We start from the raw sequence: 55,331 nt of genomic DNA, 5'->3' as shown, positions 1-55,331 counted from the left end.
GCGCAGATGTCCTCTGGCACCTGTCGTGTGGAGATACACCTCTCCGTCGATCCAGAGATAGAGGAGCGGGATGCAATAGGGGAAACCGTCCTCGCTAACCGTCGCGAGACGGCCACTATAGCCTTGTGCCAGCATCTCCAGCATCCGCTCGTGCGACATGGCCCGGTCTGCGCGACGGATCTGCGGTGAGCTCATGGTTGGGGACGCTCCGTACCGTTGTTCGCTGAGCGGCAATTTCGTCGTTATCCGAAAATTGGATAAGATTTCAGTGGTCTTATAGAAAGGTCCACTTCGTTTCGTTGAGGCATACCACTTGTCCTGACGCGCAGCTCAGTTGTTGGGGAGAACACGTGAAGAGTCGGCAAAGCTGGGCAGAGCTTTATGCGTTCGAGGTGGATCGCGCGGCAGATGCGCCCGTGTTCCGCCAGATTTATCTGCGGCTGCGCTCGGCGATCTTGTCGGGAGCGCTCCGTCCCGCGACCAAGCTGCCCTCGACACGCGAACTCGCAACGCAGCTCGGAGTTTCGCGCTCCGCAGTCGTCTCGGCTTTCGAGCAGCTTCTTGCCGAGGGCTATGCCGTCGGCAGGAGAGGTGCTGGGACCTACGTGGCCTTCGATCTTCCCGAGCCGTTCGCGGCCTTTCAGGACCGAAAGGTGCGGCCTGCATCGGCTGTCACCACCTTCGCTGAACTCGGCGATTTCGTCGACGTGACGGCGCGAGACGATGAACGTCCCTTCAACCTGGGGAGGACCCTGCTGGACGCGCGTAGCGCCGAATTGTGGCGCAAGCTTACCGCGCGCACGCTGCGGTCTTTTGGACGGCATCACCTCGGCTATGGCGATCCCCGCGGCTTGCCAGAGCTGCGCAAATCGCTTTGCGACTATCTTCGGGCCGCACGCGGCGTGCGCTGCGGGCCCGACCAGATCGTGCTCACTGCTGGCACGCAACAGGCCGTCGACATCGTGGCCCGCATCATGCCGGGGCCGGACAAGGAGGCCTGGACTGAAGATCCCGGCTACACCTTGACCCGTCTTGCGCTCATCGCAGCAGGCGCGAAGGTTTTCCCCATCCCGGTGGACCAGCACGGCATTAACGTCGCCGAAGGCATCCGTCGCGCGCCCAAAGCGCGCGCTGTGTTCATAACTGCCTCGCATCAGTTTCCAAAGGGCGTGCCCCTGTCGATGGCGCGCCGCCTCGAACTGCTTGGCTGGGCCCGAGAGTCGGGCGCCTGGATCATCGAGGACGACTACGCCAGCGAATTCAGATATGGCGGCCGGCCACTCGCTTCGCTCCAGGGCCTCGATGAAGCCGGGCGCGTGATTTACGTCGGAACTCTCAACAAGGCGCTCTTCCCGGGACTTCGGCTCGGCTACGCGGTCGTGCCGGATTCACTCGTGCGGAACTTCGTCGCCGCGCGCTATCTGATGGACCGCCAGCCGCCCAGCCTGTGCCAGGCGGTCGTCGCCGCCTTCATGGAGGAGGGGCATTTTGCGGCTCACATCCGCAGAATGCGGGAGGTGTACCGCCTTCAACGAGATACACTCGTCGCGGCCCTCAGGCGCCGGCTGAGCGATCACCTGAGCGTCGAACCGCCGGACCAGGGGATGCACCTGGTCGCCTACACGCGATCGGGACTCTCGGACGTAACTATCGAACGGCGGTCGCGCGAGCACGGCGTCGTCGTTCGCGCGATGAGCCCTCTGTATCTTGAGGCACCGGCGCAATCGGCGCTGATGCTGGGCTTCAGCGGTTTTCCGCGCCAGATCATTGCGCCGGCGATTGCGCGTTTGGCCCGGGCCTTCGATCGCTAAAGCGCGATGAGATTGGGATGAAACGTCATCGCGCTTTAGGTTGTCGTTTGAGCATGATCTTTTCGGAAAACCGCTCCGCACTTTTCCGGATCATGCTCGAGGCGAGTGACCGTCGTCCGCCCGGGCCCGATCAGCAAGCGCGCGCCGCCGCCTCGTCGCCGACCATCTCCGGCTGCCGGTCCAGCGCGACTGCCGGCGAGAGCCAGATCACCAGCGCCTGCACGGCGAAGATCGCGGCTGCGAGATAGAGGCATGCCTCCGCGCTATAAAACCCGCCGACGATCGCGCCCAGCGCCGAGCCGAGCGGGCGTGCGCCGTAGCTCATGATGTTGATGGCGGAGACGCGGCCGAGCAGGCGCGGCGGCGTCACCGATTGGCGCAGCGTGGTGGTCGAGATCACCCAGAGGATCGGGCCGACGCCGAGCAGGAAGAAGCTCAAGCATGCGAGCCATGCCGCAGGCACCAGCACCGTCAGCGCCATCACGAGGGCAGCAACGAACCCGGTCACCGGTCCAAGTCCGACCACCATGCCGAAGGCGAGGCGCCGCATCACCCGCGTCGCGACCAATGCGCCGATCACCATGCCGACGCCATACATCGCAAGCACCACGCCGACGCCGGTCGCCGAGAGGCTGAGATGGCGCACCGCATAGGGCACGAACACCGCAAGCTGAAGGAACCAGCCTGTGTTGAAGATGAACTGGGTGACGAACACCGGCCGCAACAGCGGGTGATGGAAGACGAAGGCAGCGCCCTCGCGGATCTCCTGCAGCGGGTGCCGTCGCGGCGCGGCTGCGCGCGCGGGCTCGTAGAGGCCGGCGAGCAGCACCACCGCGATCGCCGAAAGCGCGGCCGCAAAGCCGAAGGCCGGGCTGGCGCCAAGCCAGCCGACCAGTGCGCCGCCGAGTGCGGGACCGCTCGCAAACGCGATCGTGCGCGCAAGCTCAATTCGCGCATTCGCGGCAGGCAGCAGCTCCGGTCCAACCAGCGAAGGCACCAGCGCCGGCGCTGCCACGCTGTAGACGACCGTGCCGCAGACCGCCGCAAAGCCCAGCGCTGCGAGCAGTGGCAGGTTGAGCGCGCCAAGCGCAATCAGGATCACGATGACCGCAAGCGCCGCAGCCCGCAGCGCCTCGGCGCCGGCCATCAGCGCGCGCCGGGAGATGCGGTCGGCGAGCAGGCCGGCCGGAATCGCAAACAGCACGAAGGGCAGGGTGAGGGCGGTCTGGAGCAGGCCGGTCTGGCCTTCAGCGACGCCCAGCGTCAGCACCGCGACGATGGGGGCGGCGGCCAGCGCGATCTGTTCCGCCGATTGCGCCGCAAGATTGGACCAGGCGAGGCGGTTGAACGTGTCCGGAAGGCAAGGGGTCGTTGACATCGGTCATTCCCTGGAAATCGATCTGAAGGCCAGTATCCGCCCCGAAGGACCACCAAACCCACCCGCTTCCCGACAATCCCGGTCGTGCGCCTCATCACGGGAACCAATGCGGCTAGATGCAGTTGCAAATGAGTTGCAATAAGCACCTAGTTCGGTATTCTTTCTGTCCATGGATGCCCGATCACCCGATCTGACCCCCGACGCAGCTGGCTGGCGCACAGACGTGCCCACCACGAAGAGCTTGGCCGAGGTGAACGGCACGGTCGCGATCCCCGCCGCCGCAGCGTGGTGGCGCCGGCTGCTTGCCTTTGTCGGCCCCGGCTATCTCGTCTCGGTCGGTTACATGGATCCCGGCAACTGGGCGACCGACCTCGCCGGCGGTTCGAAGTTTGGCTACACGCTGCTCTCGGTCATCCTGCTTTCGAATCTGATGGCGATCCTGCTCCAGTCGCTGGCCGCAAGGCTCGGCATCGTCACCGACCGCGATCTTGCGCAGGCCTGCCGCGCGACCTACTCGCCGGCGGTGAACGGGATGCTGTGGCTCGCCTGCGAGGCGGCAATCATCGCCTGCGATCTCGCCGAGGTCATCGGCACGGCGATCGCCCTCAAGCTGCTGTTCGGCATCCCCTTGATCGGCGGCGCGCTGATCGCCGCGCTCGACGCTTTTCTCCTGCTGCTTCTGATGAACCGCGGCTTTCGTTTCCTTGAAGCCTTCGTGATGTCGCTGCTCGTCGTGATCGCTGTCTGCTTTGCGATCCAGATTGCCGCGGCGGCGCCGCCGGTCGCGGAGGTGATCCGTGGATTTGCGCCGCGGACGGAGATCTTCACCAATCCCGAGATGCTCTACATTGCGATCGGCATCATCGGTGCCACCGTGATGCCGCATAATCTCTATCTGCACTCCTCGATCGTGCAGACCCGCGCCTATGAGCGGACCGACGAAGGTCGGCGCGAGGCGATAACATGGGCGACGACCGACTCCACGGTGGCGCTGATGCTGGCGCTCTTCATCAACGCCGCGATCCTGGTGGTCGCGGCCGCGACCTTCCACAAGAGCGGCCATTCCGACGTCGCCGAGATTAGCCAGGCCTTCGAGTTGCTGTCGCCGCTGCTTGGACTTGGCATCGCCTCGACCTTGTTCGCAGTGGCGTTGCTCGCCTCCGGCCTCAACTCCACGGTGACCGCGACGCTGGCCGGCCAGATCGTGATGGAAGGCTTTCTCGACCTGCGCCTGCCGAGCTGGGCGCGCCGGTTGCTCACGCGCGGCATCGCGATCGTTCCCGTGATCGTCGTCACCGCGCTCTACGGCGAGCAGGGTACCGGGCAACTCCTGGTGTTCAGCCAGGTCGTGTTGTCGATGCAGCTTCCGTTCGCGGTCATTCCGCTGGTGCGCTTCGTCTCCGACCGACGCAAGATGGGCAAGTTCGCGATTTCCCGCAGAGTTGCCGCGATTGCCTGGATCGTCGCCGGCGTTATCGTGATCCTCAACCTGAAGTTGTTGTTCGATGCGCTGTTGGGGTGAGGGCGGGGCATTCTTCCCCGAGATCAGCCGGTGCGGAACCCCGGCGACCGTCGAGCCCGCGCGCAAGCGCGCGCAAAAGGCAGGAAAACCACGCGTTCGCCATTGGATGGAATAATCGAGCCTTGTTCGCGGCCTGACTCCCGGACCCCCGGGCTTTTACGGATTCGTCCTTTTCAATTTTGGCTAGGCGCGTATAATGAATTCAATTTTTGATAGGGCATATAATGGCGTTGGTTTTTTCAAGCTGGTTTTCATCCGCCGCGGAATGATGCGCTGAGATGAGCGCGTCAATCGCGCTTTCATCAGACATGTTCGTCGGCAACGCGCGACTTCGATCGGCGCAGGACCTTTGGCTAGATTCGCCTTTGGTCTAGATCCATTGGTTTGATTCAGGCGGCTCCTATTCGGGATCAAGGTTGGCCTCGCGGCCTCGAAGGGCAGGACACAAGTTTATTCGTTTGCATGAGGTGCCGGCATTTCGGAATTGGCACCTGCCTAGCATGGATATGCCGCGCGAAGGGCATATCGACGTCTTGATTGTTACCGGCGGAAAGACCTTCGCCATGTTGGCCAGGCCTTCCCGCCACTCGTTTTGCGCGCAGGTTCACGTCCTTCAGAGACGATGATCATGCGGATGAGCGTCGGTTATTCGTTGAAGCCATTGATGAGTGCGTAGTGCCGTGACCAGGTGTCCTGCTTGCTCAGCCCGAGTCGAACTAGAGCACCGATTCTGCTCGCAATGCGGCGCCGGTCTAAACCGTGCCGCCGACAAGTCTTCCGGGCCCTCAACCTCAGGCGTAACGGAGCGCGAGGCGCGATCCGCTTCGCAACATCCCACCTCGCGGGCGCAGCTGCTGACCGAGAACAAACAGGTCAGCGTGCTGTTCGTCGACGTCTGCGACTCGACCTCATTGTTGCAGCACGCAGACCCCGAGGAATCCCGGAACTATCTCGGCAGGACGCTGAACCTGCTTGCCGATGCAGTCGAAACCTTTGGAGGCACCGTCAGCCAATTGCTGGGAGACGGCCTCGTTGCATTGTTCGGCGCGCCTCTGGCGCAGGAAGATCACGCCTTGCGGGCCTGCATGGCCGCTCTGAAGATGCAGAGGGCAACCATTCCCGGCCACGAAGCGCAAGGCGTCGCCAGCCCGACGCTGCGCATCGGCATCAACTCCGGCGAGGTCCTGGTCGGTATCGTCGGACAGTACCAGTGGTCGCATTACGGTGCGGACGGCCAGACGATCCACATCGCGTCGCGGCTTGAGAAGCTGGCGCGGCCGGGCGGCATCTTGATCAGCGCGGCGACGCAGCGCCTGGTCGCACAGCAGATCGACACACGGCAGGTCGGAATAAAGCCCGTGCGTGGATTGGTTGCCCCGATCGAACTTCATGAAGTCGTGGTCGAGACCGAAAGCTCGGCGGCCGCGCCGTTGACGCGAAAGCAGCGCTGGGCGCCGCTGGTCGGACGCCAGGAGTTGCTGACTGTGCTGGCGAGCGAGCTCGAGATCGCCAGGACGGGCGCCATGCGGACGATTGGGCTGCGCGGCGATGCCGGCGTCGGAAAGTCCCGCCTGATCGGCGATTGGACAGGCGCTCTCGCAGGCCACGGTGTGAACCTGTGCATCGCGCAGGCGAGAGGTTATGCGAGCACGAGAGCGTACAGCACCGCGGCCGATCTGATCGCAAGTCTGTTGGAGCTGCCTCGCACGATCGCGAGCGACGTCAAGCAGACCGCTGTGCAGGTCTTGCTCGCGAAATGGCCGGCAGAAGGCGCCGACCATCTCCCGGCTTTGAGCGATCTGCTCGGGCTCGCCGTGCCGAACGAAGCATGGCTGGCGCTCAATCCGGCGCAAAGGCGGCGCCGTATCGGCGAGGCGCTGCTGTGGCTCGTTCGCCAGCGGGTCCAGGCAGGTCCGTTCGTGCTGGTGCTCGAGGATGTGTTCCTGGCCGATCGCGACAGCCGGCGGCTGTTCGAGGCCTTGTTGCCCCGGCTCCAGGGTCTGCCGGTCATGATCTGTGTCAGCTACCGTCCGGATTTCGAGCATCAATGGGGACAGACGACGTGGTTCGCCGAGCACCTGGTCGAGCCCCTCCGGAACGGGGAGATGCTCGCCCTCGCGCGGGCCTTGCTCGGCGATGATCCCTCCCTGCTGGGAGTGACCAGCGAGCTGGTTCGCCGCGCCGACGGCAATCCCTTCTTCATGGAGCAACTCGTCATCACGCTGATCGATGACGGATCACTCGAGGGGACGCCGGGCGCCTACCGTTTACAGCGGCCCCTTGGGGAGTTGCGAGTCCCGGGGTCGATCGCCGCCGTAATCGGGGCGCGGGTCGACAGGCTGCCTGATGCCGCAAAGTCGGCATTGGAGGCGGCGAGCGTTCTCGGCGATCCCATCACGCGAGAGCTGATCGCCGCGATGCAGGACGAAGACCTCGCGCGCACCGAGGAATTGCTTGGTCTTTGCGTCTCGTCCGGCTTGCTGACGAGCCCCGATCCCACGGGGCGTTCCCTGGAGCAGCACGCTTTCGTGTTCCGTCATGCACTGGTCAGAGACGTCGTGCTGGGGACGCTGACCCGCGCCCGCCTCAAGGCGCTGCATCGGCTCGCTTTCCTGGCCTTGCAGTCGCAACCCGGTGCCGAGGACGCCGATGCGGCGCCGGCCCTGGCCCATCACGCCTTCAAGGGCGAGGAATGGGAGCATGCGGCAAGATATGCAGTGAAGTCGATGGCGCGTGCCATCTCGCGCTCGGCCAATCAGGAAGCTCTGCAACTCTTCGAGATGGGCATTGAAGCGGCTCGCCGCGCCGACCGCGCGCCGACCGCGCAGGCCTTGGAACTCGCGCTCCGGCTGGAAGCCATCGGCGCCATGATGGCCCTCGGACACATCGACGAGATCTTCAACAACATGGAACGCGCGGAAGCAATTGCCGCGCAGCTGAATGACCAGCCTGCACGCGCATCGGTTTCGACGCAGACGGCGGTGTTTCTGTGGATGCGCGGACGCTTCGAGCAAGGCCTGCGGCATGCAACACAGGGCCTGGAAGCCGCCCGCCTTGCGCAGCGTCGTCGTATGGTGATGGCGGCGCATCAGGCGCGCCTGATGCATTTCCATGCTCTCGGTCGGTATGCGGAGGCGGGCGCCGAGGGCGGTGTCCTGCTGGCCGAGTACGGGCCCGAGTTGGCTGGGCACTATGTCCAACCCGGATGGGCTGTCATCCCCATCATCAACCTGTACGCATTCCATGCCAGCACGCTGTGGCGCCTCGGCGATTACGAAGCGGCCCACGAGGTCTGCACCCTGGCCTACGAGATTCTGTCCAAGGCCGATCATCCATATTCGCGTCTGCTGGTCGACACGGTCCAGGCGCAGATCTGGGTCGAGAAGGAGGAACTCGACGATGCAGAGGCCTTGATGCGCAAGTCCGTGCAGCAATGCATCACGCACAACGTGCCGACCACGCTGGCGTGTTGCTGGGGGGTGCTCGGCAACGCACTTGCGCGCAAAGGCAAGGCCTCCGAAGCAGTCGCGGTGCTTGAAAAAGGCTTCGCAGACCGGATTTACGACGCGGCCGGTCCTTACGGCAGGACGTTCATGCGCGTCGGCCTCAGTGTTGCTTATCGCGCTCTCGGAAACCTGAACGATGCGATCAGCACCGGACGCAAGGCAGTCGACCAGGCCGGCGAAGAGTACGGGCACCGGACGGAAGCTCTTTACGAGCTGGCCGTGACACTGCGGCGCGCGGGCGACGAGGCCGCGGCCAGGGCATGCTTCGCACAGACCTCCGACGCGGCGCGTCGTCTCGGCATGGCCTTCTACCAGAAGCGGGCCGCTGCAGCGCTTGCAACGCGACACCAGGATTGGCACCCAGCATGAAAAACACGACCCCCGAGCCCGATGCCTTGCCGCCGGGAGTTCGCAGCATCTCCTACGGGATCTTTTGTTGGGCCAATCGCCATCCGGGCGCCTTGCGCGCGATCGGAAAAGTGCTTCGGCGCTGGCCGTTCGTCGGCGGCTGGTTGGGCATGGCGGCGCGGGCGAGCGCCGTCAAAGCGGTGCTGAAGAGGCCGAACAGCTTCTCGAACACGGCGCATGCTGCCAACCTCTCGGCCGGCGACTATCTGATCGGCATGGATCCCGGTCCGACCTATGTCGCCGACAGGCGTTTGCTGGATGATCGGCTGGCTCAACTGAAACCGACGTTGCCGGCCGCAGCCGACGTGGCAGTCCAACAATACGTTCAAACCCTCCAGGCGCTCGGGACGAACAAATCGTTCGATCTCATTGACGACTACCTGATGTGGATCGTGTTTCTTGCCATGTATCCCTTGTTCGGCGCGGCGACGGACAAGGTGGCTGCGGGCGCCAACGGCAACGTCAGCGACCAGGGACTGCAACGGCAATATCTCCTGGAGATCCGCTATGTGGCGGGGCAGCTCCTGGCCGGAAGTTCGGCGACGCTGAGGGTGCAGCGCAGGGCCGAGCTCAACGCAGACGCGCTGAAGTCGCGCATCGCGGGCGTGAAAACCGACATTCAAAATGCGTGGGGCTTGCCGGGTTCTGCCGACATTGAGCGAAACGCAGTCGGACTTGCTTGGATTTCGCATCCGGTGACGGTGCAGTCGGGGGCCCTTGCCGTGCAAGAGCTTCTGGGTCGCCCCAAGGTTCACAAGGCTCTGCGAGAGGAGGCGCGGCGGCTCCAGCAAATCGGCCCGCCCGAAGTTTGGCAGAATAGGGCCTTCCGCGACTTGGTGCGAAACCATGTGCTCGAGCTCATGCGCTTCCGGCCGATCTTTCCGCTGCTCGCGCGCAATGTGCCGCGCGACACGGAATTCGAAACGGGCGCGCGGCACAATGCAACGTGCTCCGCCGGCGGAAAAATGACGATCTGGTCGATTGCGAGCTTGTTCGATTCCAATGTTGTGAAGGACAGCAACAAGTTCTGTCCCGCGCGCAACTGGGGCAAGGACGAGGATCTGCGGTGGTTGATGTTCGGCTACGGCACTCGCCAGTGTCCCGCCATGGTTTACGCGGTCGAGATCCTGACCAGTGCGCTGATTGGCCTGTTGATCCTGCCCGAGCTGCAACTGGCGCAGCGTGAGGGCAAGGCCATCACCTACGACGGACCGCTGATGTCGCGCATGCGCGTGAGTTTCATTTAGCAGGCGGGAGGGGGACGGGCATGCTCGAGATGGTCCGCCAGCAGATGATCTGCATCGTTGTGCCAGGCTGGGACGGCACGACTGATCTTTCGGAAAACAGCCCTGTTTGCACTGCGCTGAGCGCGCTGTTCGCGAACGTAGAGGTGGTCCAGTTCGCCTCGATCGCGCTACTGCCGGCGAGGGCGGATGCGGACGATCCGAGGCCCTTGCTGATGCTCGAGCTTGCCATCGAAGAGGGTATCGATCCCGACGATATGCTCTACCGGCTCGTCTGTCATCCAAGCGAAGCGATGTGGTCGCTCTACAGCAGGTTCTGGCCCGGCGGTGGTCCAGCGCGGCAGAGCGATCGCAACAGTCAATTGCACGAAAAGCTGATGAAGTGCCTCAGCATCGCCGATGGCGGCTTCATCGGCGCCCGCGACCGAACGGCCCGACAGATCGAGAAGGAGCAGGAGCTGCTTGAATGGACGCGGGACGAAGCGCGGGCCATGAAGGCAACGGAGCAGTACGGCGATGACCGTGCATCGTTCGCGCTCGCGCTCGCACAACGGGCATTCAAGAACCCGCAATTCGATTGGGCGATCGCGCCTGCTCCGCGATCCTGGTGGCGCGGGAAGGGCGCAAGTATCTCCGCAAAGCTCGGCTATGTGCTGACGATCTTCGTGCTGTGGCTGGCCGCGGTCTGGCTGGTGGGCGCGGTGCCGCGTGGCCTGGTTGGCGTCTACACCTGGCTGTTCGGCGCACCATATTCCGGCGTGCAGACCGTGGCGGACGCCGTTTGCGAGGCGAGCAGCTGGGTGATCTGGGTCAGCATCCGTGGTGTACTGGCGCTGGTCGGGGTCGGGTATCTGGCATGGCTGGTCCTGATCGCACTGCCGGCGGTGTCCAAGTCGTGGCGGCGCTGGCTGGAGAGTGTGGGTCGCGAACTCGACCGGCCCACGGAGACGTGGTCGTCATGGTCCACCTATTGGGTCGGCTGGATCGTCGGCGTGCCGATCGTCCTGGCCGTCGTCGCATTCGCGCTGGTCTTCACCTTCTATCCCGCGGCGATCGTGGACGCGTACGATGCATTGACTGCGAGATTCCTCGGATGGCAGATTGTCCTCTTCTTCGTCCTCGCGATCATCGCGTTGTTCTGCGTCGTCGGCGTGCTTTCCCGGATCGATCAGCAGCTTGCGGCGGTCGGCAACTGGTTCTTTCATCCCTACGAAGACGATGTGCCTCGCGCACAACAGGTCCATACGTCGATTGACCAGTGCGAAGGTCTGGTGGTGCGCGAAACCGCGCACATGGTCAGCCTGACGGATATCCGTAGTCGGAATGGCTGGAGTGCCTGGTGGATCCGGGCGTCGCTGCGCATCGTGACACTGTTTGGACGGGTGTTCTTCACCGAAGGCCGTCTGGGTAGTGCCCCGGGCATTCATTTCGGCCACTGGCACATCATCGAGGAGGGGCGCCGCTATCTGTTCTGCTCGAATTATGATGGCAGTTTTGGCGGCTATCTCGACGATTTCATCAATGGCGCGTCGATCGGAACGACCTTGGCGTGGCGGTGGACCACGCTGAAGCGCCGCGGATCGGCGGCGATCGGCCAGCCCGCCGTCGACGAGCCGCGCAGCTTCCCGCCGACGCGATTTATCCTGTTCCGAGGCGTGAAGTGCGAGCTGAGGTTCAAGTCATATGCGCGCGACAGCATGCTTCCGCATATGTTTCGCTTCGACGCGCGCAAGGAAACGATCGACGAGATCAACCTCGCCACCGGGCTTCGCGACGCTCTGTTCGGGGAGCGCAACGACAGCAATGACGACCTGATTATGAGGGCCATCGAATCATGAAAGCGCAGGCGCCGCATCTTTCGAAGCAGTTCGATGACATCCAGGGAATGCTGAGGAGCGGCTACAGTTGGCTGAAGAGCAGCCGCTTCTGGTTGCTGACGATCAAAGACGGTCAAGAGAACGCGGCGCGCGCGTGGCTCGTAAAACTCGTTGCGAGTGGAGTGGTCGCCAGCGCACATGACGTCGGGAAATCGAGAACGCATCCGATTGAGAGCGCTGCGGCGATCGCGTTCAGCTTTTCAGGGCTCACCAAGCTCGGATGCATGGAAACCAAAGAGCATCCATTCCCGACACCATTCCGCAGGGGCATGGGTAGCGACGAGCGTGCGCTACTTCTGAGGGACAATCCCCGGGAATGGCGTTGGTCCGATGTTGACGGTGCCGCCTGCGGCCCCGTGCACGTTCTGATTGCCGAGTGGACGCCGAAAGGTGCCGGGCCCCTCATTCCAGATGTGGACGAGGAGGTGTTCTGCGTCATCAGGGTCGAGAACGACCCTTGCTCATTTCGGAAAGTAGAAGGCGACACGGAAGAGAAATTGCACGAGGCATTTGGGTTCCGCGACGGTCTCGCGCAACCCGTGATCCGGGGACTGAGGCAAGATGACGGCGTCGGACTGAGCACGGCGAAGGCGGAAGCCGGCTCGCTGTATGACGATCGCGTCGTCTCACCTGGAGAGTTTATCCTCGGCTATCGCAACGAATATGACGAACTCACCTACTGCCCAAACGTGGAGGGGTGGACTCAATCGGGCCGCGCCAGGCATCCCGGTGGTCGCTTTGCCTTGAACGGAAGCTACCTGGCCGTGCGCCAGATCGAGCAAGACGTGGAGGCGTTCGATGCCTTTCGGTTGGCGAACGGTCAGGGCATCTGCGAAAAGCTGATGGGCCGCCAGGAGAATGGCTTGCCGCTCGGGTGGAAATACAACCCGAATAACCCAGTGTCGGATTCGAAAGCCGACGCATTCCGCTTTCGTGTCGAGGACGCCAACGGCTTCACGTGTCCGAAGGGAGCTCACATTCGCCGGGTGAATCCGAGAGATACGCTGGGCGTCGATGTGCAATCGAGCATCAAGTCGACCAAGCTGCACAGACTGCTTCGCCGTGGCCGGCCGTATCGCGAGGACAGCGACGGCAAAACGCGCAAGGGCATCTTCTTCATCGCCTGCAACGCGGATCTCGAGCGGCAGTTCGAGTTCATCCAGCAGCGCTGGGTGCGGAACCCGAGTTTCGTGAACCTCCACGCGGATGATCCGTTTGTCGGGTCGTCTGACCCCAAGACCTTCCCCAAGTCTTTCTCCATGCCGGGCTTGGCGAGCGGTGAAGAGATTTCCCTGGCGACTTTCACGACAACGTTGGGAGGAGGTTACTTCTTCCTTCCCGGAATCGCAGCGCTCGGGTTCATCGTCGGGAATGAGAGCATTTCAAAGCCCGCGGCATCGGAGGTGGCTGAAGCCGCCATGTCCTGAAAAGCCGCGGCGCGGCGCTGCACCCCGGCGCGACGCGCGAACACGCGCTTAATCCTGCGGCTCTGACGCCGTGTCGCCTTGTGCGTCGATGCGCAGCCATCCGGAGGGTGCGAGGCGCTGCTGCGGCAGGAAGCGCGCCTTGTAGTCCATCTTCTTCGAGCCCTCGATCCAGTAGCCGAGATAGACATAGGGCAGGCCCTGGCGCCGCGCGCGGGCGATGTGGTCGAGGATCATGAAGGTGCCGAGCGAGCGGCTGACCTGGCTCGGCTCGAAGAAGGAATAGACCATCGACAGCCCGTCGCTGAGCACGTCGGTCAGCGCCACCGCGAGCAGCTCCTCGCCGCGGCCGGTGATGCCGCTGTCGGGGTCGCGCTTGCGGTACTCGATGATGCGGGTCTCGACATGGCTGTCCTCGACCATCATGGCGTAGTCGAGCACGGTCATGTCGGCCATCCCGCCATGGCGGTGGCGGGAGTCGAGATAGGCGCGGAACACCGAATACTGCTCCGAGGTCGGGACCGCGCTGCGCTGCTCGCCGATGACGTCGGCGTTGCGCGCCATCACCTTGCGGAAGTTGCGGGACGGGCGGAACTCGTTGGCGACCACCCGGACCGAGACGCAGGCCCGGCATTGGTCGCAAGCGGGCCTGTAGGCGATCGACTGGCTGCGGCGGAAGCCGCCGTGGGTCAGGAGGTCGTTGAGGTCGCCGGCGCGGTCCCCAACGAGGTGCGTAAACACCTTGCGCTCATGCCGGCCCGGCAGATACGGGCAGGGCGATGGCGCCGTAAGGTAGAATTGGGGGGTGTCGCGCGAGTGCTGGGTCAAGGGACGTCGTGGGCCTCCGAAACGGGTATCAGCATCGCGCTACGGAGGCCCATGGTCAATCGGTCAGCTTACAAGGTGGTTTAAGAGGCGCTCTAGTAGGTTCTGGCGGTCTGCGGAACGGGCGAGCGGACGGAGTTATTGATGACGACAGTTCCCAGCACGATGTCGTGCAACAAGCGCCGGCGGCCGTTGAACAGGCCGACCAGGACCACGAGCGGCGTCAGGAACGAGATCGACACCCAGAACAGCACCGCGTGCATGGCGCCGAGTACGAAATAGCCGGGCGCGCCGTACCAGGTGCGCAACTCCAGGTCCATCACCCGCATGCCGACCGTAGCGGAATGCGGACCGCCGATGCAGGCGCCGTAATAAACCACGGCCCAGATCACCGAGGCCGGCCAGGCGAGCCAGAACAGCGCCCAGCCGAGGCCGAGCGTGACCACGCCGAACACGGCGATGAAGACATAGCCAAGGATGACCGGGACCGAAATCACGATGAGGTCGATCAGGAATGCGAAGACCCGTCGGGTCGACACGCCGCGGAACAGCTCCGGCTGGAGGTAGGGATCGTAGGCATGCGGCGGAACCCCGCCACCATTGCGCCAGGGACTCGAGTTGGGGCCCGAATTGCCCGCGTCCGAATACGACATAATCCGTCCTTCCGATCGGAAACACCCGTGGCAGCACATGGGATCAGGCCATCCCCCTGCCAAGGCCGCGGTGACCAACAAGCGGAAATATTCCGGCGATTCGGGGGCGGTGAACGTGGGCACTGTCATTCCGGGTTCGGTCCTGCGGGACCGCCCCAGAATGACGGGAGTTGTATTAACTCTGCGCTCTGATCTTCTCCGCCGCCTTCGGCGCGAAATACGTCAGCACGCCGTCGGCGCCGGCACGCTTGAAGGCGAGGAGGCTCTCCATCATCGCGCGCTCGCCGTCGAGCCAGCCGTTGCCGGCGGCTGCCGCGATCATCGCGTATTCGCCGGAGACCTGGTAGGCGAAGGTCGGCATTGCAAAAGTGTCCTTCACCCGCCGCACGACGTCGAGATAGGGCATGCCAGGCTTCACCATCACCATGTCGGCGCCTTCGGCGATGTCGAGCTCGACCTCGCGCAGTGCTTCATCGGTGTTGGCGCTGTCCATCTGATAGGTGCGCTTGTCGCCTACAAGCGTCTTGGCCGAGCCGATGGCGTCGCGGAACGGGCCGTAGAAGGCGGAGGCGTATTTCGCCGCATAGGCCATGATCTGCACGTCGAGCAGGCCGGCACGGTCGAGCTCCTCGCGGATCGCGCCGACGCGACCATCCATCATGTCTGACGGAGCGATGATATCGCAGCCAGCCTCCGCCTGCACCAGCGCCTGATGCACGAGCACGGCCACCGTTTCGTCGTTCAGGATCCGGCCGTCGGCGATCAGGCCGTCATGGCCATGGCTGGTGAAGGGATCGAGCGCGACGTCGCAGAGGATGCCGATGTCAGGGAATTCCTTCTTGATCGCGCGCACGGCCTGGCAGACGAGGTTGTCCGGATTGGTAGCTTCCGATCCGTGCTCGTCGCGCAGCGAGGCTTCCGTGTAGGGAAACAGCGCGAGGCAGGGGATCGTCAGCTTCATCGCGCGCTCGGCCTCACGCACCGCCTGGTCGACGCTGAGCCGCTCGACGCCCGGCATCGAGTTGACTGCCTCGCGCTTGTTGCTGCCATCGATCAGGAACAGCGGCCAGATCAGATCGTCGGTGGTCAGCACGTTCTCGCGCACCAGGCGCCGCGCCCATTCTGCCTTGCGGTTGCGGCGCGGGCGGACGATCAGATCCAGGCCTAGATCTTTGGCAGAGGCGGCCGCCGCGCTTCCGCGCGCCACCTCGCGTAATTCGATCGGACGTCCGTACTTGATCGCCATCGTAGGTCTCTCCAGCGCGATGATTTATCATCGCGCTTAGTTGTTGTTTGGGCATGGTCTTTTCGGAAAACCGCTGCACACTTTTCCGGATCATGCCGAACTAGAATTATTCTTATACCAGCTCGCATGGTTCCCGTCACCGCGGCTTGACCTTCCGCAACCCGGTAGCAGACCGATTGATTTTGCCGGGCGAAGCGGCCAGAAGGGGAGCCATGTCCGAGATCTCAACCCGCGATGCCGCCCGCGACAGCGCAAGAGACGGCGCAATGTCGGTAGCTGCGCTGTCGTCCGAGCGGCCAGAGTCCGACGAGAACGTCTGGACGCGGCGGCTCGTGCTGTTCCTGCGCGTGATGGCGCTGCTCTCGATCCTGAAGGGTCTCTATCACTGGGCGCAGGTGACTGGCTTCGTTGGCGGTGAGGACGATGCGTTCGAGAACCAGTCGATGGCCTGGCAAGCCGCGACCGTCTACTTCGCCGTGATCGAGCTCGTCGCTGCCGTCGGCCTGTGGCTCGCCACGCCCTGGGGCGCTGTCGTGTGGCTCACGACTGTGGTGTCGATGGCGGTGATCGAATTGATGTTCCCCGGCATCTATGGCGGCAGTCTCATTGTGGTCGCGGTCGAAGCCTTCATGCTCGCCGCTTATCTCGCGCTCGCCTGGATGGCCGCGCGCGAGCGCCCGCCATAGACGTCGATACACAAGCCCTCGTACCCCGGACGCAGCGCAGCATGCAGTGATGCGCTGCTGAGCCGGCGGCCCACGATCTGCTACGCGGCATCTCGGTCCCGGCTCTGCGCTCCGCTTCGCTGCGCTTGTCCGGCGCACGAGAATATTGCTCTTGGTTGATCGATCGTTGCCTCGAATTTGAGGCAAGTTTTCGAAGATCCCGCGTGATCCGCCACAGCTCTTACGCGCCCGTTTCGAAACAGGGCAGGGCTGTTCTGGAATGCGACAAGTGGTGCGGACGGAGGGTGAACAGGACCTTGCCACCGTCAACAGAGGGTTGCGAAAAGTCCTTGTTGCACAGGCTTAATCCGCGATTCACTGTCTTAAATTCATGATCTCTTTATTCTCTTATTTAAGCTGATCTTCAAACGCCTCCCCTTAAGTTGCAGCTATCAGGCGAGACAAAAGTTTCGTCGAATAAGTGTCGACAAAAACGACAACAGGGGAAGTGTCATGATGAAAGCCGTCGCAACTGCGGCAGATACCGCAGAGCGCGTCGCCGGCCAGCAGGGCTCGGTGCAGTCGCTCTATCTGGAAGCTTTGACTCTGGTGGAGCGGCTGCATCGCCGCTTGCTCGACGTCATCAAGGATGAATTCGATCGTCGCGGCCGCGCCGACATCAACTCGGTGCAGGCGCTCTTGCTCTACAACATCGGCGACAAGGAGCTGACCGCAGGCGAGCTGCGTACGCGCGGCTACTATCTCGGCTCCAACGTCTCCTACAATCTGAAGAAGCTCGTCGAACTCGGCTTCCTCGATCATCAGCGCTCGCGCGTTGATCGCCGCTCGGTGCGCATCCGTCTGACCCCGCAGGGCCAGGAAGTTCGCCGCATCGTCGACGCTCTCTACCAGAAGCACGTCAAGACGGTGGAGCAGGTCGGCGGCATCTCGGGCGAGGAGTTCTCCACGCTGAACAAGTCGCTGCATCGCCTCGAGCGGTTCTGGACCGACCAGATCCTATATCGGCTCTGATTTTTTCGGAAGGATCAAGGCTAAGCCGGCCCCAAACAAGACCGGCGTGCCTTTCCGAACGTGCCTGAACTTCCCCAATCGCGCCGGCCCGGCTTTGCCCGGACCGGCGCGTTTTGTGTTTTTGCACCTGCGAAAAAAGTAACTCGTTTGCGGAACCAGCCGTCAGCTCGCGGCTTATCCCCTCCGGATCGGAGGCGTGCGATGCTGGTCGAGCGCGGACTACAGACGATGAACGTGGAGATCGTGAGCGAGGCTTATGCCATCGCCGCGAATTATCTGCGCAGAGCCGGTGCACTCCCCGATACGCTCGTCACCGATGAGCGGCTGTTGAAGATCATCGTGCAACTGTTCCAGCACGGCGAATTCAACAAGATCAGGCTCGCCAACAAGGCGATCGCCAAATTCGAAGCTGCCTTCGAGGCTGGCGCGTTTGCCTGACAGCGTTCCCCAAAATTCGGACCAAGCAGAGGATGCCATGGAAGCCGCCATCGACCGCATCATGAAGACCTATGACCTCTTGGCCAACCGCACCGCTGCGGCGAGTGAGGAGGCGAGGGCCAAGGTGACGAACTACCTCAATACGCTGGTTGAGGCGGGCGAGAAGGACACGCATCGGTTGACGGTCTGCGGTCTGACCTATCTTCGTGAGCTCGACGGCAGCATCGACCCGGTGAAGGCTGGTTATACCGGTTTGTGAGGAGAGGCGGCCAAGTCCATCTCAAAGCCGGAGGAAGCGGTTGCCGGCGCCGTCTGGGCGCCGGTCGGCGGGCGTGACAGCGGCCGGCCGTTAACGATTGGCCAGCATCCCAGCGCAGGCGAATTCGTCTTTCGGGCCTCCAGATCCCCCGATCCCCACCATATCTGGCATAATTGTCGTCCCCGACCCGCAAAAGCTTGGCCGGGGCGAGCCGATGTGGTAGATCGCGCGTGCTTCCAACCGCCACACAAGACCGACCGTAGCCCGCCAAAAAGGCTGCGGCGTTGGAGATATTCGCCGATGACTTCCGCAAAAACCGCCTCCGCGCCCGATTCGTTTTTCACGGCCTCCGTTGAGCAGGCCGACCCGGAAATCGCCGCCGCCATCAAGGGCGAGCTGGGCCGTCAGCGCCACGAGGTCGAGCTGATCGCCTCCGAGAACATCGTCAGCCGGGCCGTGCTGGAAGCGCAGGGTTCGGTGATGACCAACAAATATGCGGAAGGTTACCCCGGCGCGCGATACTACGGCGGTTGTGAATGGGTCGACGTTGCCGAGAATCTTGCGATCGATCGCGCCAAGCGGCTGTTCGGCGCCAACTTTGCCAACGTGCAGCCGAACTCGGGCAGCCAGATGAATCAGGCCGTGTTCCTGGCGCTGATGCAGCCTGGCGACACCTTCATGGGCCTTGATCTGGCCGCCGGCGGCCATCTCACTCACGGTTCGCCCGTCAACATGAGCGGCAAGTGGTTCAAGGCCTCGCACTACACGGTGCGGCGCGAGGACCAGATCATCGATATGGATGCGGTCGCCAAGCAGGCCGAAACGGTCAAGCCGAAGCTGATCATCGCCGGCGGCTCGGCCTATTCGCGCGCCTGGGACTTCAAGCGTTTTCGTGAGATCGCCGACAGCGTCGGCGCGTACCTCCTGGTCGACATGGCGCATTTCGCGGGCCTCGTGGCCGGTGGCGTGCATGCTTCGCCAGTGCCTCATGCCCACGTCACCACCACCACGACCCACAAGTCGCTGCGCGGTCCGCGCGGCGGCCTGATCCTGTGGAATGACGAGACGCTGACCAAGAAGCTCAACTCGGCGATCTTCCCGGGCCTCCAGGGTGGGCCGCTGATGCATGTGATCGCAGCGAAGGCGGTCGCATTCGGCGAGGCGCTGCGGCCGGACTTCAAGGTCTACGCCAAAAACATCGTCGAGAACGCCAAGGCTCTCGCGGAAACGCTGCGCGGCCACGGGCTCGATATCGTGTCCGGCGGTACCGACAACCATCTGATGCTGGTTGACCTCAGGCCGAAAGGCCTGAAGGGCAACGTCTCGGAGAAGGCGCTGGTCCGCGCGGCCATCACCTGCAACAAGAACGGCATCCCCTTCGATCCCGAGACGCCGTTCGTCACCTCGGGCCTGCGTCTCGGCACGCCGGCGGCGACCACCCGCGGCTTCGGCGTTGCCGAGTTCAAGCAGGTCGGTGGCTTGATCGCTGAAGTTCTGAACGCCATCGCGCAGTCGTCCGACGGCAAGGCGCCGCTGGTGGAAGCCGCGATCAAGGAACGGGTCAAGGCGCTCACCGATCGTTTCCCGATCTACCAGTAAAGCCGGATAACAAGCGGATGCGCTGTCCCAACTGCAACAGTCTCGATACGCAGGTGAAGGACTCGCGTCCGACCGAGGATTCGTCCGTGATCCGCAGGCGCCGCATCTGCGTCGCCTGCAATTTCCGCTTCACCACCTTTGAGCGCGTGCAACTTCGCGAGCTCACCGTGATCAAGCGCAACAGCCGCCGCGTGCCGTTCGATCGCGACAAGCTGATGCGCTCGGTGCAGATCTCCTTGCGCAAGCGGCCGGTCGAGCCCGAGCGGGTGGAGAAGATGGTTTCTGCCATCGTGCGCGAGCTCGAGACTGCCGGCGAAGCCGAGATCTCCTCGGAGGTGATCGGCGAGACGGTGATGGAGCATCTGCGCACGCTCGACGACGTCGCCTATGTGCGCTTCGCCTCCGTCTACCGCAATTTCCGCGAGGCCAAGGATTTTGCCGACGTGCTCGGCGAGCTTTCCGGTGAGGAGGAAGCGCGGCTCGCCGCGATACGCAAATGATCTTCCGCATCCTGGAGGATCAGCTCGCGCAGAAGGCCCGTGAGTCCAAAGACGCCGATCGTCGCTTCATGCAGCTTGCGCTGGCGCTCGGCCGGCGCGGGCAGGGGCGCACCTCGCCGAACCCTGCCGTCGGCGCCGTCATCGTCAAGGACGGCGTGATCGTCGGTCGCGGCTGGACGCAACCGGGCGGCCGTCCGCATGCCGAGCGCGAGGCGCTGCGGCGCACGGGCGAGGCGGCCCGCGGCGCCACACTCTACGTCACGCTCGAACCCTGTTCGCATTTCGGCAAGTCGCCGCCTTGCGCGGACGCCGTGATTGCGGCTGGCGTCAAGCGCGTGGTGGCGGCGATCGAGGATCCCAATCCGGAGGTCGCAGGACAAGGCCACGCGCGCTTGCGCGCCGCTGGCATAGCCGTCGATGTCGGGCTCTGTGCTGTGGAAGCGGCCTACGACCATGCCGGCCATTTCCGCCGCATCCGCGACAAGCGCCCGCATGTAATCCTGAAGCTTGCGGTCTCGCCCGACGACAAGATCGGGGCCGCCGGCGGCAAGCCGGTCGCGATCACGGGGGAGGCTGCGCGCAACCGCGTGCACCTCCTGCGTGCGCAGAGTGATGCCATCCTGGTTGGCATCGGCACGGTGCTTGCGGACGATCCACTCCTGACGTGCCGCCTGCCGGGCATGGAAGCACGTTCTCCGGTGCGCATCGTGCTCGACCGGAATTTTCGCATTCCGGCGTCGAGCCAACTCGTCCATTCCGCACGCGAGGCGCCGCTGTGGGTGATCGGCTCGGAGCTGGCGGAAGCTGCCTCAGCCACGCGGCTCGGCGCGGCCGGCGCCCAGGTCATGCGCATGCCGCCCGGCAGCACGCCGGGGCTCGATCTTCCTGCGATACTGCAGGCACTGGCCGAGAAAGGCATCACACGGCTGATGGTCGAGGGCGGCAGCCACGTGGCCTCGTCCTTCGTCGCGGCCGATCTGGTGGATGAAATCTGGCTGTTCCGTGGGACGGAAGCGATCGGCGCCCATGGCGTCGATGCGCTCGATGCATTGCCCCTGTCGAAAATCACGCAGTCGCCCGCCTTCAGGGTTCATGCTAGCGAAACATTCGACAGGGATACTCTCACCATCTACGAGCGCGCTTAATGTTCACCGGCATTGTCACTGATATCGGCGAGATCGTCAGCCTGACGCCGACGGCGCAGGGCCAGTTGCATCGCTTGCGCATCGCCTGCCGCTACGATCGTGCGACCATCGCCGATGGCGCCTCGATCGCCTGCAACGGCGTCTGCTTGACGGTGGTGGCTTCCGGCGTCGAAGGTGGCAAAACCTGGTTTGACGTTGACGCGGCTGCCGAGACGCTGGCGCTGACGACGGCAAAGCACTGGAAGACGGGTACGAAGCTCAATCTCGAGCGCGCGCTCAAGATCGGCGACGAACTCGGCGGTCACATCGTCGCAGGCCACGCCGACGGGATCGCGACCCTCGTCAGTCGCGAGGATTTGCCCGATATGGCGCGGTTCGAGCTCAAGACCACGCGGGAGCTCGCGCGTTTCATCGCGACCAAGGGCTCGATCACGCTGGACGGCGTGTCCTTGACCATCAATACGGTCAAGGACGTGACCTTTTCGGTCCTGATCATCCCGCACACCCTCAGCATCACAACCATTGGTGCATGGCGCACCGGGGACGAGGTCAATATCGAGGTCGATCTGATGGCCCGCTATGCGGCGCGGCTGACCGAAATGAAGTGACGGCGCCGCCGCCATTCGCGGCGATAGCGTCTTTTGAACTTGGCTTAACCGCTTGCGGCGACTACATAACGCGCCGACCTCAGTAGAACGGATTGAACGATGGCAGACGCGCGGCGCGCACCCCTGAAGGACCAGACCGACATTTCCGGCGCGCGTGCGCTGATTGTCGAAGCGCGCTTCTATGACGACCTCCAGGATGCGCTTCTGGAAGGCGTGGTCGCCGAGCTGATGGCGGCCGGTCTCACCCATGACGTGATCACGGTTCCCGGCGCGCTGGAAATCCCCGCGGCCGTGGCCATCGCGGTCGACGCTGCTGCGAGCAACGGGAAACCCTATGACGCCGTGATCGCGCTCGGTTGCGTGATCCGCGGCGACACCATCCATTTCGAGATCGTCTCGCAGGAATCCTCGCGCGCGCTGATGGATCTTGCCGTGGCGCGCAAGCTGCCGCTCGGCAATGGCATCCTCACCGTCAACACCGAGGAGCAGGCCTGGGCCCGGGCTCGCGCCAGCGAGCTCAACAAGGGTGGCGATGCCGCGCGCGCGGCGCTTGCCATGCTGCGCATCAAGCGCCGCCTGGCGCGGGCCTGAGCCATGGCGGACACCAGCAAGAAACAGCCCGGCGGGGTGGAGAAAAAGGCGAACCGACGCGGCGCCGCTCGGCTCGCCGCCGTGCAGGCGCTCTACCAGATGGACATTGCGGGCGCCGGCATCAATGACATCTTTGCCGAGTTCGAGAGCCATTGGCTCGGCAACGAGGTCGAAGGCGATAAGTATCTGCCGGCGGAAGCTGCCTTCTTTCGTGACGTCGTCTCGGGCGTCGTGCGCGACCAGAAGAAGCTCGATCCCCTGATCGACGAGGCGCTGTCGAAGGGCTGGCCCCTGAAGCGTATCGAGGCGATCCTGCGCGCAGTGCTGCGGGCAGGGGCCTACGAGTTGGAGCATCGCAAGGACGTGCCGGGCCGCGTCGTGGTCTCCGAATATGTCGACGTCGCCAATGCTTTCGTCGATCGCGAGGAGACCGGCATGGTCAACGCGGTGCTCGACCAGATTGGCCGCCACTTCCGCGGCGACGAGTTCGGGCGGTAGTCGTTACACATTCCGCTGTCATCACCCGCGAAAGCGGGTGATCCAGTACGCCGCGGCAGCGGTAATTGATCTCGGGCGTCTCGGCCTACTGGATCGCCCGGTCAAGCCGGGCGATGACAGTGGTGCGTGTGGATAGGCCGATGGCAAACGCTACAAATATCTCCGGCGAAGACTCGCTTATCGCGCGCTATTTCAAGCCGCTGGCGACTGACCCCGGCGCATTCGGGCTGGTCGATGATGCCGCCATCCTGAAATCCTCCGGCGAGGACATCGTCGTCACCACGGACGCCGTGGTCGAAGGCGTGCATTATCTCGCTAGCGACCCGCCCGATACCATCGCCCGCAAGGCGTTGCGGGTGAACCTGTCCGATCTTGCGGCGAAGGGCGCCACGCCGGCAGGCTTCGTGCTGACGCTGGCGCTCCGCAGCAAGGACGATGCCTGGCTGAAGCCGTTTGCCGATGCGCTCGGCGAGGATGCCAAGAACTTCACGTGCCCGCTGCTTGGCGGCGACACGGTCTCCACGCCCGGACCGCAGATGATCTCGATCACGGCCTTCGGCCGCGTGCCCCTGGGGCGGATGGTCGGCCGCACCGGGGCCAAAGCCGGTGACCGCATCATGGTGACCGGCACGATCGGCGATGCCGCACTCGGTCTCGCGGTGCTCAAGGGCGATGCTGCCGCGAAGGCGCTGGCATCCGATCCGGCCGCACGGGACGTCGTGGTCGCGCGCTACCGAATCCCGCAACCGCGCAACGCGCTGGCGCAGGCCGTGCGCGACTGTGCGAGCGCTGCGATGGATGTCTCTGACGGGCTTGCCGGCGATCTCGCCAAGCTCTGCGCAGCCTCAGGCGTATCAGCCACGATCGATACGGCCAGCGTGCCCCTGTCGGCGCCGGCCGCCGGCCTCGTTGCGCGCACCGCCGTCGGGATCGAGGCGCTGCTGTCCGGTGGCGATGACTATGAGCTTCTGTGCACTGTTCCTGAGTCGCGCTGCGCCGACCTGATTGTGGCCGGGCGGGCGCTGGGCGTGGCCGTGACCGCCATCGGAACGATAGTGCCGGGAAATGAGGCCCCGCGCTTCCTGGATGGCGCGGGCCGGGAACTGGTCCTCAAGCGGCTGTCCTACAGCCACTTCTAGCAATTTCCGCGAAACGGACGCCTACGACCTAAGGACCTGTCGAGATCGACGATTTTCGCGCCTGCGGCGTTGCACGGGCATGGCGGATTTGGCAAGGTCCCCGCCCATCGGGGCTGCTCCTTTTGGGGAGGAGCGGTCCCGCGTTAAGGCGCCACTCCGTCACAACGGGAAAGAATCGGCGCTGGGGGTACATCAAGGATCTGAGGCAAAATTCACATGACAGCATTATGGTTGATAGTGCTCTGCGGAGTGCTCTCTGTCGTCTACGCGATCTGGGCTACGTCTTCGGTGTTGGGCGCGGATGCGGGGTCGCCGCGCATGCAGGAAATCGCCGCAGCGGTCCGCGAGGGCGCTCAGGCCTACCTGCGACGCCAGTACACGACGATCGGCATCGTCGGCATTGTCATCTTCGTGCTGCTCGCCTATTTCCTGGGTATCTACGTCGCCGTCGGCTTTGCCATCGGCGCCATCCTGTCGGGAGCCGCTGGCTTCATCGGCATGAACGTCTCGGTTCGCGCCAACGTGCGCACCGCGCAGGCTGCGACGACGTCGCTCGCCGGCGGTCTCGAACTCGCCTTCAAGGCTGGCGCCATTACCGGCCTTCTGGTCGCGGGCCTCGCGCTCCTCGGCGTGACCCTCTATTTCGGCTTCCTGACCTATTCGCTGAAGCTTGCACCTGACAGCCGCACCGTCGTCGACGCCATGGTGGCGCTCGGCTTCGGCGCCTCGCTGATCTCGATCTTCGCCCGTCTCGGCGGCGGCATCTTCACCAAGGGTGCGGACGTCGGCGGCGACCTCGTCGGCAAGGTCGAGGCCGGCATCCCCGAGGACGATCCGCGCAATCCGGCGACGATCGCCGACAACGTCGGTGACAACGTCGGCGACTGCGCCGGCATGGCCGCCGACCTGTTTGAGACCTACGCGGTGACCGCGGTCGCCACCATGGTTCTGGCAGCGATCTTCTTCGCCAAGACGCCGATCCTCGCCAGCATGATGACGCTGCCGCTCGCGATCGGCGGCATCTGCATCATCACCTCGATCATCGGCACATTCTTCGTGAAGCTCGGGCCGAGCCAGTCGATCATGGGCGCGCTCTACAAGGGCCTGATCGCAACCGGCGTCCTGTCGCTGATCGGCATCGCCGGCGTGATCTACTACCTGATCGGCTTCGGCAAGCTCGAGGGTGTCGACTACACCGGTGCGGCGCTGTTCGAGTGCGGCGTGGTCGGCCTCGTCGTGACCGCGCTGATCATCTGGATCACCGAGTACTACACCGGCACCGACTATCGTCCGGTGAAGTCGATCGCCCAGGCCTCGGTGACCGGCCACGGCACCAACGTCATCCAGGGCCTTGCGGTTTCGATGGAGGCGACAGCGCTGCCCGCGATCGTCATCATCGCCGGCATCCTCGTCACCTACAGCCTTGCCGGCCTGTTCGGCATCGCGATCGCGACCGCCACCATGCTGGCGCTCGCCGGCATGGTCGTCGCGCTCGACGCCTTCGGCCCGGTGACCGACAACGCCGGCGGCATCGCCGAGATGGCGGGCCTGCCCAAGGAAGTACGCAAGTCGACCGACGCGCTCGACGCGGTCGGCAACACCACCAAGGCAGTGACCAAGGGCTACGCGATCGGCTCCGCCGGTCTCGGTGCGCTGGTGCTGTTCGCGGCCTACAACCAGGACCTCAAGTTCTTCGTTGCGGACTCCGCGAAGCATACCTACTTCGCAGGGGTCAATCCGGACTTCTCGCTCAACAACCCCTACGTCGTGGTGGGCCTACTGTTCGGTGGTCTGCTGCCGTATCTGTTCGGCGCGATGGGTATGACTGCGGTCGGCCGTGCGGCCGGCGCGATCGTCGAGGAGGTCCGACGTCAGTTCCGCGAGAAGCCGGGAATCATGCAGGGCACCGACAAGCCCGACTACGGCAAGGCGGTCGATCTTTTGACGAAGGCGGCGATCAAGGAGATGATCATCCCCTCGCTCTTGCCGGTGCTCTCGCCGATCGTCGTCTACTTCGTGATCTACGCGATCGCGGGCGGCGGCGCGGCCGGCAAGTCGGCGGCATTCTCGGCCGTCGGCGCCATGCTGCTCGGCGTGATCGTCACGGGTCTCTTCGTCGCGATCTCCATGACCTCGGGCGGTGGCGCCTGGGACAACGCCAAGAAGTACATCGAGGACGGTCATTTCGGCGGCAAGGGCTCCGATGCCCACAAGTCCGCCGTGACCGGCGACACCGTCGGCGATCCCTACAAGGACACGGCCGGCCCCGCGGTGAACCCGATGATCAAGATCACCAACATCGTGGCGCTGCTGTTGCTGGCGATCCTCGCGCACTGAGCAGCAGGGACAGCGCAAAACAAAACCCCCGCGGCGCAGGCCGCGGGGTTTTTGTTTTTTTCCCGTTGTCATTCCGGGGCGATGCGAAGCATCGAACCGGAATCTCGAGATTCCGGGTTCGGTCCTGCGGACCGCCCCGGAATGACTGACACCACCTACTGCACATCCATCTGAAGGCCTTCCTTCTGGATGATGCTCGCGAACTTCTTCGTCTCGGCGTCGACGAAGTCGGAAAACTGCTGCGGCGTGCCGTAGTCGGCGCGTGCGCCCATCGCGGCGATGTTCTTCCTGATGTCCTCGCGCGCGAGCATCGCCTTGACCTGCAGATTCAGCGCCTCGAGCACTGGGGCGGGCACGTTCTTTGGCAGGAACACGCCGAACCAGGATGACACGTCGAAATTGGCAAGCTCCGGCGCGCTCTCGCGCATGGTCGGAAGGTTGGGTGCGAGTTCGCTGCGCTCCGGCGTGGTGACGCAGAGCCCGTTCAGCGTGCCGTTCTGCACCTGCGGCAGGCTCGGATAGAGGTTGTCGAACAGGACCTGGATGTCGCCGGCAAGCGCCGCCTGGAGCGCGGGGCCGGCACCGCGGAACGGGATGTGCGTCATCTTCAGCCCGGTGAGCTGGAGGAACCAGGCGCCGGTGAGGTGAGGGCTCTGGCCGACGCCGGAGGAGGCATAGCTGAACTTGTCCGGATTGGCCTTGAGGAAAGCGATCAGCTCTCCGATCGACTTGATGCCTGTCTTCGGATGCGCCGAGACGATGTTCGGGATCCTGATCATGTTGGAGACCGCCTGGAGCTGCTCCGCCTTGTAGCTGAGGTTCTTGAAGATGCTGTAGGCGATCGCGTTGGGGCCGGGGTTGCCGATCAGGATGGTGTGGCCATCCGCTTTGGCGCGCGCGGCTTCCGCGGTGCCGATGGTGCCGCCGCCGCCTGAGCGGTTCTCCACGACCGCCGACTGGCCCCAGACGGTTTGCAGATGCGCCGCGAGCAGTCGTCCCATGACGTCGGTCGAGCCGCCGGCGGCGGCCGGCACGATGATGCGGATGTTCTCGGTGGGCTTCCAGTCTGCCAGGCTCGTGCGCGGCAGAATCGCCGCCGTCGACAGGGCTGCCGCGCCGGTCAGCACGCGCCGGCGGGAAAACGATGTCCTTGTCACGAATCCACTCCCTGCCTCTTGTTTTGCAGGGAGCGTAGGGAAGGCGCCGTGCAACCGCAAGCAGCGCGGGGCGGCACGACGCCGCAGCCTGGCCTCAGTTGAAGCTGAGCAGCTTGAACAGCGGCGCGAGGTAGCTGAGCTCCTGGCCCGAGGTCGGCGTGGTGCGGCTGATGAAGTCGAAGATCTTGCCGTCCTGCAGGCCGTAATTCGCGAGCCGGCGGACGCGCCGATTCTTGTCGAAGTAGATCGCGATCACGCGCTGGTCGACCACACTCTGGTTCATGAAGGCGACCGGACGCTGGGAGCGCTGGGAGATGTAATAGAACACCTCGCCGTCGAGCGTTGCGACGGTGGAGGGCGTGCCCATCACGATCAGCACCTGGTCCTGGCTCGCCCCGAGCGGAATCTGCTCGAGCGCACCGGGCGGCAGGATGTAACCCTTCTGGAATTGTTCGCCGGTGCAGGCGGCAAGCGCCACGCTGACGAGCGCCGCGGCGGCGACGGCGCGCCAGCGCGCGTAACGGCCGCGCACCTTGGCGCTGCGGTGGCTGGTCTGGCTCGAATTGGTCATTCTCGGAACTATCCCGTCCCCTTGCGTCGCGCGAGGCGCTGAAGTACCGGGCAGACGCGGCGAGCGCAACCCGCGCGCACACGCATGCGGAACCCACAATGCTCTGGCCGTTCAAACACTTCAGGAAACCCCGGCTAGCCCCGCGCGGCACCATTGAGGCCATCTATGGCATGATCGTGACGCAGGCACGAGAACCCATGTTTTACCGGGACTTGGCCGTCCCGGACACAGTTAACGGCCGATTCGACCTGCTTCTCTTGCATTTGTGGCTCCTGCTGCGCCGGCTGCGGGCGGCTTCCGACGGCACCGAGCTCTCGCAGGCGCTGTTCGACCGCTTCTGCGAGGACATGGACGACAATCTGCGGGAGATGGGCGTCGGGGATCAGACCGTCCCCAAGCGGATGCGGGCCTTTGGCGAGGCCTTTTATGGCCGGGCCCGGGCCTATGACCAGGCCATGGACGAGGGCGACGAGGCGCTGGCGTCGGCGTTCTGCAAGAATATCTTGAATGGGACGGACAGCGCGCAGGCGCGGCGGCTTGCGGCCTATGCCAAGGCCACCGAGGCCGATCTCGCCAGGGCCGACCAGGGCGCGCTGCTGCGCGGTTCATTTGCGTTTCCACCGCCACCAGGGGAGCATGTGGCGCCATGACCAGACCCAACGCCGGACCCGAGACCGATCCGTGGCGCGCGCCAGTGATCGTGGCGCAGATCCCGGACACCGGCCTGCATCGGGACATCGAGGCATCGAGCCGCGAGCGCGAGGCCATGGCCGAGGTCGCGGGTGTTCGAGAGATCCTCTCCGCCCAGGCCTCTTTCGACGTATCCCCGAAGAGCGGCGGGCGGGTTCATGTCACCGGCAAGGTTCGGGCGCGAATCGGCCAGACCTGCGTGGTGACTCTCGACCCGATCGAGAGCGAGATCGACGAGGAGATCGACCTGGTGTTCGCCCCCGAGGCGGAGGCACGGCGACTGGCCGATCTCATCGAGGAGGGGCAGGACAGCGACGACGCGGAGGCCGTCCCCGAGCCGCCGGAGGCGATCATTGCCGGCGTCATCGACCTCGGGTGGCTGGCGACGGACGCCCTGTTTTTGGGCATCGACCCCTATCCGCGCAAGCCGGGGGTGGTGTTCGAGGCGCAGGTGACGGCGCCCGATCCCGGGGATCACCCCTTTGCCGTGTTGAAGGCGCTTCAGGACAAGCCCAAACGCAAATGAGGGCAAATCCCAGTGGGTCTGTGGCGGGCTTGCTTTGCGTTGTGCATGAATGGTTTGCCTCGTCAGGTCCAAAGATTGTTTCATCCGTTTGATTTCACGATGTTTTTCTCGCCGGGATGGGCCCGATTCGTGATCGTCCGGAATCCAAAAGACTGGGGGCAAGAGGTTGTTTCGGGGTGACAAAACGCTATTGTCGCGGCCCGGTCCGGGTGCGGTGTGGCGCCTGGCCGATCGCTGTTGATGATGGCGAACCCATTTCGCGGCCCCTCGAGTTCTTAGACCGCACGAGATCAGGTTTCCGGGACGTTCATGCCAAGCAAGGTTCGAATCGCGCTTGACGCCATGGGAGGCGATGTCGGCGCGCCCGTCGTCATTCCCGGCGCGGCCATCTCGCTTGCCCGGCATTCGGATATCGAATTCCTGCTGGTCGGCGACCGCGCCAAGATCGAGCCGGAGCTCCAGAAGCACGCCTCGCTGAAGGCCGCCGCGAAGGTGATCCATACCGACGTCGCCGTCAGCATGGAGGACAAGCCGAGCCAGGCGCTGCGGCGCGGCCGCAAGACCTCCTCGATGTGGCTCGCCATCGATGCGGTCAAGAAAGGCGAGGCGGATGTTGCGGTCTCCGCCGGCAATACCGGTGCACTGATGGCGATGTCGCGCTTCCACCTGCGCACGCTGCCCGGCATCGACCGCCCGGCCATCGCCGGGATGTGGCCGACCAAGCGTGGCGAGTCTGTCGTGCTCGACCTCGGCGCCACCATTGGCGGCGATGCGCACCACCTGGTGTCGCTGGCCGTCATGGGCGCAGCGATGGCGAGCGTGCTGTTCGACAAGCCGCGCCCCTCGGTTGGTCTGCTCAATATCGGAACCGAGGAGATCAAGGGCCACGAGGAGATCCGCGAGGCCGGCGAAACACTGCGCGCGATGAATCTGCCGGAGCTCGACTATCTCGGCTTCGTCGAGGGCGACGGCATCGGCAAGGGGCTGGCCGACGTGATCGTCACCGAGGGCTTCAGCGGTAACATCGCGCTAAAGGCAGCCGAGGGAACCGCGCGGCAGATGGCGGAACTGCTCCGCAATGAGATGCAGCGGAGCTGGATGTCCAAGCTCGGCTACCTCTTCGCGCGCGGCGCTTTCCAGGCCCTGCGCGACAAGATGGACCCGAACAAGTCCAATGGCGGTGTGTTCCTCGGATTGAGGGGACTCGTGGTCAAGAGCCATGGCGGAATCAGCGCCGAAGGCTTTGCCTATGCGATCGATGTTGGCTATGAGATGGTCCACTACGATCTCCTGACCAAGATCAATCAGATGCTCAACCGCGACGGTGGCGCGTTTAGTTCCGTGCCGACCGCGCAGGAGGCTGTTTCGTGACTCAAATTCGATCGGTCGTGCTCGGCTGCGGCAGCTATTTGCCGGAGCGTGTCGTGACCAATGCCGAGTTGGCAGCCCGCATCGACACGTCGGACGAGTGGATCGTGCAACGAACGGGCATTCGTGAGCGTCACATCGCGGCCGACGACGAGTTTACCTCGCACCTTGCGATCAGGGCGGCGCGCGCCGCGCTCGCGCATGCCCGGCTCGACCCGCAGGCGATCGACCTGATCGTGCTCGCGACCTCGACGCCCGACAACACGTTTCCGGCGACCGCAGTCGCCGTTCAGCACGGACTCGGCATCAACCATGGCGCGGCGTTCGACCTGCAGGCGGTCTGCTCCGGCTTCGTGTTCGCGCTCGCCACTGCCGACAACTTCCTGCGCACGGGCGCCTACAAGCGCGCGCTGGTGATCGGCGCGGAAACCTTCTCGCGTATCCTCGACTGGAACGACCGCGGCACCTGCGTGCTGTTCGGCGACGGCGCGGGCGCGATCGTGCTGGAAGCGCAGACGCAGGCCGGCAAGACCTCCGACAGCGGCGTGCTGACCACGCATCTGCGTTCGGACGGTCGCCACAAGGCCAAGCTGTTCGTCGATGGGGGCCCCGGCTCGACCAGGACGGTCGGCCATTTGCGCATGGAAGGCAAGGAGGTGTTCAAGCACGCCGTCGGCATGATCACCGACGTGATCGTCGATGCCTTCAACGCCACCGGCATGACCGCCGAGGACATCAACTGGTTCATCCCGCACCAGGCCAACAAGCGAATCATCGATGCGTCCGCCCACAAGCTGCATATTGCGCCGCAGAAGGTGGTGCTGACCGTCGACAAGCACGGCAACACCTCGGCGGCCTCCATTCCGCTGGCGCTCTCGGTCGCAGTGAAGGACGGTCGGGTGAAGAAGGGCGACCTGCTGCTGTTCGAAGCCATGGGCGGCGGTTTCACCTGGGGTTCCGCACTCGTCCGCTGGTAGTAGAGCGCGTTCGATAAAATTTTGCCGAGATTGCGGGCCACTTTGGCGACTCAAAGCAGGGATGAGCGGGTTGACCGTCGTCTCGTAACCTCATAATTTTAGACGACAATTGTTCGCCGTGATGTGGGGCAGGGCGATGACCGAGACTAGTAAAACCGTAACGCGTGTTGATCTCTGCGAGGCCGTCTACCAAAAGGTCGGCCTGTCGCGGACGGAATCGTCTGCCTTCGTGGAACTCGTGTTGAAGGAGATCACCGATTGCCTCGAGCGGGGCGAGACGGTGAAGCTGTCCTCGTTCGGTTCCTTCATGGTGCGTAAGAAGGGCCAGCGTATCGGCCGCAATCCGAAGACCGGTACCGAGGTGCCGATTTCGCCGCGCCGGGTGATGGTGTTCAAGCCGTCCGCCATCCTGAAGCAGCGGATCAATTCGCAACACAAGGCCAATGGCGACGGCAGCAAGACTCAAGCCGAGGCATAATCGCCTCCCATAGGAGAGCCGCATTTGGACAAGGCGCCGGATGCGTTCCGCACCATCAGCGAAGTAGCGCAGGACCTCGACATCCCGCAGCACGTCCTGCGGTTCTGGGAGACCCGCTTCTCCCAGATCAAGCCGATGAAGCGCAGCGGCGGCCGCCGCTACTACCGCCCCGACGACGTCGACCTGCTCAAGGGCATCCGCCGGCTGCTCTATGGCGAGGGCTATACCATCCGCGGCGTGCAGCGGATCCTCAAGGAGCACGGCATCAAGTCGGTCCAGGGGCTCGCCGATTCGTCGGCCGCGGTCTCGTTCGGCGCGATCGAGGACGCGATCGGCCAGAGCCTGATGGAGCCCGAGGAGGAGCCCGAGATCCGCGGCGTCGCCGATACCGACGATGACGACTACCAGGGCGAGGAGGAGGAAGGCATCGATTTCCGCTTCGCCGAGATCGACGACGAGGAAATCCTCACCACCTTCCGCAAGGGCGCAAGCGAACGCGCTGGCCCGAGCCCGGCCGACCGGGAGCGGCTGGAGCGGGTGCTCCAGGACCTCGTCGCCTGCCGCGAACTGCTCGACGAGGCGCTCAAGGTCGGCTGAGCAGGGGCATCCTGCGACTTCAAGGGGATGTTCCCGGTTTTCCGGGCGGTTCAGGCGCCTTGCGCAAAGCCGCGATCCTAGCTATGGGAACGGCATTCGGAGCGTGGCGCAGCCCGGTTAGCGCACTAGTCTGGGAGACGTCGGCGCTTATCCGGTTTTCGTTTTATCTGTGAGCGCGTTAGTCGCATCTTCCGCGCTATTCCGGGAATTATTCCGGGACTTTTCGCCAGCTTCCATCGCGTCCCGGACATCATCAATCATCGCGTGAGCGTACTTCGCCGTCGTAGCGATATCGGAATGCCGCAACAGCTTCTGAACGGCCTTGAGATTGCCGGTGGCCCTCAGAATGCCTGTAGCGGCCGTGTGGCGGTTGTCGTGGAATCTGTAGTCTAGAAGCTTTGCGTCAAGCTTGGCGCGTCGCCATTCGGTCTTAAGACCCTCGCGCGTCATGGGGTAGCGCTGGCCGCGAATCCTCTTCGGGGCGCGCCGTTGTGCCACGTACGTGAACACGTACTCACCATTATGGACGCGAAGCGGAAACAGTAGTTCGCGGATACCCGGAGATATCGGGATTGTCCCAATAACGCGTCCTTTCCCTAGGACCGTGATCTTTCGGCCCTCCCAATCCACATCTTTCCACAGGAGCCCCGGAAATTCTTTACCCGGTACGATTTCGCAGAGCCTGCAGCCAGACAACATCGCGAAGCGCACCACCGGGTGATAGTCGTCGCGCAATTGGGCGAAGAGAGCCGTTTCCTCAGACATGGTCATTTCCCGCACGCGCTCTTTCGGCTCAGGCAGCAAATGACGTTTCCAGTCGATCTTATTGACCTTCTGAGACCATATGTCGCGCGCGCGATTCAGTATCTTCCGAAGCGGCTCAATAGCGCTGCGGTTCACGGTGGCTGGTTGAACACCTTCACCGCGTCTAATCCCAACAAGGCGGGCAACCAGCGCATCGTCGATCGCAGATAGCCGGACGTTGCTTCCAATCTCGCGCTCGAGCCAGCTAATCGACCACTGACAATTCTTAGGTCCGTCGCCCTTTAGGTGCTGTCCGACTTGCAGATAATAGCGCGCGGCGGCGGTCGCGAAGGTGAGTGGAGCGTTTTCCTGTGCCGTGAGGGCTTTGACTTCTAGGCGTGCCTCGTCCTTCCGGCGCTTCTCGAAGCCCTCAGCCTCTCGCTTGCCAGTGCAGCCTGTAGAACCGGTGAACCGAACGCCACGGATGAAGAAGTCATAGGCGTAGTAGGGGCTCTTCTTTGGCTTGTAGACGGACAATCGAACCTCCTACGCGATTCAATGAAACGGTTCAGGTCGTCAGGATGAATCTTGCGACGAAGCCTTTGCCGGCCGGCGCCTGTGACGATGTAGGGTAGGTCGCCCGCCGAGATGTGTCGTTCGACTGTCCGCTTGCAGACGCCTAGCTTGCCTGCCGCTTCGTCGATCGAGAAAAGGCGCTGGTTGTCGTTGGCTGGCGTCGGCAATTGATTTGCAGTCACAGATGTCCCCAAAATATGCTTGTCGGTGTACCGTACATTCGGTACGGTCGTCAAGATGTTTCCAGAAATGATCTAGGATCATGAAGTGCGCGATTTCAAACTTCTTGCCGCTCAGGTCAGGGCCGCTCGCGCCCTTTTAAATTGGAGCCAAAACTATTTGGCCGAAGGCATCAACGTGCGCCGAGCTACGATCGCGGATTTCGAAGCGGGCAAGAGCGAGCCGCACGAGGGCACCTTATTTGTGATGCTCAGCGAGCTAGAGAACGCCGGAATCGATTTCAGCGATAAGGGAGTGCAGTTTCGTAATTGGCCGCCGAAGCCGTACGTGCCGGCTGGGGTCAAGCAAAAGAAGAGCGGCGCAGCGCGGAAGAAATAATTTCTAAACACACCGCGCGACCTCGCGTCGGCAACGCGCGAACTACATCACTCATGCATTCGCAACACCGCTCGACAGAGTCGGTGAGCGGTGTAGTGCGCGCAAAACAAAGCCCGCCTCCATACGACATGTTTGGAGGCGGGCGTTGATGTTTGCATTCACCAAGGACCATATCGGACGCACCGGGGCTGGCTTCGAGGCGTCTAGTCCAAGATTTACAATCACAGATTATCCCACCGAATGCCACCCAGTAGTTTTACGTGGCAGTATTTCTACGGATTATTCGCCCTGTGGAAAACAGTAAGATTTGTCTTGCCGGGGCTGGCATTTCGATTCCGGACTCTCATTTCAACCGGCAAGGGGTCGCTGCGAGGCGGCCCCTTTCGATTCCGGGCGCGTTCGCCCTATCCGAAGTTGCGTATCTGGCGCGCGACTTGGACAATTTTGGAAAATTCCACAACGCTTTCAGGTATGGCGGCGCGCGACAGAGAATTTCTGGAAACACCTCGATTTTTGAGCCGTTTTCAGCTATACGCTATTCATGTCGGTGCCGCTCAAGCGCGCCGGCAAATCACCAACAACAGCGGTCTGTCAGCTGCCGTGCGCGCGCGGGGGCGCGTTATTGTTTGCATAGTATGGGGGATTCTCTCCCTCATAGAACGACCCAGCGACGCTCTACAAAGCGGCGAAGGGAGACGTGCGTGCAAATCTAGATGAAGGGATTGAAGTAGAAGCGATGAGCAAAGAGATAGCCTACAACAGCGGAGACGCAAAACAAGGAGAGGAGAAATGATCTTATATCACTTCACCCCCGCTGATCGCCTTGAATCGATTCTAACCGAAGGCTTACTGCCCCAATTCGATCGTCACGACGTTGTAGGTGGAAGCGAAGTTGTGTGGTTAACGGAGCGAGCCAATACGCACCTGACACCGGCCGAAACTGTCGCGGTCTTTAACTGCTCCGGTGTTTGGATGGAGCATTGGCTTGAACTAAATAATCCAGTGCGTCTTGCGGTTCGCATTCCGTCGCACGATCGAAAGCTTTTTAGATATTGGCCGTGGTTAAAAAGGCATTGGCGGCGGGGCATGCCGAACCCGGATGGCGAGTTCGGCGATTTTAGCGGCATAAGGATCACTGGATTTCTTTTAGAAGAATTTTGCCTTCTCAGATCATTGCCGTAGCGGACAACGATAACCTGTCGCAAGCGAACGCGGCTTAGCTAGCACCACTCACTCCGAAGGAGACCCAATCCGCGCCGGCAACGCGGAACGCGAAACCTATTCTCTAATGACCGTCCAGAAGGACGGCAAATTCCAAGTTGATGTTCTGGGGAACGAAATTGAAAAGAACGATTACCGACGAAGTTGGCACCGGCCCGCTTGAAATCGTGGACCTAAGCGTCAACGCAAATGCACTGGCCACAGAGGACAGGACTCCTTCTATCGCCTTACGGACGTCCGACAACACGGCTGCTATGGACGGCGGCAGGCAACGCAATGAATTGAATCTCAAGAGCGACCCGCCGCTACCGCTAGAAACGCTTGTCGCTGCCAACAACAATGGTCCGACATCCGCATACCACGATGCTGTGACGAAAGCCGTTGAACGCCGTGAGCGCGGCAAAGGTAGCGAGCCGAAGATGGAGCGTTACCACATCAAAGTAATGTTCGAACGTGTCGAACTTGGGAACGGCGAGGCGGAAAATCATTTGCATTGGTATTGTGTAGAGCGCCTCAGACGAGACCTGATGATCGCGAGAGGCGAGCCGGTTAACGACACTATCGAATGCCAATGGCGCGAGACCATGCTGCCGTTCACCGAAGGCGAGCTTGGTAACGAAATAACGTCGGTTGATAGCGACGAAGGTCTGATCCTCTCCGACGATATGGAATTTGAAGACAGCGACACAACGTCCGAATGTCGCGTTGTCGATAATGCCAAGGAAGAACTTGAGAAAGCGGAAGTCAGACTGCATGCGGAGCAAGTGATTGCGCTAGCCGGCAACGTCATGGGCAGGGATTTCGAATTGCTCCGCGACGCGATCGAGTCAAACTTGACCACTGAGAAAATCGGCAAGGCGGATGGTTCTCGCGACGCTGCAAGTGCTAGGGCGCACGGCAAGGGGCTGTTGCGCGCAGCCCTACGCAATCTCGCGCGGTTCTATGACGGCCTTGACCGGCTTGAGAGAGACGGCGCGCGTCCACAACAGATCTGGCCGTTTGTCGGCGTTAGTAAGCCTCTTGACCGATTGACTTGGCGCTATCTCAATCAAGCACGCGGTCCGGTCATTCAGTTGGCGGCCTAAGTTATTGTCCGGACGTTGATTTTTGTGGCGTCGACGTCACGCATTCGGGGTGTGCCACAATAAAAATAGGTGACGAGTTGTCCCCAACTCGTCTTCTGGACTTGGAGACTTGGCCGGCCGGCTTCTCTCGCACCGGTCGGACTTTTTCCCGGAACACTTCGCGCGTTGCCGTCTCAATCCCGGCATCGCTCGGCGGGTCGAGCCAGCGCGGATAATCCGCGACGCGCTGCGCTCCCCATCAACACGCGCCAAGCCGAGCTAACGACCTCTCGGTGTGGCGCGTGTTTTTCTAACACCAACGCACGGCGAAAATCGCCGTGCATCAACAACCAGCAACCTATGGAGAACTAGCCGTGCCCGCGGCACCTGAACTTTTGAAAGCCTTTCCGAGCCTAACTGGTATTCGCGCATCAACGGTGAATGCCGTGTATCGCGTCGAGCGCCAAAACGACCTCATCCCCAAATGCGAGGGGTCAAACTATGTAGAGGTGGACAGTACACACGCGGTCCTACTGCTCTTCGGCACTGTTGCCAATGTCCCGGCGCACAATGCCGCGAAAGCGGCGATGCTGTATTACGATCTTCGCGACGAAGACGGGGACCGCGCCGGTGACGCAATCGCGCGAATGATCAATTCTTTCAATCCGTCGAACAACGCGATCAACTTCGCTGCCCACTCATACCGTGCCTACATCACGGTCGATCTTGAAACCCCGCGTGTAACGATAGTTCGCGAAGGCACACGCGACGAGACAGTTTTCGGTGTGAAAGCGCGGAAGTCGTCCGACATCTTTGTTTCGACATCAAAGCGAATATCCGGCGACGTCCTGTTCTCGCTTGCCGCGTTCATGAACAAAGATGTTTGGGACAAACGTAAACTCAAAGCAGCATAAAGAGCATCATTTATGACGAAATCTACTGAACTTTCTCCCGAGGCACGGGAATTTACCGATGCCACGCGCGCTCTCGCCATTGCGGCAGCACAGCGCGACGAACTGGATGCGAAACTGCGTCGCGTCTCTTCGCCGAACTTCGTGCCAGATGACAATTCCGAAGAACGTCGCGCAGCGATTCTTCGCAACGAGACACCGCCGCCGCGAAAGACGCGCGACCTAGTAATCGCCGAAACGAAAGCGCAATACCTTAACAGCGTTGAAGCGTACGAAATCCATAAAGAGCAGCACGCGCAAGCGCAGAAGCAGGAAGAAAAGCGAGTTCAGAAGGACGTACAGCCTTCAATCGAGGCTGACGAAAAGCTTATAGCACAGTGCCTAGCTCAGGCTTATCCAGCCCTCAGGCGGATTGAGCAGACCAGAGGCAAACTCGTTGGCAGGGGGTTCGGCTTCTTCCCGCCGTGCCGTTTGGATACGGCAAGGGTATTCAGGGAATCTACTTTGGACCGTGGTTCTGACCTGGCGCAGTTGCTGCGTCAGGCCGCGAGCCTTGACTACATCAAGTTGCCGGAATGGCTTCGCTAATGGAATACGCTAGCAATGGGCAACGACTCGGCGAATGTAAGCTTGATCCTGGCACCTACGAAGTTCGCGGGAATAAGGTCTATCGCGTGGACGATCACGAAAGCGAAGCCACCGACAAGCACGACGCTGCGGCGGAACGGTTCAAGCGTGCGTTGGGTCAGTTGCTGAATGAGTAGCTTCAACATCGACGATAACGGTAAGATCGAAGGTTGGGGCGCCTATTTTTCGAACAGAGACAGCCACGGCGATGTTGTAGAAAGACACGCCTTTCAAGAGACGCTTGCCAACGCAAGGCGGACGGGCCGAATGCCCGCGATGCTGCTTCAGCATGGCATGGGAAATCAATTGGAGGACGAGCTACCAATTGGCGTCTGGCATGACATGCACGAAGACGATCACGGCTTGCGCGTGACTGGTAGGTTAGCAATACCCAACCGGCGGGCCGGCGACGTCCACGCATTAATAAAGGCCGGGGCACTAAACGGCCTGAGTATCGGGTTCATCGCGAAGAAATTCACGATGCTGCCGAAAGGCAGTGACGTTCGCCGCAGGCTTCATCAAATCGACCTGCGGGAAGTCAGTATTGTTCATTACCCCTCGAACGACTTGGCCCGCATAACGAGCGTAAAATCGCGGGCCAGTGACGACCCGGTCACTCGCGCGCTGGCGCGTTTAGCCGAAGCGCTGCGCTCATAAATCATTACATCGAAGGAATCTAAATCATGGCCCTTAGTGGCGTTCATATTACTTGCGGATTCACCGGCCAGCATGGCGGCTCTCATGGGCAAGTTGCTCTTCTAGGCAAGGCCGTTTGGTCACAGACCATGTCATCGGCCGGCACGACTGCACAGGCTAGCCCATACGAGTCTCAGGTTGAGGGAGAACCGGTCTTCTCGCTCTATTCGACTGCAGATATTTTTTACGCGATCGGCGCTAACCCGGATGCAACTAGCGGAACGCGACGGTTCCTGCCGGCAAGCACTCCCGTTGATATCTTCGGAGACAGGGCAGGCGGCGAAAAGGTTGCTTGGATTCTGGCGTAGTCTCACTTAGGCGGCGCTCGCATTGGGCGCCGCTTACCCGCAACGCACGCGGCGGGATGTTTTCGCGTGCACATTCTTGAGAGCAATAGAAATGGATTTGAACAACAAACAAAACTGCATCGCATCCTTGTCAGGCAGCTTCGCGCGAACGGGCCGCTGGCGTCATGGCATGCAAAAGAGATATCCCAACGACGTTCGAAACGGACAGGCCGCAGAGCGACTTTCGCAGCTTGCGAATGAGGTTGTAAGTTTGAGCGATGAGCAGTGGGAACAACTTCTCCCGTTTTACAACTGGGCGTCCGAAGCGTGGAACGATGCTGTCTCAGAAGCAAGCCGGCATGTCGAGATGCGCCCACACGTTCGCACGCTGCAGGGCTTCGTGAATGATCTGGTCGCTATTCTTACCGAACAGCGCTCTGCCGCCTAACAACCAACTAGTCTTGACTCAGTAAGACTAGACGCTTGGAGGAGAAGCAATAGTGATGAAAGCATTTGTATGGAAAAGTTTGACGATACCCTTCCGCTGCCAGCCGATGTTGAGCGCATCTTTCACGAACTGGCCGGTGACGGCTTGAGCGGAATCGCGTGGCTCGAAGAGCGAGGCATAGACCCGGCGCCGATTGTAAACCGAGTCGGTAAGATTGCTCTTGTCGAATACGCCATTGTTTGGAATCCAGAAACCGGCCGCTACGATTTCAAGGCGTACGAACCTAGCCATATCGGACCAAAGCGCCAACCGGCGCTAGCCGTGCCTATCAATGAAGCCGGCAAGTTTATCGACTTGCATCTAACCCGGGATTTCATCTCGGATTTGGATGACTCGATCGGCGAAGATCGGTCTTGCGAGACCGCATGCGGTCGCGCTGCGTGGCTTGGTCGTGACGACATCCCGGGGCAGGCGGTGCGACTGCATGCGCATCCTCTCGATTGGTTGGAAGCCGGCTGCAAGGGCGCCTGCTATGTCGCGCCGATAAGCCGGCAGGGTCTGAAGGAACTGCGCGACGCTGAGTCTATCGTGTGCAACGACGTCGCTACCGCAATGGAAGCTTGGTCATGGGCATTCGAACCTTCGTGGAGGCTGGATTTGCCAGAGCTTGAGAAGATTTGCGCCAACGCGGGCTTTAGGTGTCATGAGGTTGAACCGGATTTACGCGACACCGTAAAGTTCATGGTCGACGACGAGCCGGAATCGATTCGCCACTATTTCGAAGAACTAGCCATCAGCCGCGCTACTTGGAGTCTCTCGGGTGGAAATTAGTGCCAAGGAAATTTTCGTCGGTGGCACGACCTTCGCTGATGAATTCTACGACCGTTTCGTTACGCGCGCGAAACAGGCTGGTTTCCCCAAGCGGCCAACCATGCAAGAGTGGCACGCCGCGAAAGTTGGTTTGCCGGTTATCGACCCGCGCGACTGGCAGGGTAAGACTGAGCCGGAGCAGCCTTGGTTCGTTGAAGGATGGATTCCATTGCAGACAGTCACACTCCTCAGCGGTGACGGTGGTTCTGGTAAGACGGAAATCATTCTGCAATTGATGGCATCTGCATCGTTGCGCATGCCATGGTTCGGCATGGATGTATCGGAAGGCCGTTGCTTGTATTTCGGTGCGGAAGACGGTGCTGATGAGTTGCATCGGCGTTTTGCAAAGATCGCGCGGCATGCCGGTTGCGAGCTGAAGGACCTTGACGGGATTCGATTGATACCACTCGCGGGACTCGACGCCGTGCTAGCCGAACAAGATAAGCGGACCGGCAATCTCGTAGCGACCAAATTGTTTGAGAGTCTAGAGGCGCAAATCAAGGACTTCAGACCCAAAATTGTCGTTATTGATCCTAGCGCCGACGTGTTCGACGGCGACGAAATCAACCGAAGGCAGGTTCGCAAATTCGTATCCATGCTGCGCAAGCTGGCCATCACCTACGATTGTGCGGTGATGCTTTTGAGTCACCCGAGCCAAGCCGGTCTAATCACGGGCTCAGGCACGTCCGGCAGCACGGGTTGGAACAACAGCGTTCGGAGTCGTCTGTATCTGGAAATCAAAAACCCGGATACGCGTCTACTGACGGTCATGAAGGCAAACTACGGGAGGATAGGCGAGAAGATTCTTATGCGCTGGAATGAGGGCGTTTACGTACTCGATGACGGCACGAAGGACGCTGATGCGGAGGCTGTCGATTCTATCGTGAACACTAAGGTAGATTCGCTATTCCTCGAATTACTGAACCTGTTCGGCGAGCAGGGCAGGAATGTGACAAACAAGAGAGGTACGACGTATGCGCCGGCCGAGATGGCCAAGCACCCAAAGGCGAAGGGCTTCACGAAGGAGGAACTAGCCGACGCGATGCAGCGGCTGTTGGACCGGAAGCGCATCAGGGTAGTAACGGAGGGTTCGCAATCGCGGCGACGTTCGCGATTGGAGGAGGTGCAGGGTTAGGTTTCCACCAACCCTTCCACCATCTTCCACCACCTTCCACCATGCGTGTGCTTCCACCCCCCTATAACCCCCGGGATGGTGGAAGCACCATCCGTGGTGGAAGGGACCACCACGGAAGCGCTCCCCACCATCCTCGCTTCTTACCGAAGGGCGGTGGTCACGGCTCTAGGACGCGCTGCGGGGGTCCGTGGTGCGCTTTGGTGCTTCGCCGGTGTTGGGCAAGGCTGGCTACGGAAGAACGCGCCTTGGCCAGCGGCTGCGCCCCGCAATTGCCTTCGCCCTGCTGGTGCGATACACGTTAGAGGTGAGCGGCCATCTGACATGGGGGCTCAGATGCTTTCTACTGAGAACGTCATAACCGGCTTGCTTGGACTAGCCGCTCTTATAGCGGCTCTTGTAGAGTTCGGGAGCATCAGGAGACCAGACGCTCCGCTAGGTCGAACCATCACCTTTGCCGTCGAAGTCATAGTTGGTGTAGCCCTAATTTTTGGCGCACTAGGCGGACCGGGATTGTTATTGCAGCTGCCTTCGCTGGAAAGACAGGACGCACGATCTACAACTCAGACGGCTTCGCAGCCGTCGGCGACAGAAGCTCAGGTGACTGCTCCACAGCGCCCGGTTTCGCCGACTCCGACTCGTATGGCCGCAGGCCCGACCCAATATCCGCCGGCGAGATTCAAAGCGTACGGCATCGTGGCGTTCAAAGCCCGAGCCGCGCCTGACGATAGTGATCGCTACGACATGATTTGTGACGCCTATGTGTCGAGCCTTCCTTTCTATAAGGATGCGAACGCTCCTCTCGCATCGCAGATGGTCACTGTTTGGCCGACCGAAAGTAATGTGTGGGCCAATAAAATTAACAGGGAAGCCCGCGATGATGTTTGCGACGACGCAGTACCACACTACGGCCTAACGACTGCGCTCGAAGCTATAGACTCAGCAAAGAGAAATGGGGCTGAGTTGGATGGACAAGGACCGTTCCTCTTGGCTTGGTCCCCGGGAGCAGCGAAGGGTCAATCCGACGCTCTGGTACTGGTCGCGGACATGTCTGATGTAATCAACAACGAACAAGCCAAGCAAATCTTCGCACAGTGGGCCTTGGATATTCAAAACGATCCAAGTCTGTGGGAGCCAACTTGGAATATGGCGAAGATTGAACTGCGCATCAGGTTATGGGCCGACAAGTGGGGAACGAAGATACTGAACGTTTATAAGAGTAAGTCGTAATGGATATGTTGTTGTCATTTGTCAAGGGATTCGGTCTTGCCGGGGCCGCAGGCGGATTAGTCGGTCTTGTTCTGGTGACGGTGATTCGGCCAACCACGGACGGCGGCATCGCTATTTTGATAGCGATTCCCATTTTAGTATTCGCGGTGGTGGGTGGCATCGCTGGCGCCATACGGGGCAAGAAGGAACAGGATGAGGGCAACGGCTCTTCCAACGATAAGGACGAAGGTAGCTAGCTTCTCGACTTGAATTAGAGAATGCGAATACCACCCTAGGGCCGTCGATTCCTTGTCGCCTGAGGGATCAGAACCGGCCAATGAAAAAATCCGTATGCGTGGGATACGGTTCATAAAAACACACGATTTCAACCAGAAAGGAAAATGTTGATTGGCGACTAAATCGAAGACGATAAAGGCTCCAAGCCATCTGAAAGACTCGGCCGAGTGGTGGGAGCAAATCTGGCGCGAGTACGCGCTACAGTCTCATCACGAAAAGCTTCTCACGGCCGCATGCGAGGCGTGGGACCGCATGGTGCAGGCCCGAAAGGGTATCGAAAAGCACGGACTAACGTTCGTCGACAGGCACGGCTCTCGTAAGCCCGCGCCGGAAATCGCAATTGAACGAGATAGCCGCATTGCATTCGCACGGTTGGTTCGCGAGTTGGCGATTGATGGCTCTCCGGGAGAGTCAAGACCGCCTGTTATTAGCGGGCGGTACAAGTAAATGGGCACGAGCAGAAAAGGACTCCCAAGACGCGGCGCGTCTATCGGGGACTCAAACGCTGACCGTTGGCTGCGCGGCGATAAGTCGTGCGGGGTTTTCTTTATGGGCAAGCACTTCTCCGAATTGGAAAGGCTTTGGCAAGAATGCGGCGACGCTGACTCGATGTATTGGAAACGTGGAATGCGGATTCCAATCACCCGCGAGCAATTGGAAGAGCATGAAGAAGCTTGGCTGAACAGCGGCGAGCACGACGAATACGGATTCGCCTCTAGCTTCATCAATAGCCACTACAGCGATGACGCCAAGTAAGCGCTTTGGGATGAGCGAGGCGATAAGAGGCGCTTCAACTGGCGGCCGGGAATGTGGCGGCCGGAAGCCATCTAGGACCGCCGCACACACACGGCGGGCTTAAGATGGTGGCTGGCATCTTGGGGGCGTTCGCCGCAGTTTGGAGAGCCTTCGCTCGACAGCACGTTCGCTTCTCTCAAGCAGGATAGAGATTCGTCTCGGTGGTTCGTTGTTTGAAGCGAGTTCGAGAAGGCGTTTATCGTCTTCTTTGCTCCATCGTCGAGACCAATTTCTAGGCATGCTGTTCACTCGCGCAGCTTTTTCATGCCTAGTGATCTAAACCGGAAATTGCGGCGACAACCCGACGCGTGCACGGCCGTCTGCGCGCACCGCAGGGGCAGAGCCAGTCGGCTGCCCTTTTCTTTGAAGGACATTATGAGCGATTACTTTTCAGCATCTGCAAGTCTTCGAACGAACTGGGACCATGTCACCGGCCGACGCCGTACCAGCACCCGACCGATTGCCCCTGTCTTAGCGAACGCAATCAAGAACCCGCGCATGCCGAAGCCGAGAAGGCGACTTCGCTGCTAGCGACATTGGCGTGCGCGCGTGGACACGTTCGTGAAATGAACCGCGACGGCGATCCGCGGACAATTCGCGCGGCGACGTCTTAGCGAACGTGCCCAAAGGAATGCCAAGCGTAAGCGCCTTGGGCAAGCTGCCTTCCGTTCTCTTCATAGCTTTGGCGATCTTCACAACAGGCGTTTTAGCCTTGGAGTGGGCGCGCAGTTCCTTAACGTCCGCTGCGGTGTACTCGCGGCGGACAATTTTCTTAGCTTTCTTGGCCATCAGGAAATCCGTCTGTGCTGTTGCGCAGTGCTTGTAGCAAAATCAACGAAGAATGTGGGGCACCGGGACCGAACTAGTGCACGCGTCCGTCGCAGGCGTTGCTATCGTAAGCCCAAGCGTTACATAGGCAATCATAGCGACCAGTGAACAGTGGTGGTAACAGCGGATGCAACATTTGCCTTTTGCCGGACTAACGCAATCGACCCGTGTTTTTTGCTTTCTCGATCTTGAGCATCCCGCCGTGGCTTGGGCCGTTATGCGCGGCATGCTTGTTTCAGCAGAGTACGCGTCCGGACATCATCCCGGCTTCATATCTTTCATGCAAGCAGGCATGGTCGAGGCGCTGAATAATCCGAGAGTATTCAATGAGTTTTTCATAGAATCGGTGCGCCAAAGCTCTTTTCCTCATCAAGTCTCGCGGATGCAGGGTGTGTTTTTCTTTCGGTCGCGTGATGAAGCGGAGGCGCGAATAGGAGACGAAAGGTGGCCTCCGTATTTCGAGCCGAAGAATCTGCTTGAATTGGAACTATGCCACGTTAATCCCTTCACAGATGTGGACGCCAACTGGATTACATTTGCGCCAACCGGCAAGGATGGGCGGATATCTGTCGCTGATTTGCAGTGGGTGGAGCGCTATTGGGCGGGTGAGACCTACAACGATAGCCCCGTCTGGGAACGAATTGCAAAAGGCATTGCGCTGGTTCTGAACGAAGGGGTTCGACGGCAATGTTACGACTATCTACGGGATATCTTTCCGGCGTCGCACATTCCCATCCTAATGGCTCGCTTGGCCTCTGAAGTCGGTACGCGCGGCGGGCTTGTCGCACCGTTTCTAAAGCGCCAGGACGAGAAACGTATCCTATTGAGCTATTTATGGAGCGATGCAGAGTTTCACGATCCGGCAGTTATCTCAGCGATCAAGCAGCATCCGGATTCTGGCGCTCTCGGGAGAATGATGTCTGAGAGCGAAACTTGGAAAATACCGGACTTCCGCCCGTGGGGCAAAGTGTTTGAATTGGCAGAGCAGACCATTTCAGGACTCACACCATTCAAAGTGCCATCGCTGCACCACCAGAAGTGAGTTCAGCTTCGGGTCATTTTCCACAGCTGAACTTCATTGTCACGACTAAAGCAAAGAGACGGAAAGGCTTTGAGGCGGGCAAAAGGGACTTGGCCTTTGGATTGCCCGTTATCGCTTGCTTCATACCTCATCCTGAGATTGTATGGAGCAGCGCTGGTCGAGGCTGTCTGAAGCCGGGGGGCAATGAAGAAAATCGCGAATGAGAGGTTCATTCCCGCGGGGCTGTTCGCGTTCGCGGTGTGGCTCTACGTAGTCCTGCCTATTTTGTATTATCCGCAAACAGGCAGGAAAGCCGTTGATGCTGCGGCAAGCGAGTGTGTTCAGACGATACTTGGAATATGCTTCGTTACTCCATCCGAGCAGCATGGAGGAATATTCGGCTTCGCGGAATTTGTGCAGGCATTCGCTCTGCTGGTACTCATTTTTACAGTCACTGGCACCCGATATCAGTTCAGAGTGCACGCGGCCCCGGTCCGTCTGTGGGCAGTAACCTATTCACTGGCCGGAGCAATAGGCTCATTAGCAATCGTTTCGGACCTGTGGTTCGCAGAACGGTATCTAACTCCTAGGTTTCTTGCAAGCCAAGCGCATTGGCAGTTTGTGCTTGGCTTGATGTTCTTGGCGCTGACTTTGGCGTGGCTGTGGTTTGCTTACGTAGGTGCGGCGAAGTTCGGACGGTATAATGCGTCTAGATACACACGCGCGGTCTACCACTACGTAATGCAAGGCGTCGAAGAAGACTTGCCGGTGATTGCAGACGAACTTGAAAGGTCGGCAGAAAGGATTGTTCGTTTCGCGTTAGCATCTGCTCCGAGTGATGATAAGCCTACTGCCGAGAATTTCGCCCACGACTTGCTATTGATACTTGGCAATCGTCGCTTTTGTCGACACGTGGTCGCCAGTGCGCCGAACACTGCGATTGCTATTTTTCAAGCTGTTTCAGAAGCGAAGCGTTATAAGTTGCCTATGTCACAATTCGCGTCCGGGATTTCAACGGAGGCATTGCTCAACAAGGATTCGTTACTCTACCATGAAGAACATGGGCTCTACTCGGGATATTTCGGCTATGCGCGGCCTTTTACAAACGCCGTGTACGGCGATTATCGACTTGTGGAAGGGGTAGCTGCAAGCGGTGGCAATTCACCTCTCGATATCGACTTTGAAGTCAGACGGAATTTGGACACGCGGCAGGTCGAAGCATATGCGCGCGCCGTCCTAACAACGTTCAAGTCGGCGCTGGCCCAAGGTGTGTTTCACCGGCAATCCTACGTTTTAAATCGCGCATTCGAGACGTTGGTGGGCAGATGTTCGGACATTTACAGGCTTGCTGAACCGATTAGCCAGCAAGAGAAAGGTGAAATTACCGGGCGACTGAGTGCCGTTGTTCAGTTCGTCAATGAGGCCGTGCAGGCACTGCAACAGTCAGGGATTAAGAAAACGAGATTGAGAAGAAGAGGTGAGCGATATCGACTTGACGAGGACTACTACGACAAGATTGCTCAGTTCTGCTTTGAGATAATTGGTCACGCTTCCTCGTTAAATACGTCTTCCTTCGAAGGGTGGACAGTCCAGTTCAGTTTGGTTTGGGGGCAACTTTGGAGACCCGGCGACAACCCCAGCCGGAAAATTATCCTCTTTAAGCTGCGACGGCTCCTGTATGATGAAATCAAGAGCATTGAAACCCGACAAAACTATCGCAATGCGAAATACCTCGGGTACTGCCTCTATGTGATGGGGCTAACGGTCGGCAAGAAGAATGATTATCGGGCAGATGAATATCCGCTCCGGAAGGCCGTGATAGGATTCACGAAGAAGAATTATTTGAAGATGGTTCAACACCAGCACAAAGTTGCCGAAGCAGTTTGCATTGGAACTCTATCGTTCAATAAGGATGGAAAGCAGTTGGTAAAAACCTTCCGCGAAGGACTAAGCCTCACTGCTCCAACTGAGGCGTTGGATTTGGATGAGCCGGTGACGTTAAGTTGACAGCGTTGCCGCGCGCCGACGCGCTTGAAATCGAATCTGCGTCAAAGCGGCGGCTGGCAGATGAATACGACGCGGTGGTGAAGAGAGGAGAGATTGCCGGGCACGGCACTGCAAGAGATTTCAAGGTGGCAAATAAACACCTTGAAAAGCCGACACTGAATGATGCTGGCCTTACCAAAGAGCAAATGAAAGAGGCGCGAAGAATTCGCGACGCAGAGAGGCGCGACCCCGGCATTGTTCGTATTGACCCGCATGCGGTGCTAACGGGCTTCTCGGCATCCAACCCCTAGCGGCTTCACAACTGGCCCGTCAGCACGATCTTGGGTCATGCTCACGCTAACCCGCCGCCGCGATCGAAGCGCTAGCCAAGAGGCGTGGCTGATCTACTACGGCGACGTTGAGTCCGGCAGCATCGGCCTACGAAGCGGTAATCCGACCGAAAGCAAACCGTGGCAGTGGCGCTGCGGTTCTATCCCGGCAGCGAGCCGACGGAGTGCACCTCCGGGACCGTCGCGAGATATGAAGGGGCTCGCGCGGCCTTTCTGGAGGCGTGGGCCGTGTTCTTATCCAAGGAACGCAAGCCGATTTTGAGGAATGGCGCCGACAGCAAGAGTGGACGGCACGCAAGTACGCGGCGTGGACGCGTGGGGAGCGGGTGCTTGTCCGATGAAGATACGACTTGTACTGGCCATCCCCGTAAATTTACCAAGTGCTTGCGCTAGGCGGATCGGGTAGCGCTCAGCTATGCGAAGCGACGAGCAACGACCAATCTGCGACACGTGCAAGCGCGAGATGTCTCGCGTGGGTAAACTGCCGCCGGTCGGTAATCGTGAAGCTGTTCTGGTTTATCGGTGCGTTCCTTGCAAACGAATAGCCTCCATACCAGCGGCTCAGTAGTTCTACGGAGCGAAGGTTGTTGTATGCTCGGGCTTTCGTATTTCATGAGTTTTTTCAAATGAACGTCAAAGCCGTTATGGCGAGAATTCTCGAAGCCGAGCTATTAGCTCGCGGCGTAACGCTAGCCAACTCAGACTACGAACAGATCGTCGAGAGGATGATGGAGCAAATCGGCGAACTAGAGCTGAAACTCCGGCGAGACAAGAACGTAGAGCCGTGAGCGGCTGGCAGCGGCCGTTTGATGATCCGATTCCGCTGCCAAATGGCCGGAAGCTGCTCACGCTGCACGACTGTAGCTGAAAACGCTACAATATGTGAACACGGGAAAATGTATCCTCGGACTCGCCGGCCGCCTCGCATCGACTGGCTTGCAGAACAACGGCAGGAACACCCTACGGGTTCATCGCTATCCGCTTTTTTGCCTCGAATGGGCGGCCTTGGGCGTACGCGATACGGAACTCCATTAGCTCGTTCGACGTGACGTTCCGCTCGGCCTCAAGCACTCGGGCTCGCAACTCGTCCAGTTCGGCAAGCTGAGAAGTAAGCGCTTCGACGCGTTGGCGAAGAACGACAGCAGCAGCTTCTGCTCGAACGCAATAGCGCATTGCAGGCCCCCCTTTTTGACGGCCCGCCCCGGGGGAAAGCTGGCAGCTACAGCAGTATCACGCACCAACATATGTGGCGTACTCAGGAGAAAAAAAATGGCGGCGGCAAGCTTGGCTTGCTAGCGGACGAATGGTCAAAGCTTGCGCAACAGCACCGCCACTACGCTAGCGACAATGCTGCATCGTCCGAGCAGGTGCGTTCGTCACTTGGGAATTTCCAAAGTGACGTACGGTGCGCGACCACTGTCTTGTGGTCGACTGCGTTGGCCCTCGGACTCGCCGGCCCCCGTGGTGTCCAATCCGGAGGTGCGGGCCGGCGGTCCTTGGGCTGAGCGCACGGGGAAGGGCGCTCCTGCAAAAATGAGTCGAATTTGATTGGCCCGGGGTTCAACCCCTTAAGGCGGTCATGGTTACTGAAATCTTCGTCTTAACCGAACCGGAAAAATCCGGATTGACGTTCACTATCGCGGCGGTTGTACTGGGGCCGATTTTTGCTAGTGGTATTATTTTAGGGGCGTCCATGGGTTGCTATGATCGCGCCATTGTTCTGCGCAAGAAACTTGACGAGCTAATTATCGATCTTTCCGAACTAGAGTCCCTCCGCAACCGCGTGCAGGAAGCTGAGCGAAACCGATTCATCGGCGTGCGCCGAAGGCGAAGAAGGGCTTCTCGGGTCCGACGTTTGCGCCGCTAGTTTCGAGCAGAGCGCCGTCCTCTATCTGTTGGTTCCGTAACTGGGTTTCGTCGCGTTCTTCAGTCACTCAACCCTCCCGGAGTTGAGGATGCAAAACTAAAGGACTTCAGAGGGCGCCAGCCCTAGCTGAGGTCCTCAGTGTCGGCATCACGTCTTGATTTCGGCATCGTCAACTCAGCCAGCACAGCTTGTTCCATGGTTAGACCTCTACGCGGCTCGCTGAAGAAGCGGGGCAGAGAGTTTATCGGGCGGGACCACCATTGGGTCGATCTTGGATGTAGTTTCCCCGGTCCGATGACAATTGGGGCAGTGGAATAAGTGACTGATTGTATTCCTGTTGACCAACGCAGACCGAGTCCACCTCATCTCAATGCGGCATGTCGGGCAAATGGGTGATTCCAACTGATCGAATGCTCGTCGAATTCTATCCACCATGGTTGTGTCCCGCGTTTCCTCGTACTTGGCATTACAACGCACAATTGGGAAGCTTGGGCATTAACAAATTCAGCTGGAGCAACCGTAGGTTAGGCAGGCGAAACATCGTTTCACGAGAACATTCCGCGAACCGAGTCCGGGACTTTTCCGGGACTTTTGGGTCAAAAGCCTACGTTTCGTGTCGCTTATGTTCCTCCAGACCCTAAAAGGAAGCTTGCAGGTCGGGCCGAATATCCCTATTCAAACAACGCCGTCAGGCATTCGGAGCGTGGCGCAGCCCGGTTAGCGCACTAGTCTGGGAGACTAGGGGTCGGAGGTTCAAATCCTCTCGCTCCGACCAAAATTCTCAATAATATCAAAGTCATTTTCCGGGCGGGCGGTTTACAGGCACCGCCCGTTTACAGGGCGGTTTACAACTTTTGTTCGCCTGCCGTTCCTTTGGCGGTGGTCGAATCCGCGCTCTGGGATGCCACCGCGGCCTGCTTGTCGCGATAATCCTCGAGCTTCTGGATCGCGTTGGCAGCCAGCACGCCGCGCCTCGCGAGATATTGATCGATCACCCTCTGCGCCTTGTCGACCGTCCAGGTCAGCGCCTCGGCGATCTCCGGTGCGGTTGCGCCGGCTTCGGCCAGCAGCGTCGCGGCCGTGCCTCGGTTGTCGTGAAAATTGAGGTCGGCGGTTTTGACGGAGTCGGCATCGGCCCCGTGCGCCCTGGCGTTGGCCGCATCGAGCTTGTCGCAGTCCTCGCGCCAGTGCTCGTTAAAATAGCGCTTGGTGTAGGCCTTGCCGGTCGACGTCAGCATCACCAGCGCGCCGGCCTTCGATTCCTTTAAGCGATCGAGATGCGCCTTGAGTTCGCGCGTCGCCGGAATCCAGAGCAGCTTCCCGGTCTTGGTCGAGCGGATCTGTACGCGGGTGCCGTCGTAGCGCGTCCAGGGAAACTTCCTGACGTCGCTGGCGCGCATCGCCGTATTGCGCACCAGGATCATCGCCGTTGCCATGGCCGGCCGTGCGTTTTGAATGAAAGCCTGCTGCAGTTCGTCCGGCCAGGTCTTGTCCGCCCTGTGGCTCTTGTAGAGCCGTGTAAAGGTATCCAGCGGGTTGAACTTGATCTGCGCCTTTTCCTTCGCGAAGGACAGCACGCGCGCGAGGGCGGCCACCAAGTTGTCGGCCGAGCGCAGCGATGTCTTGCCGAGCTCGTCATGCCAGGCGAGCGCGTCCTTGCGGAATTCGAGCGCATCGTCGGCATCGTTGAACGTGGCGGCGGGGCAGCTGCCCCAGCGCTGTTCAATGCGCTTCAGCTTCCAGACGTATTCGCGCTGATGATCGGCGCTGAGGGTGCCGAAATATGCCGAGCTGTCGAAATGCCGGATCAGCTGCGTCAGCGTAGCCTCGCCCTTCGCCCGCATTTTCTTTTCGGCTTCGGCGAAGCTCTCGGCGAGGCGCGCCTCATCCAGTGGCATGCCGGTGGCGCGATGGTAGAGATGGATCTTGATCGAGCCGTCCGCCTGGCGCTTCTTGACGCGGTGGATGCCCTTGAGCCCAACTGGCTTGTTACGCGGCTTTGGTCTTGCCCGCATTCTCCGCCTTCCAGCGCTGGTATGGTGTCAGCTCGGCGGCGGAGTCTGTCACAAAGCCCGAGGTGCGGTCCAGAGCCGCATCCAGGGCCTTTCGGTCCCAGCGGGCAGTGCCGGGCATTGCCTTGGGGACAATACCCTTTTCCATCCAGCGGTCGAATGCTGCAAGCGTCTTGCAGCCGCAATATTCGGCCGCCTCCTGCTTGGTAAGGCCGCGTTTCAAGCTCATGGGCAGCCCTTTCGCGGAGCGCGGCAGGCCTCGCCCTGGGCCGTGTGGCAGGCGGCGCAGTCGCCATTTGTTTCGACGACGCCGGTCTCGCAGCGACGCGGCCGGCCGGGCGGGTGGGGATGGACCATGCGCTTCTCGAGCTCGGCGACCTGGCCAAACATGTGCGCCACCATCTGTTCGCACTCGCTGAGCGACGGGCTGCCGAGGCCGCGCGTCGCAAGATCGCGCTGCAGGACGATCGCCATCAGGTTAATCACGGTCACCGCGCGGTCTCCTCTCGCAGGTGCACTCGCTCGCCCACGATTTCCGCGCGGCCGCTGGCGATAAGGCGCAAGACCACCCCGTCTGTGATCCGCCTGGTGCCAAACCGCCAGCCGCCGCGCCGCTGCTCGAAGGGGCTGAGTTCGAGCAGCTTGAGGAAATGATGGTCGCCGGGCAGGAGCCTCATCGGCCGCCTCCGTCGCTCTCCGGCTTGATCGACGGGCGCGGGGAGGGCGCCCGCCGCGGCGGTGAAGCCGGTGATGCTGCCACCGCCATGCGTATCGCGCTGGACATGGAGGGCGGCGGAGTTTCTGAAGCCATGGCCTGCGCAACGGCCGCCTGACGCGCGGCGAATAGCGCGTCCTCGGCCAGCGCCAGCACATCGCCGTAGCGGTAGCACCGCTGGCAGAGCATCCGGATTGCCTCGCGCTCGGTCTCGGGGACGCCATCGCGCCGGAGATCTTCGGCCATGCGGGCGATGAGGTCTTTGGCATTGGCGGGGATACGGGCAAAGCTCGGAGGGCGGAGCAGCGTCACGCGACTTCTCCGTTTTTGTCCGGACCGCGCACAATCATCTCGGCATGCGGCGCCGGCGCAGTGAACACCACAGAGTTTGCCAAGCCGCCATTCGCATCCGGCCGAGGACCAGCCATCCACGGCGTGATCGCAGGCCAGAGAATCGTCGCTCGATACTGATCCCAGTCGATCGGCGGATGCCCGCCGATCTGTCTCGCGACCTCGGCGCAGGCGAAGATCATGCGCTGCACATCCTTGGGGTCGAGGCGCGCCTCGTACTCCTGGCCAGTCGCGCGATCGACGAGTCGAAGCTGCAGGTCACGATAACCGGGCGCGCTCGAATAGCTCTTGAATGACACGCGGGTCATGGGAAGGGTGCGCGACGGTCGCCTGGCGGGAGCGCGTGCGGCGGACCTCGAAGGGCGAAGCCGGGTCATGCCGCCGCTCCGCTCTCTCTGGAAAAGCCGATCTCGCGTGCAGCTTCCGCTAAGACCTTTGCTGCGCGCTGGTCGGCAGGAACCGACTTATCGAAGGTGAGGCGCCAAGCTCGAACAACCTCGCGGGAGCGGTCGTGGTCGCAATAGGTGACGCTGCGGTCGTTGATTGCGTGCCGGCGCAACATCGCGCGGGCCTTGAAGTCGTCGAGCGTGGCAGGGGTGCCGGCGGCGTCAAGGAAGGCGAAGAAACGCGCGAGGTCGCCGGCCTGGCGCCCGTATTCGCGGAGGGTGTCGCGGGTGTGTTCATCCTGCGAAACGTACCGGTGTGGCGTGTCGAGAGCAGTGGCGACGTGACGCGCGATATAACCCGCAATCTGGTCGCGCGTGCCATGCGTGCCGCCCACGTTGCAAACGAGGCGATAGTCGCGGGCGAGATCGCGCGCCTGGTTCATCAGCGCCGCCAAACGCTCGGCGCCTTCGAGCGTCGCGCACCTGGTTACATGCTCGTCGCGGAGCGAAAAGAAACCGTCATCGAGTGGGCCTGTCTTGAGGCGCACGCTGAAGTCGTCGAAGCCTTTATGGGCAAAATAATCGCCGATTTGAACCGGCGTCTTTTGAGGTGCACTCTTCCGCGGCATGGCAGGTCTCCCGGGGTGGTGGGGAGAAGCTACATCCTACACGAAACATGTCAACATGATTTATGTTGATTGCCGCTTTGTCGGGGCTTCTCTTTGGCCCCTGCGCTCTGTCGGCTTCTTTCGGCTAGCCGGATCAAGGCTCTTCCATTGACCGCTACGCACGACGGTCGATACCTCCAGGGCGCGCTGGATCTTTACGTCCCTGATCGGTGGCGCGTTGTGACTGAGCAGATCAAAATGGCCTTTCCGACCGCCGGCGACGATCCGCTTTAGATATCGGCTGCCATCCACCGTCGTTACAACGGCCTCGAAGTTGAGCACGTCCTCGAGCCCCTGATGCTGGTCGACAACGATGATCACATCGCCGTCGTCATATCTGGGAAACATGGCATCGCCCTTGACGCGGTAGGCTTCTGCCTCCTCAGGAAGCGGAAAGGCGACCTCGATTTCTTGATACTCAGCGCTGACATCAATCGCCCCGCCAGCGCCGACCAGCCCTCGCACGTTGACAACGTTACTGCGGCGGCCTTCGCCTTCACCTGAGAGCAGCCAGCCAGCGGAGACCTTGAACGCGAGCCCATATTTTTCGGCGACGTCCACAGGAAATTGGTTCTGCCCATTCTCGTGTGCCGCGTAGGTCGACGCCGGCCAGCCGAACCGTTTGGCGGCGGCCATCGCACTA

The 55,331-nt window shown here is 61.2% G+C and carries 60 protein-coding genes, 1 tRNA gene and 1 pseudogene (2 of these 62 only partly in view); 44 read left to right on the top strand and 18 right to left on the bottom strand.

Annotated features, from left to right (window positions below; genetic code table 11):
* On the bottom strand, positions 1 to 195 hold the 5' portion of the coding sequence (locus tag SO140_RS09625) for a pyridoxamine 5'-phosphate oxidase family protein (RefSeq protein WP_449380698.1). Its footprint begins 369 nt before the window's first position; only the first 195 of its 564 coding nucleotides appear in the window; it begins with the start codon at positions 193 to 195; its stop codon lies off the left edge, out of view.
* A 155-nt stretch (positions 196 to 350) separates the two neighbouring features.
* Here SO140_RS09625 and pdxR point away from each other — a divergent pair, with 155 nt between their 5' ends.
* On the top strand, positions 351 to 1,811 hold the full coding sequence (gene pdxR, locus SO140_RS09620) for a MocR-like pyridoxine biosynthesis transcription factor PdxR (protein WP_449380697.1): 1,461 nt from the start codon (positions 351 to 353) through the stop codon (positions 1,809 to 1,811).
* A gap of 130 nt (positions 1,812 to 1,941) precedes the next feature.
* On the opposite strand, the gene SO140_RS09615 is transcribed toward pdxR, so the two are convergent.
* Positions 1,942 to 3,189: an MFS transporter gene (locus tag SO140_RS09615; RefSeq protein ID WP_449380696.1), complete on the bottom strand. Its 1,248-nt coding sequence runs from the start codon at positions 3,187 to 3,189 to the stop codon at positions 1,942 to 1,944.
* Positions 3,190 to 3,358: 169 nt separating this feature from the next.
* Between SO140_RS09615 and SO140_RS09610 the strand changes: the two genes are divergently transcribed.
* The 5 genes from SO140_RS09610 to SO140_RS09590 all read left to right on the top strand — a co-directional run bounded on the left by SO140_RS09610 (position 3,359) and on the right by SO140_RS09590 (position 13,173).
* Positions 3,359 to 4,711 (top strand): Nramp family divalent metal transporter, encoded by a 1,353-nt coding sequence (locus SO140_RS09610; RefSeq protein WP_449380695.1) that lies wholly within the window; start codon positions 3,359 to 3,361, stop codon positions 4,709 to 4,711.
* Positions 4,712 to 5,562: 851 nt separating this feature from the next.
* Positions 5,563 to 8,586 (top strand): ATP-binding protein, encoded by a 3,024-nt coding sequence (locus SO140_RS09605; protein WP_498542538.1) that lies wholly within the window; start codon positions 5,563 to 5,565, stop codon positions 8,584 to 8,586.
* A complete protein-coding gene (locus SO140_RS09600; RefSeq protein ID WP_449380693.1) occupies positions 8,583 to 9,872 on the top strand; it encodes a cytochrome P450 in 1,290 nt (429 codons plus the stop codon). The genes SO140_RS09605 and SO140_RS09600 overlap by 4 nt, the downstream gene beginning before the upstream one ends.
* 20 nt (positions 9,873 to 9,892) lie before the next feature.
* A complete protein-coding gene (locus SO140_RS09595; protein ID WP_474800156.1) occupies positions 9,893 to 11,707 on the top strand; it encodes a hypothetical protein in 1,815 nt (604 codons plus the stop codon).
* Positions 11,704 to 13,173 carry a Dyp-type peroxidase gene (locus SO140_RS09590; RefSeq protein WP_449380691.1) on the top strand — a complete coding sequence of 490 codons (1,470 nt, stop codon included), beginning with the start codon at positions 11,704 to 11,706 and terminating at the stop codon, positions 13,171 to 13,173. The genes SO140_RS09595 and SO140_RS09590 overlap by 4 nt, the downstream gene beginning before the upstream one ends.
* Before the next feature lie 48 nt (positions 13,174 to 13,221).
* Here SO140_RS09590 and SO140_RS09585 read toward each other — a convergent pair whose 3' ends face one another.
* The 3 genes from SO140_RS09585 to hemB form a co-directional block, all read right to left on the bottom strand.
* The gene (locus tag SO140_RS09585; RefSeq protein ID WP_449380690.1) at positions 13,222 to 13,998 is read right to left on the bottom strand and encodes an arginyltransferase; all 777 of its coding nucleotides are present in this window, start codon (positions 13,996 to 13,998) and stop codon (positions 13,222 to 13,224) included.
* A gap of 92 nt (positions 13,999 to 14,090) precedes the next feature.
* Entirely contained in the window at positions 14,091 to 14,648 is a 558-nt protein-coding gene (locus tag SO140_RS09580; RefSeq protein WP_449380689.1) for an RDD family protein, read from the bottom strand.
* A 175-nt stretch (positions 14,649 to 14,823) separates the two neighbouring features.
* Positions 14,824 to 15,894 carry a porphobilinogen synthase gene (gene hemB, locus SO140_RS09575; protein WP_449380688.1) on the bottom strand — a complete coding sequence of 357 codons (1,071 nt, stop codon included), beginning with the start codon at positions 15,892 to 15,894 and terminating at the stop codon, positions 14,824 to 14,826.
* 212 nt (positions 15,895 to 16,106) lie between these two features.
* Between hemB and SO140_RS09570 the strand changes: the two genes are divergently transcribed.
* From SO140_RS09570 to SO140_RS09515, 12 genes are all read left to right on the top strand, one after another.
* Positions 16,107 to 16,580, top strand: coding sequence for a DUF6163 family protein (locus SO140_RS09570; protein WP_449380687.1), 474 nt, complete (start codon positions 16,107 to 16,109; stop codon positions 16,578 to 16,580).
* Positions 16,581 to 17,072: 492 nt separating this feature from the next.
* Positions 17,073 to 17,591: a transcriptional regulator LdtR gene (gene ldtR / locus SO140_RS09565; RefSeq protein ID WP_027522899.1), complete on the top strand. Its 519-nt coding sequence runs from the start codon at positions 17,073 to 17,075 to the stop codon at positions 17,589 to 17,591.
* A 201-nt stretch (positions 17,592 to 17,792) separates the two neighbouring features.
* Complete coding sequence (locus SO140_RS09560; RefSeq protein WP_449380686.1) at positions 17,793 to 18,029, top strand: hypothetical protein; 237 nt, start codon at positions 17,793 to 17,795, stop codon at positions 18,027 to 18,029.
* Between the two features lie 37 nt (positions 18,030 to 18,066).
* Complete coding sequence (locus tag SO140_RS09555) at positions 18,067 to 18,288, top strand: hypothetical protein (RefSeq protein ID WP_449380685.1); 222 nt, start codon at positions 18,067 to 18,069, stop codon at positions 18,286 to 18,288.
* Between the two features lie 300 nt (positions 18,289 to 18,588).
* Positions 18,589 to 19,887, top strand: coding sequence for a serine hydroxymethyltransferase (gene glyA / locus SO140_RS09550; RefSeq protein WP_449380684.1), 1,299 nt, complete (start codon positions 18,589 to 18,591; stop codon positions 19,885 to 19,887).
* Positions 19,888 to 19,904: 17 nt separating this feature from the next.
* Positions 19,905 to 20,387 carry a transcriptional regulator NrdR gene (gene nrdR / locus SO140_RS09545; protein WP_449380683.1) on the top strand — a complete coding sequence of 161 codons (483 nt, stop codon included), beginning with the start codon at positions 19,905 to 19,907 and terminating at the stop codon, positions 20,385 to 20,387.
* Positions 20,384 to 21,532: a bifunctional diaminohydroxyphosphoribosylaminopyrimidine deaminase/5-amino-6-(5-phosphoribosylamino)uracil reductase RibD gene (gene ribD, locus SO140_RS09540; protein WP_449380682.1), complete on the top strand. Its 1,149-nt coding sequence runs from the start codon at positions 20,384 to 20,386 to the stop codon at positions 21,530 to 21,532. Before nrdR ends, ribD begins: the two co-directional genes overlap by 4 nt.
* Positions 21,532 to 22,140, top strand: a complete 609-nt coding sequence (locus SO140_RS09535) for a riboflavin synthase (protein ID WP_449380681.1) — start codon at positions 21,532 to 21,534, stop codon at positions 22,138 to 22,140. Before ribD ends, SO140_RS09535 begins: the two co-directional genes overlap by 1 nt.
* Positions 22,141 to 22,239: 99 nt before the next feature.
* Positions 22,240 to 22,731 (top strand): 6,7-dimethyl-8-ribityllumazine synthase, encoded by a 492-nt coding sequence (ribH, locus tag SO140_RS09530; protein WP_449380680.1) that lies wholly within the window; start codon positions 22,240 to 22,242, stop codon positions 22,729 to 22,731.
* A gap of 3 nt (positions 22,732 to 22,734) precedes the next feature.
* Positions 22,735 to 23,229, top strand: coding sequence for a transcription antitermination factor NusB (gene nusB, locus SO140_RS09525; RefSeq protein ID WP_284263106.1), 495 nt, complete (start codon positions 22,735 to 22,737; stop codon positions 23,227 to 23,229).
* A gap of 140 nt (positions 23,230 to 23,369) precedes the next feature.
* Positions 23,370 to 24,368 carry a thiamine-phosphate kinase gene (thiL, locus tag SO140_RS09520; RefSeq protein ID WP_449380679.1) on the top strand — a complete coding sequence of 333 codons (999 nt, stop codon included), beginning with the start codon at positions 23,370 to 23,372 and terminating at the stop codon, positions 24,366 to 24,368.
* Positions 24,369 to 24,584: 216 nt separating this feature from the next.
* Positions 24,585 to 26,705 carry a sodium-translocating pyrophosphatase gene (locus SO140_RS09515; protein WP_449380678.1) on the top strand — a complete coding sequence of 707 codons (2,121 nt, stop codon included), beginning with the start codon at positions 24,585 to 24,587 and terminating at the stop codon, positions 26,703 to 26,705.
* A gap of 155 nt (positions 26,706 to 26,860) precedes the next feature.
* Here the strand turns inward: SO140_RS09515 and SO140_RS09510 are convergent, their stop codons facing one another.
* Both SO140_RS09510 and SO140_RS09505 read right to left on the bottom strand, forming a co-directional pair.
* Positions 26,861 to 27,862: a Bug family tripartite tricarboxylate transporter substrate binding protein gene (locus SO140_RS09510; RefSeq protein ID WP_498542533.1), complete on the bottom strand. Its 1,002-nt coding sequence runs from the start codon at positions 27,860 to 27,862 to the stop codon at positions 26,861 to 26,863.
* 94 nt (positions 27,863 to 27,956) lie between these two features.
* Positions 27,957 to 28,433, bottom strand: coding sequence for an outer membrane protein assembly factor BamE (locus SO140_RS09505; protein WP_449380676.1), 477 nt, complete (start codon positions 28,431 to 28,433; stop codon positions 27,957 to 27,959).
* Positions 28,434 to 28,531: 98 nt separating this feature from the next.
* Here SO140_RS09505 and SO140_RS09500 point away from each other — a divergent pair, with 98 nt between their 5' ends.
* The 6 genes from SO140_RS09500 to SO140_RS09475 all read left to right on the top strand — a co-directional run bounded on the left by SO140_RS09500 (position 28,532) and on the right by SO140_RS09475 (position 33,069).
* Positions 28,532 to 29,083: a ubiquinol-cytochrome C chaperone family protein gene (locus SO140_RS09500; protein WP_449380675.1), complete on the top strand. Its 552-nt coding sequence runs from the start codon at positions 28,532 to 28,534 to the stop codon at positions 29,081 to 29,083.
* On the top strand, positions 29,080 to 29,649 hold the full coding sequence (locus SO140_RS09495; protein WP_449380674.1) for a YceD family protein: 570 nt from the start codon (positions 29,080 to 29,082) through the stop codon (positions 29,647 to 29,649). The genes SO140_RS09500 and SO140_RS09495 overlap by 4 nt, the downstream gene beginning before the upstream one ends.
* Before the next feature lie 309 nt (positions 29,650 to 29,958).
* A complete protein-coding gene (plsX, locus tag SO140_RS09490) occupies positions 29,959 to 31,020 on the top strand; it encodes a phosphate acyltransferase PlsX (protein WP_449380673.1) in 1,062 nt (353 codons plus the stop codon).
* A complete protein-coding gene (locus SO140_RS09485; protein ID WP_449380672.1) occupies positions 31,017 to 31,994 on the top strand; it encodes a beta-ketoacyl-ACP synthase III in 978 nt (325 codons plus the stop codon). Before plsX ends, SO140_RS09485 begins: the two co-directional genes overlap by 4 nt.
* A gap of 136 nt (positions 31,995 to 32,130) precedes the next feature.
* A complete protein-coding gene (locus SO140_RS09480) occupies positions 32,131 to 32,472 on the top strand; it encodes an integration host factor subunit alpha (RefSeq protein WP_254095658.1) in 342 nt (113 codons plus the stop codon).
* A gap of 24 nt (positions 32,473 to 32,496) precedes the next feature.
* A complete protein-coding gene (locus SO140_RS09475; RefSeq protein ID WP_449380671.1) occupies positions 32,497 to 33,069 on the top strand; it encodes a MerR family transcriptional regulator in 573 nt (190 codons plus the stop codon).
* A 147-nt stretch (positions 33,070 to 33,216) separates the two neighbouring features.
* Here the strand turns inward: SO140_RS09475 and SO140_RS09470 are convergent, their stop codons facing one another.
* Both SO140_RS09470 and SO140_RS09465 read right to left on the bottom strand, forming a co-directional pair.
* On the bottom strand, positions 33,217 to 34,350 hold the full coding sequence (locus SO140_RS09470; protein WP_498542532.1) for a tyrosine-type recombinase/integrase: 1,134 nt from the start codon (positions 34,348 to 34,350) through the stop codon (positions 33,217 to 33,219).
* A 20-nt stretch (positions 34,351 to 34,370) separates the two neighbouring features.
* Positions 34,371 to 34,571: pseudogene (locus SO140_RS09465) on the bottom strand (helix-turn-helix domain-containing protein); the annotation flags it as partial.
* Between the two features lie 85 nt (positions 34,572 to 34,656).
* Here SO140_RS09465 and SO140_RS09460 point away from each other — a divergent pair.
* The 14 genes from SO140_RS09460 (at position 34,657) to SO140_RS09395 (ending at position 44,465) form a co-directional block, all read left to right on the top strand.
* Positions 34,657 to 34,947: a helix-turn-helix domain-containing protein gene (locus SO140_RS09460; protein WP_498542531.1), complete on the top strand. Its 291-nt coding sequence runs from the start codon at positions 34,657 to 34,659 to the stop codon at positions 34,945 to 34,947.
* Between the two features lie 789 nt (positions 34,948 to 35,736).
* Complete coding sequence (locus SO140_RS09455; RefSeq protein WP_498542530.1) at positions 35,737 to 36,129, top strand: hypothetical protein; 393 nt, start codon at positions 35,737 to 35,739, stop codon at positions 36,127 to 36,129.
* Positions 36,130 to 36,287: 158 nt separating this feature from the next.
* The gene (locus SO140_RS09450) at positions 36,288 to 37,253 is read left to right on the top strand and encodes a hypothetical protein (protein WP_498542529.1); all 966 of its coding nucleotides are present in this window, start codon (positions 36,288 to 36,290) and stop codon (positions 37,251 to 37,253) included.
* A gap of 353 nt (positions 37,254 to 37,606) precedes the next feature.
* On the top strand, positions 37,607 to 38,146 hold the full coding sequence (locus SO140_RS09445; protein WP_498542528.1) for a hypothetical protein: 540 nt from the start codon (positions 37,607 to 37,609) through the stop codon (positions 38,144 to 38,146).
* Positions 38,147 to 38,158: 12 nt separating this feature from the next.
* Positions 38,159 to 38,731 carry a hypothetical protein gene (locus SO140_RS09440; protein ID WP_498542527.1) on the top strand — a complete coding sequence of 191 codons (573 nt, stop codon included), beginning with the start codon at positions 38,159 to 38,161 and terminating at the stop codon, positions 38,729 to 38,731.
* Entirely contained in the window at positions 38,731 to 38,907 is a 177-nt protein-coding gene (locus tag SO140_RS09435; RefSeq protein ID WP_498542526.1) for a hypothetical protein, read from the top strand. Before SO140_RS09440 ends, SO140_RS09435 begins: the two co-directional genes overlap by 1 nt.
* The gene (locus SO140_RS09430; RefSeq protein WP_498542525.1) at positions 38,900 to 39,427 is read left to right on the top strand and encodes an HK97 family phage prohead protease; all 528 of its coding nucleotides are present in this window, start codon (positions 38,900 to 38,902) and stop codon (positions 39,425 to 39,427) included. Before SO140_RS09435 ends, SO140_RS09430 begins: the two co-directional genes overlap by 8 nt.
* 438 nt (positions 39,428 to 39,865) lie before the next feature.
* Positions 39,866 to 40,201, top strand: a complete 336-nt coding sequence (locus SO140_RS09425) for a hypothetical protein (RefSeq protein WP_498542524.1) — start codon at positions 39,866 to 39,868, stop codon at positions 40,199 to 40,201.
* Between the two features lie 69 nt (positions 40,202 to 40,270).
* Positions 40,271 to 41,032, top strand: a complete 762-nt coding sequence (locus SO140_RS09420) for a hypothetical protein (RefSeq protein WP_498542523.1) — start codon at positions 40,271 to 40,273, stop codon at positions 41,030 to 41,032.
* On the top strand, positions 41,022 to 42,206 hold the full coding sequence (locus SO140_RS09415; protein ID WP_498542522.1) for an AAA family ATPase: 1,185 nt from the start codon (positions 41,022 to 41,024) through the stop codon (positions 42,204 to 42,206). The genes SO140_RS09420 and SO140_RS09415 overlap by 11 nt, the downstream gene beginning before the upstream one ends.
* Before the next feature lie 639 nt (positions 42,207 to 42,845).
* Complete coding sequence (locus tag SO140_RS09410; RefSeq protein WP_498542521.1) at positions 42,846 to 43,433, top strand: hypothetical protein; 588 nt, start codon at positions 42,846 to 42,848, stop codon at positions 43,431 to 43,433.
* Entirely contained in the window at positions 43,433 to 43,669 is a 237-nt protein-coding gene (locus SO140_RS09405; RefSeq protein WP_498542520.1) for a hypothetical protein, read from the top strand. Before SO140_RS09410 ends, SO140_RS09405 begins: the two co-directional genes overlap by 1 nt.
* A gap of 151 nt (positions 43,670 to 43,820) precedes the next feature.
* Positions 43,821 to 44,156, top strand: a complete 336-nt coding sequence (locus SO140_RS09400) for a P27 family phage terminase small subunit (RefSeq protein ID WP_498542519.1) — start codon at positions 43,821 to 43,823, stop codon at positions 44,154 to 44,156.
* A 102-nt stretch (positions 44,157 to 44,258) separates the two neighbouring features.
* The gene (locus SO140_RS09395; RefSeq protein ID WP_498542518.1) at positions 44,259 to 44,465 is read left to right on the top strand and encodes a hypothetical protein; all 207 of its coding nucleotides are present in this window, start codon (positions 44,259 to 44,261) and stop codon (positions 44,463 to 44,465) included.
* A 510-nt stretch (positions 44,466 to 44,975) separates the two neighbouring features.
* Here the strand turns inward: SO140_RS09395 and SO140_RS09390 are convergent.
* A complete protein-coding gene (locus SO140_RS09390; RefSeq protein ID WP_498542539.1) occupies positions 44,976 to 45,293 on the bottom strand; it encodes a hypothetical protein in 318 nt (105 codons plus the stop codon).
* 166 nt (positions 45,294 to 45,459) lie between these two features.
* Between SO140_RS09390 and SO140_RS09385 the strand changes: the two genes are divergently transcribed.
* The 6 genes from SO140_RS09385 (at position 45,460) to SO140_RS09360 (ending at position 51,331) form a co-directional block, all read left to right on the top strand.
* Complete coding sequence (locus SO140_RS09385) at positions 45,460 to 46,374, top strand: hypothetical protein (protein ID WP_498542517.1); 915 nt, start codon at positions 45,460 to 45,462, stop codon at positions 46,372 to 46,374.
* A 183-nt stretch (positions 46,375 to 46,557) separates the two neighbouring features.
* Positions 46,558 to 48,360, top strand: coding sequence for a hypothetical protein (locus tag SO140_RS09380; protein WP_498542516.1), 1,803 nt, complete (start codon positions 46,558 to 46,560; stop codon positions 48,358 to 48,360).
* On the top strand, positions 48,357 to 48,650 hold the full coding sequence (locus SO140_RS09375) for a hypothetical protein (protein ID WP_498542515.1): 294 nt from the start codon (positions 48,357 to 48,359) through the stop codon (positions 48,648 to 48,650). Before SO140_RS09380 ends, SO140_RS09375 begins: the two co-directional genes overlap by 4 nt.
* A 665-nt stretch (positions 48,651 to 49,315) precedes the next feature.
* A complete protein-coding gene (locus SO140_RS09370; protein WP_498542514.1) occupies positions 49,316 to 49,477 on the top strand; it encodes a hypothetical protein in 162 nt (53 codons plus the stop codon).
* Between the two features lie 791 nt (positions 49,478 to 50,268).
* Positions 50,269 to 50,556: a hypothetical protein gene (locus SO140_RS09365; protein WP_498542513.1), complete on the top strand. Its 288-nt coding sequence runs from the start codon at positions 50,269 to 50,271 to the stop codon at positions 50,554 to 50,556.
* Between the two features lie 697 nt (positions 50,557 to 51,253).
* Positions 51,254 to 51,331 (top strand) — tRNA-Pro (locus SO140_RS09360).
* 70 nt (positions 51,332 to 51,401) lie between these two features.
* Here the strand turns inward: SO140_RS09360 and SO140_RS09355 are convergent.
* The 8 genes from SO140_RS09355 to SO140_RS09320 form a co-directional block, all read right to left on the bottom strand.
* On the bottom strand, positions 51,402 to 52,571 hold the full coding sequence (locus SO140_RS09355; protein WP_498542512.1) for a tyrosine-type recombinase/integrase: 1,170 nt from the start codon (positions 52,569 to 52,571) through the stop codon (positions 51,402 to 51,404).
* Positions 52,546 to 52,797: a hypothetical protein gene (locus tag SO140_RS09350; protein WP_498542511.1), complete on the bottom strand. Its 252-nt coding sequence runs from the start codon at positions 52,795 to 52,797 to the stop codon at positions 52,546 to 52,548. Before SO140_RS09350 ends, SO140_RS09355 begins: the two co-directional genes overlap by 26 nt.
* Entirely contained in the window at positions 52,794 to 53,060 is a 267-nt protein-coding gene (locus SO140_RS09345) for a hypothetical protein (protein ID WP_498542510.1), read from the bottom strand. Before SO140_RS09345 ends, SO140_RS09350 begins: the two co-directional genes overlap by 4 nt.
* A complete protein-coding gene (locus SO140_RS09340) occupies positions 53,057 to 53,245 on the bottom strand; it encodes a hypothetical protein (RefSeq protein ID WP_498542509.1) in 189 nt (62 codons plus the stop codon). Before SO140_RS09340 ends, SO140_RS09345 begins: the two co-directional genes overlap by 4 nt.
* Positions 53,242 to 53,595 carry a hypothetical protein gene (locus tag SO140_RS09335; protein ID WP_498542508.1) on the bottom strand — a complete coding sequence of 118 codons (354 nt, stop codon included), beginning with the start codon at positions 53,593 to 53,595 and terminating at the stop codon, positions 53,242 to 53,244. The genes SO140_RS09340 and SO140_RS09335 overlap by 4 nt, the downstream gene beginning before the upstream one ends.
* A complete protein-coding gene (locus SO140_RS09330; RefSeq protein WP_498542507.1) occupies positions 53,592 to 53,942 on the bottom strand; it encodes a hypothetical protein in 351 nt (116 codons plus the stop codon). The genes SO140_RS09335 and SO140_RS09330 overlap by 4 nt, the downstream gene beginning before the upstream one ends.
* 65 nt (positions 53,943 to 54,007) lie before the next feature.
* Positions 54,008 to 54,463 carry a hypothetical protein gene (locus SO140_RS09325; RefSeq protein ID WP_498542506.1) on the bottom strand — a complete coding sequence of 152 codons (456 nt, stop codon included), beginning with the start codon at positions 54,461 to 54,463 and terminating at the stop codon, positions 54,008 to 54,010.
* A gap of 246 nt (positions 54,464 to 54,709) precedes the next feature.
* A protein-coding gene (locus SO140_RS09320) for an XRE family transcriptional regulator (RefSeq protein WP_498542505.1) crosses the window boundary here: on the bottom strand, positions 54,710 to 55,331 show its 3' portion. Its footprint extends 113 nt past the window's final position; 622 of the gene's 735 nt are visible here — the last part of the coding sequence; its start codon lies beyond the right edge, outside the window — the gene reads right to left on this strand; the stop codon is at positions 54,710 to 54,712.

It is taken from the genome of Bradyrhizobium sp. UFLA05-108 (assembly GCF_059803455.1).
The sequence above is the reverse complement of the archived record's forward strand: the minus strand, read 5'-3'. Positions and strand labels throughout refer to the sequence as shown.

Excerpts from the sequence above, each read along its gene's own strand:
- SO140_RS09615 (WP_449380696.1), bottom strand. The coding sequence starts at position 3,189 with ATGTCAACGACCCCTTGCCTTCCGGACACGTTCAACCGCCTCGCCTGG.
- SO140_RS09610 (WP_449380695.1), top strand. The coding sequence starts at position 3,359 with ATGGATGCCCGATCACCCGATCTGACCCCCGACGCAGCTGGCTGGCGC.
- SO140_RS09600 (WP_449380693.1), top strand. The coding sequence starts at position 8,583 with ATGAAAAACACGACCCCCGAGCCCGATGCCTTGCCGCCGGGAGTTCGC.
- SO140_RS09595 (WP_474800156.1), top strand. The coding sequence starts at position 9,893 with ATGCTCGAGATGGTCCGCCAGCAGATGATCTGCATCGTTGTGCCAGGC.
- SO140_RS09590 (WP_449380691.1), top strand. The coding sequence starts at position 11,704 with ATGAAAGCGCAGGCGCCGCATCTTTCGAAGCAGTTCGATGACATCCAG.
- SO140_RS09580 (WP_449380689.1), bottom strand. The coding sequence starts at position 14,648 with ATGTCGTATTCGGACGCGGGCAATTCGGGCCCCAACTCGAGTCCCTGG.
- hemB (WP_449380688.1), bottom strand. The coding sequence starts at position 15,894 with ATGGCGATCAAGTACGGACGTCCGATCGAATTACGCGAGGTGGCGCGC.
- SO140_RS09570 (WP_449380687.1), top strand. The coding sequence starts at position 16,107 with ATGTCCGAGATCTCAACCCGCGATGCCGCCCGCGACAGCGCAAGAGAC.
- ldtR (WP_027522899.1), top strand. The coding sequence starts at position 17,073 with ATGATGAAAGCCGTCGCAACTGCGGCAGATACCGCAGAGCGCGTCGCC.
- SO140_RS09560 (WP_449380686.1), top strand. The coding sequence starts at position 17,793 with ATGCTGGTCGAGCGCGGACTACAGACGATGAACGTGGAGATCGTGAGC.
- SO140_RS09555 (WP_449380685.1), top strand. The coding sequence starts at position 18,067 with ATGGAAGCCGCCATCGACCGCATCATGAAGACCTATGACCTCTTGGCC.
- glyA (WP_449380684.1), top strand. The coding sequence starts at position 18,589 with ATGACTTCCGCAAAAACCGCCTCCGCGCCCGATTCGTTTTTCACGGCC.
- nrdR (WP_449380683.1), top strand. The coding sequence starts at position 19,905 with ATGCGCTGTCCCAACTGCAACAGTCTCGATACGCAGGTGAAGGACTCG.
- ribD (WP_449380682.1), top strand. The coding sequence starts at position 20,384 with ATGATCTTCCGCATCCTGGAGGATCAGCTCGCGCAGAAGGCCCGTGAG.
- SO140_RS09535 (WP_449380681.1), top strand. The coding sequence starts at position 21,532 with ATGTTCACCGGCATTGTCACTGATATCGGCGAGATCGTCAGCCTGACG.
- ribH (WP_449380680.1), top strand. The coding sequence starts at position 22,240 with ATGGCAGACGCGCGGCGCGCACCCCTGAAGGACCAGACCGACATTTCC.
- nusB (WP_284263106.1), top strand. The coding sequence starts at position 22,735 with ATGGCGGACACCAGCAAGAAACAGCCCGGCGGGGTGGAGAAAAAGGCG.
- thiL (WP_449380679.1), top strand. The coding sequence starts at position 23,370 with ATGGCAAACGCTACAAATATCTCCGGCGAAGACTCGCTTATCGCGCGC.
- SO140_RS09515 (WP_449380678.1), top strand. The coding sequence starts at position 24,585 with ATGACAGCATTATGGTTGATAGTGCTCTGCGGAGTGCTCTCTGTCGTC.
- SO140_RS09505 (WP_449380676.1), bottom strand. The coding sequence starts at position 28,433 with ATGACCAATTCGAGCCAGACCAGCCACCGCAGCGCCAAGGTGCGCGGC.
- SO140_RS09500 (WP_449380675.1), top strand. The coding sequence starts at position 28,532 with ATGCTCTGGCCGTTCAAACACTTCAGGAAACCCCGGCTAGCCCCGCGC.
- SO140_RS09495 (WP_449380674.1), top strand. The coding sequence starts at position 29,080 with ATGACCAGACCCAACGCCGGACCCGAGACCGATCCGTGGCGCGCGCCA.
- plsX (WP_449380673.1), top strand. The coding sequence starts at position 29,959 with ATGCCAAGCAAGGTTCGAATCGCGCTTGACGCCATGGGAGGCGATGTC.
- SO140_RS09480 (WP_254095658.1), top strand. The coding sequence starts at position 32,131 with ATGACCGAGACTAGTAAAACCGTAACGCGTGTTGATCTCTGCGAGGCC.
- SO140_RS09455 (WP_498542530.1), top strand. The coding sequence starts at position 35,737 with ATGATCTTATATCACTTCACCCCCGCTGATCGCCTTGAATCGATTCTA.
- SO140_RS09440 (WP_498542527.1), top strand. The coding sequence starts at position 38,159 with ATGACGAAATCTACTGAACTTTCTCCCGAGGCACGGGAATTTACCGAT.
- SO140_RS09435 (WP_498542526.1), top strand. The coding sequence starts at position 38,731 with ATGGAATACGCTAGCAATGGGCAACGACTCGGCGAATGTAAGCTTGAT.
- SO140_RS09430 (WP_498542525.1), top strand. The coding sequence starts at position 38,900 with ATGAGTAGCTTCAACATCGACGATAACGGTAAGATCGAAGGTTGGGGC.
- SO140_RS09425 (WP_498542524.1), top strand. The coding sequence starts at position 39,866 with ATGGATTTGAACAACAAACAAAACTGCATCGCATCCTTGTCAGGCAGC.
- SO140_RS09420 (WP_498542523.1), top strand. The coding sequence starts at position 40,271 with ATGGAAAAGTTTGACGATACCCTTCCGCTGCCAGCCGATGTTGAGCGC.
- SO140_RS09410 (WP_498542521.1), top strand. The coding sequence starts at position 42,846 with ATGGCCGCAGGCCCGACCCAATATCCGCCGGCGAGATTCAAAGCGTAC.
- SO140_RS09405 (WP_498542520.1), top strand. The coding sequence starts at position 43,433 with ATGGATATGTTGTTGTCATTTGTCAAGGGATTCGGTCTTGCCGGGGCC.
- SO140_RS09395 (WP_498542518.1), top strand. The coding sequence starts at position 44,259 with ATGGGCAAGCACTTCTCCGAATTGGAAAGGCTTTGGCAAGAATGCGGC.
- SO140_RS09390 (WP_498542539.1), bottom strand. The coding sequence starts at position 45,293 with ATGGCCAAGAAAGCTAAGAAAATTGTCCGCCGCGAGTACACCGCAGCG.
- SO140_RS09385 (WP_498542517.1), top strand. The coding sequence starts at position 45,460 with ATGCAACATTTGCCTTTTGCCGGACTAACGCAATCGACCCGTGTTTTT.
- SO140_RS09380 (WP_498542516.1), top strand. The coding sequence starts at position 46,558 with ATGAAGAAAATCGCGAATGAGAGGTTCATTCCCGCGGGGCTGTTCGCG.
- SO140_RS09370 (WP_498542514.1), top strand. The coding sequence starts at position 49,316 with ATGAACGTCAAAGCCGTTATGGCGAGAATTCTCGAAGCCGAGCTATTA.
- SO140_RS09365 (WP_498542513.1), top strand. The coding sequence starts at position 50,269 with ATGGTTACTGAAATCTTCGTCTTAACCGAACCGGAAAAATCCGGATTG.
- SO140_RS09355 (WP_498542512.1), bottom strand. The coding sequence starts at position 52,571 with ATGCGGGCAAGACCAAAGCCGCGTAACAAGCCAGTTGGGCTCAAGGGC.
- SO140_RS09350 (WP_498542511.1), bottom strand. The coding sequence starts at position 52,797 with ATGAGCTTGAAACGCGGCCTTACCAAGCAGGAGGCGGCCGAATATTGC.
- SO140_RS09340 (WP_498542509.1), bottom strand. The coding sequence starts at position 53,245 with ATGAGGCTCCTGCCCGGCGACCATCATTTCCTCAAGCTGCTCGAACTC.
- SO140_RS09330 (WP_498542507.1), bottom strand. The coding sequence starts at position 53,942 with ATGACCCGCGTGTCATTCAAGAGCTATTCGAGCGCGCCCGGTTATCGT.
- SO140_RS09325 (WP_498542506.1), bottom strand. The coding sequence starts at position 54,463 with ATGAACCAGGCGCGCGATCTCGCCCGCGACTATCGCCTCGTTTGCAAC.